The organism is Streptomyces sp. NPDC018026, from assembly GCF_044327745.1.
Classification (GTDB): domain Bacteria; phylum Actinomycetota; class Actinomycetes; order Streptomycetales; family Streptomycetaceae; genus Streptomyces; species Streptomyces rubrogriseus.
This window is the reverse complement of record NZ_JBIRFY010000009.1, coordinates 57,064-112,706: the sequence shown is the minus strand read 5'-3', so window position 1 is coordinate 112,706 and position 55,643 is coordinate 57,064. Positions and strand designations below refer to the sequence as shown.

The window sequence follows — 55,643 nt, the reverse complement described above, 5'->3', positions numbered from 1 at the left end:
GTGTGCCACGACAACGCGGCCCGGCTGTTCGGGCTGCCGGCGAGCCCGCGGAGCCCGCAGAGCCGGGGGACTCAGGGGACTCAGGGGACTCAGGTGAGCTGAGGTGCGGGCTCAGAGCGGGGCGACGAAGACGTGCGCGGCGCTGCGTGCGGGGAGCCGGGCGGTCCGGCCGCCGGTGCCGACCGTCACACCGCCGGGCCACGGCGTCACGCTCACGACCGCGCCGGGCCGCACGCCGGCCCGCCGCAGGGTGGACAGCAGGCCTCCGTCGGCCTGGACCAGCTCCCCGATGCGCCGGACGACCGCGCTCACGCCGTCCGGCCCGGGGAGCAGTTCACCGAGGCTGACCGTGCCCCCGGCAGCGGCAGCGGTGGCGGTGGACGTGCGCGGCGCCGCGGGGTTCGCCCCGCCCAGCTCCTCCAGGCCCGGGATCGGGTTGCCGTAGGGCGACTCGGTCGGGTGCCGCAGCAGGCGCAGCAGGCGTCGTTCGACGGCCTCGCTCATCACGTGCTCCCAGCGGCAGGCCTCGGCGTGGACCTGCTCCCACTCCAGGCCGATCACGTCGACGAGCAGGCATTCCGCGAGCCGGTGCTTGCGCATCACGCGCGTCGCCAGCCGCCTGCCCGTGTCGGTCAGCTCCAGCTGCCGGTCGGCGGCGATCCGCAGCAGGCCGTCGCGTTCCATGCGGGCGACGGTCTGGCTGACGGTGGGGCCGCTCTGGTCCAGGTGCTCGGCGATGCGGGCGCGCAACGGGACCACGCCCTCCTCCTCGAGTTCCAGGACGGTGCGGAGGTACATCTCCGTGGTGTCGATGAGCCTGGACACGCGGTGCGTCAGGCGGGGGTTTGGACGGGGGTCTCGGCGGTGGCGGTCAGGACCGCGCGGCCGAGGATGTGCCCGGCCATGGTGAAGCCGAGGACGGCCGGGGTGGCGTCGGCCGGGACGCCGATCGACTCGACGTCCAGGGCGTGCACCACGACGAAGTACCGGTGCGGGCCGTGCCCGGCCGGCGGCGCGGCGCCGATGTAGCGGGCGGCGCGGGCGTCGTTGGGGAGCTGGAAGGCGCCCTCGGGCAGACCCGGGCCGGTGTCGTCGCCGGCGCCCTCGGGCAGCTCGGTGACGGCGGCCGGGATGTCGGCGACCGCCCAGTGCCAGAACCCGGACCCGGTGGGGGCGTCGGGGTCGTAGACGGTGACGGCGTAGCTCCGGGTGCCCTCCGGCGCGCCGCTCCACGACAGCTGCGGGGAGACGTCCTTGCCGCCGGGGACGCCGGAGGAGTGCTGCGCGGCCGGCCAGGCACCGCCGTCGGTGACGGTCGTGCTGGTGAGGGTGAAGGAGGCCGCCTCGGGGAGGCGGGCGAACGGGTTGTTGGCGCTCATCGCGTCGTTCCTTTCGGCCGGGCCGGTCCCTGTGGACCGGCCGCTGCAATCGACCATAACACCGATAATCGATTATTCAATGGATCGTCTATGCTGCCCTCATGACTCAGACCGGCCCCACCCCGCCCCCGCCGACGGGCAAGCGCATGCTCTCCGAGCAGGTCTACGCACATCTGCGGGATGCGATCATGCGCGGCGACCACGCCCCGGGCGCCGCCCTCAAGCCGCAGGACCTCGCCAAGGAGCAGGGCGTGAGCCTGGCCGTGGTGCGCGAGGCCCTCGTGCGGGTGGTCGGGGACGGGCTCGCCGACCGGCTGCCCAACCGCGGTTTCGCGGTCCCGGCCCACTCCGACCGGCGCTGGCAGGAGATCGCGGAGGCCCGCCGCACCATCGAACCGGTCCTGCTGCGCATGTCCGTCGAGCGCGGCGACGTCGACTGGGAGGCCCGGGTGCGCGCCGCCCACCACCGGCTGTCCCGCACGCCCCCGTACACGCCGGAGGAGGGCGAGTACTACAGCGAGGCGTGGTCCGAGGCGCACCGGCTCTTCCACCGCGCCCTGATGGAGGGCTGCGGCAACCCCGTGCTGCTGGAGACCTTCGACCGGCTGTGGACGGCGAGTGAACTGGCCCGCCGCTGGTCGACGCACCGCAATCCCGGCCGGGACGGCGTCGAGGAGCACCGCCGGCTGGAGGAGGCGGCGCTGGCCCGCGACGCCGACACCGCCGCCGAGGTGCTGGTCCGGCACCTCACCCTCACGGCCGAGGGCCTGACCGCGGAGGGCTGACGGGCGGCGCCGGAAGGCTACCGGCGGCGCGAGAGGGCTGACGGGCGGTGCCCGCGCGGCGCCCGGGCGTTTCTCAGAGAAATCACAGCTTGGGGAAAGGGCCTTCTCAGAGCGTCCCGACAAGGTGACCGCTATGACCACGACCTCGCCCCAGGGGCGCACCGAACTGCTGAGGCCGGACGGGAGCCCCGTCCGGGTGCTTGTAGTGGACGACGAGCAGTCCATCACCGAACTGCTGTCCATGGCCCTGCGCTACGAGGGCTGGCAGATCCGCAGCGCGGGCGACGGCCACGGCGCCGTCCAGACCGCGCGCGAGTTCCGGCCCGACGCCGTCGTACTGGACATGATGCTGCCCGACATGGACGGCCTGAGCGTGCTGGGGCGGCTGCGCCGCGACCTGCCGGACGTGCCGGTGCTGTTCCTGACCGCCAAGGACGCCGTCGAGGACCGGATCGCCGGGCTGACCGCGGGCGGCGACGACTACGTCACCAAGCCGTTCAGCCTGGAGGAGGTCGTCGCCCGGCTGCGCGGACTGATCCGGCGCTCCGGCGCCGCCGACCGGCGCTCCGACTCCGTACTCGTGGTCGGCGACCTCACCCTCGACGAGGACAGCCACGAGGTCACCCGGAGCGGCGACGGCATCCACCTCACCGCCACCGAGTTCGAGCTGCTGCGCTTCCTGATGCGCAACCCGCGGCGGGTGCTCAGCAAGGCACAGATCCTGGACCGCGTGTGGTCCTACGACTTCGGCGGCCAGGCCAACGTCGTGGAGCTGTACATCTCCTACCTGCGCCGGAAGATCGACGCGGGGCGCGAGCCGATGATCCACACCCGGCGCGGCGCCGGATACCTGATCAAGCCCGCGGTCTCGTGAGCGGGCGGCGACGACCGCGGCCGCGCACCCTGCGGACGCGGCTCGTCGTCGCGTCCGTGGCGCTGATCGCGGTGGTGTGCGCGGTGATCGGCACCGTGACGACGGTAGCGCTGCGCTCGCACCTGTACGAGCAGCTGGACGGGCAGGTGCGCGAGGTCGCGGCCAGGGTGTCCGGGTTCGGGCCGCCGGGCGAACCGGGGCCCGGCGGCGGGTTGAAGCAGCGGATGGACCTCGACGACTTCGTCACGCACGGCGGCCCGCAGCCGCGCGACACGATCGTCGCCGAGACGCGGGACGGTGCCGTCGTCGACGCCAAGTACGGCAAGAAGGACGACGAGAGCACGGACCCCAGCGGGACGACGGCGGTCTCCCTCGACGAGGCCCAGCGCACCGCGCTCGCCTCCGTCCCCCGGGACGGGGAGGCGCACACCGTGGAGATCCCCGGCCTCGGTGACTACCGCGTCGAGTATCACGACGGCTACTACGCCGCCCTGCCCACCTCCGACGTCGACGGCACCATCAGCACCCTGATCCTCGTGGAGGCCAGCGTCACCGCCGCGGGCCTCGTCGCCGCCTCCCTCGCCGGGGCCGTCATCGTCGGCGTCGCCACCCGCCCCCTGCGCCGGGTCGCCGCCACCGCCGGCCGGGTCTCCGAACTCCCGCTGCACGCGGGCGAGGTGAACCTCGACGAACGGGTCCCGGAGTCCGAGTGCGACCCGCACACCGAGGTCGGCCGGGTCGGCTCCGCGCTCAACCGGATGCTGGACCACGTCCACGGCGCCCTGCACGCACGGCAGCAGAGCGAGACGCGGGTACGGCAGTTCGTCGCCGACGCCAGCCACGAGCTGCGCACCCCGCTCGCCTCCATCCGCGGTTACGCCGAACTCACCCGCCGGGGACGCGAACAGGTCGGCCCCGACACCCGGCACGCGCTGGGCCGCATCGAGTCCGAGGCCGGCCGCATGACCCTGCTGGTCGAGGATCTGCTGCTGCTCGCCCGCCTGGACGCCGGACGCCCGCTGGAGTTCGGCCCCACCGACCTCGTACCGCTGGTCGTGGACACCGTCAGCGACGCCCGCGCGGCCGGTCTCGACCACACCTGGCGGCTTGACCTGCCCGAGGACCCGGCTCTGGTCTCGGCGGACCCGGCCCGGCTCCAGCAGGTGCTGGTCAACCTGCTGGGCAACGCCCGCAACCACACCCCGCCGGGCACGACCGTCACCGCGCGCGTGCGACGCGACGGGCCGTGGCTCCGCGTCGACGTGGTGGACAACGGGCCGGGCATCCCCGCCGAGTTGCTGCCGCGGGTCTTCGAACGGTTCGCGCGCGGGGACTCGGCACGGTCGCGTGCGACCGGTTCGACGGGCCTCGGGCTCGCCATCGTGCAGGCCGTGACGACCGCGCACGGCGGTGGCGTGACGGTGGACAGCGCGCCGGGCCGGACGGTCTTCACCGTGTATCTCCCCGCGCTCCACGACCGGCCCCTGTCCGCGGTCCACGACCGGTCCCTGTCGCCGGTGCACGCCCGGCCGGACGGGCGAGCGCACTCACAGGCGCAGCACAGCACCACCACACGGGTGCGACAGGGGAGTTGAGAAGAGTCGGTTCCATGCGAACCGACTCTTCTCCCGGCTCCCTGCCGGCGCGGGAGCACCTCCCGGCCGCAGGAGCCGGTACGCCTGTCCTGGACGTAGTGGTCCCCGTCTACAACGAGGAGAAGGACCTCGGGCCGTGCGTCCGGAGACTGCACGAGCACCTCGACCGGACGTTCCCCTACGCCTTCCGCATCACGGTCGCCGACAACGCCTCCACGGACGGCACCCCGCACGTCGCGGCCCGCCTGGCGGCCGACCTCGCGGCGGTCAGGTCGGTCCGGCTGGAGCAGAAGGGGCGCGGCCGGGCCCTCAGGACCGTCTGGTCGGGCTCGGACGCCCCGGTCCTCGCCTACATGGACGTGGACCTCTCCACCGACCTGAACGCGCTGCTGCCGCTGGTGGCGCCGCTGATCTCCGGCCACTCGGACCTCGCGATCGGCTCCCGGCTCGCCCGCAGCTCGCGGGTGGTGCGCGGGGCCAAACGGGAGTTCATCTCCCGCACCTACAACCTCATCCTGCGCGGCTCCCTGCAGGCCCGCTTCTCCGACGCCCAGTGCGGCTTCAAGGCGATCCGCCGGGACGTGGCCCGGGTACTGCTGCCGCTGGTGGAGGACACCGGCTGGTTCTTCGACACCGAGATGCTGGTGCTCGCCGAACGCGCCGGGTGCCGGATCCACGAGGTGCCCGTCGACTGGGTCGACGACCCGGACTCCACCGTGCACATCGTGCGGACGGCGACCGAGGACCTCAAGGGCGTGTGGCGGGTCGGCAGGGCCCTGGCCACCGGCTCCCTCCCACTGGACCGGCTGACCCGCCCCTTCGGCGACGACCCGCGCGACCGCGACCTGACCGGCGTACCGCGGGGCCTGGCCCGGCAGCTCGTCGGCTTCTGCGTGGTCGGCGCCCTGTCCACCCTCTTCTACCTCCTCCTGTACAGCGGCTTCCGCCACTTCACCGGCTCCCAGCTCGCCAACGCGCTCGCCCTGCTGGTCTCGGCGGTCGCCAACACCGCCGCCAACCGGAGGCTGACCTTCGGGGTGCGGGGCCGGGGCGGCGCCGTGCGGCACCAGGCGCAGGGGCTGGTCGTCTTCGGCATCGGTCTCGCGCTGACCAGCGGTTCGCTGGCCGCGCTGAGCGCGGCGACGACCGACCCCGACCACTCCACCGAGCTGGCGGTGCTGATCGCCGCCAACCTCGCCGCCACCGTGCTGCGCTTCCTGCTCTTCCGCGCCTGGGTGTTCCCGGACGCGCCGCCCACGACCCAGACGCCGGACCCCCACCTCCCGGACTCCCACCTCCCGGACCCCCACCTCCCGGACCCCCACCTCCCCGACCCTCATCTTCCGGACCCGCATCGCACCTGGAGCGACGCCCGATGACGACGCACTACGACCCGACCACGCGCGCCGACGGCACGCCCACCCCCGTCGGCGAGGACGGGGGGCCGCCGTCCTCGGCGCCGCCCGCCCACCGGCAACCCCGGCCTTCGCGGCGGCCCCGGCCCGGCCGGGTGTGGCGCGGCCGCCCCGAGGACCCCCGCTGGGTACGCCCCGCCTTCCTCGGCCTCCTGCTGGCCACCGCCCTCCTGTACCTCTACAACCTGAGCGCCTCCGGCTACGCCAACTCCTTCTACTCGGCGGCCGTGCAGGCGGGCAGCCAGTCCTGGAAGGCGTTCTTCTTCGGCTCGCTCGACGCGGGCAACGCCATCACCGTCGACAAGCCCCCGGCCGCGCTCTGGCCGATGGCGCTGGCGGTGCGGATCTTCGGCCTCTCCTCCTGGTCGGTCCTCGTCCCCGAGGTGCTGATGGGGGTGGGCACGGTCGCCGTCGTGTACGCGGCCGTCCGCCGCCGGTTCAGCCCCGCGGCCGGACTGATCGCGGGCGCCGTGCTCGCGCTCACGCCCGTCGCCGCGCTGATGTTCCGGTTCAACAACCCGGACGCGCTTCTCGCCCTGCTGATGTCCGTCGCCTGCTACCTCGTCGTACGGGCCCTGGAGGACGGCCGGACCAAGTGGCTGGTGTGGGCGGGCGTCGCGATCGGCTTCGCGTTCCTGGCGAAGACCCTCCAGGCCTTCCTGATCCTGCCCGCCCTCGCCCTGGTCTACGGCGTCTGCGCGCCGGTGCGGCTCAGGAAGCGCCTCGGCCAGCTCGCGCTGGCGACCGCCGCGATCGTCGTCTCCGGCGGCTGGTGGGTCGCGGTCGTCGAGCTGTGGCCGGCGTCGTCCCGCCCGTACGTCGGCGGCTCGCAGAACAACAGCTTCCTGGAGCTGACCTTCGGCTACAACGGCCTCGGCCGCCTCAACGGCGAGGAGACCGGCAGCGTCGGCGGCGGGGGCGGCGGCATGGGCGGGGGCGGTGGCGGGCAGTGGGGCGAGACCGGCTGGGACCGGATGTTCAACTCGGAGATCGGCGGCCAGATCTCCTGGCTGCTCCCGGCCGCCCTGATCCTGCTCGTCGCGGGCCTGATCGCCACGCGCCGCGCCGCCCGCACGGACGGCGCACGCGCGTCCTTCCTGGTCTGGGGCGGCTCGCTGCTGATGACGGCGGTCGTCTTCAGCTACATGGCCGGCATCTTCCACCAGTACTACACGGTGGCCCTCGCGCCGTACCTGGCGGCCGTGACCGGCATGGGCGCCGCGACGCTGTGGGAACGCCGCGAGCGGCCCTGGGCGTCGATCGCCCTCGCCGCCGCCGTCACGGCGAGCGCGGCCTGGGGATACGTGCTGCTCAACCGGACGCCCGACTACCTCCCCTGGCTGAAGGTGACGGTCCTGGTCGGCGGCCTGACCGCCGCGCTCGGGCTGGTCTTCGCGGGGCGGCTGGGGCGGCGCACCGCCCTCGCGGCGGCGGGTCTCGGGCTCGTGGCGTCGCTGGCCGCACCCACCGCGTACACGCTGAGCACCGTGCGGGAGGGGCACAGCGGCTCCATCGTCACGGCGGGTCCGGCCGGTGCGAGCATGGGCGGCGGTCCCGGCGGTGGCGGCGGCCCCGGAGGCGGCGGCTTCCCGGGCGGCGGGAACGCCCCCGGCCAGGGGCAGGGCCAGGGCCAGGGCGGTCCCGGGGGCGGCGGCTTCCCCGGCGGCGGCACCGCTCCGGGTGCCGGCGGCACCAACCAGAACGGCCAGAACGGCCAGACACCGAACGGCCAGAACGGCCAGAACGGCCGGAACGCTGGTCCGGCCGGCGGTCCGACCGGCGAGGGCGGCCGTATGGGCGCCGGCGGCGGCGGCATGGGCGGCCTGCTCAACGGCGCCGAAGTGGGCTCCGAGGCGAAGAAGCTGCTGGAGACCGACGCCGACGCGTACACCTGGGCGGCCGCCGCGATCGGCTCCCAGAACGCCGCGAGCTACCAGCTCGGCACCGGCGCCCCGGTGATGGCGATCGGCGGCTTCAACGGCACCGACCCGTCGCCGACCCTGGCCCAGTTCAAGAAGTACGTGGCGGACGGCCGGATCCACTACTTCATCGGCAGCGGTGCGGGGGGCGGCATGGGTGGCGGCTCCGGCGCCGCGTCGCAGATCACCTCGTGGGTCGAGGCCAACTTCAAGGAGGTCACGGTCGGCTCGGCCACCTTCTACGACCTCACCTCGCCGACGGACTGACCGCGCCGGACGAGAAACTGTTGTACAGCGTATAGGGAACTCCTATACGCTGTACAACATGACGACGTCATCCCAGGAATCCGCCGAGGAGCAGGAACGCGAACCCGCACCCCCGGTCCAGGGCCACCCGCAGCGCTGGCTGATCCTCGGCGTCATCAGCCTCGCCCAGCTCACGGTGGTCCTGGACAACACCGTGCTGAACGTGGCCATCCCCTCGCTCACCGACGAGCTGGGCGCGGCCACCTCCGACATCCAGTGGATGATCAACGCCTACTCGCTGGTCCAGTCCGGACTGCTGCTCACCGCGGGCAGCGCGGCCGACCGGTACGGCCGCAAGAAGATGCTGGCCACCGGCCTCGCCCTGTTCGGGGTCGGTTCGCTGGCGGCCGGACTCGCGGAGACCACCGGCCAGTTGATCGCGGCGCGGGCCGGCATGGGCATCGGCGGCGCCCTGCTGCTGACGACCACGCTCGCCGTGGTCATGCAGATCTTCGCACCCGCCGAGCACGCCAGGGCCATCGGCATCTGGAGTGCGGTCAGCGCGCTCGGCTTCGCCTGCGGGCCGCTGATCGGCGGCTTCATGCTGGACCACTTCTGGTGGGGGGCGATCTTCCTGATCAACCTGCCGGTGGTGGCCCTCGGCCTGGTCGCGGTCGTGGCCCTGGTCCCGGAGTCGAAGAACCGGCAGGGCGACCGCCCCGACCTGCTGGGCGCCCTCCTCTCCACGGTGGGCATGGCCGCCCTGGTCTACGCGATCATCTCCGGCCCCGGGCACGGCTGGACGTCGGGGCGGGTCCTGGCCACGGCCGCCGTCGCCGTGGGCGTGCTCGCGCTCTTCGCCTACTGGGAGAGCCGCATCCCGTACCCGATGCTCGACCTCACCTTCTTCCGCGACCAGCGGTTCACCGGCGCGGTGGCCGGTCTCGTGCTGATCACCTTCGGCATGGGCGGTGCGCTCTTCCTGCTCACCCAGCACCTGCAGTTCGTGCTCGGGTACGGCCCGCTGGAGGCCGGGCTGCGGACCGCGCCGCTGGCCCTGACCGTGGTGCTGCTGAACTTCTCCGGGGTGGCGGCGAAGTGGCTGGCCAGGCTCGGCACGCCGGTGGCAGTGCTGCTGAGCATGGTGCTGATGGCGGCGGGCCTGGTGGCCATCGCCACGCTGACCGGGCACGGTTACGCCGGCACACTGCTGGGACTGCTGCTGATCGGCGTGGGGTGCGCGCTCGGCAACCCGGCCATGGCACACGCGCTGATGAGCGCGATCCCGCCGGCCAGGGCCGGGGTCGGCGCGGGCGTCAACGGCACGCTGGCCGAGTTCGGCAACGGGCTGGGCGTGGCCGTCCTGGGCGCGGTGCTGACCTCGCGGTTCGCGGCGCTGACCCCCGTCGCGGCGACCTCGCTCCCCGCGGCGCTGGCTGCGGCGCGCGGGGAGGGCGAGCGGGGGCGGGTGCTCGACGCGTTCTCCTCCGGAGTGGAGAGCAGTCAGTTGGTGGGCGCGGTGGCGGTGTTGCTGGGCGGGGTGGTGGCGGCGGTGTTGTTGCGGCGGGCGGAGCGGGTGGGCGCCTAAGAACTCGGGCCGCGGGGCGGGTGTGTGGCTGCGGAGCCGCATATCGTCACGCCCCGCGCCCCTTTCCGGGGCGCCTAGCATGACGGTTGAGGGTGAGAGCGAGGTAGTGCGCATGGCGAAGGCAGGGCGGGAGGGGCCGCGGGACAGCGTGTGGCTGTCGGGGGAGGGGCGGCGCGGTGGACGCCGTGGGGGGCAGCCGTCCGGGCTCGACCGGGACCGGATCACCGGGGTCACCGTCCGGCTGCTGGACGCCGAGGGCCTGACGGGGTTCTCGATGCGCCGCCTGGCCGCCGAGCTGAACGTCACCGCGATGTCCGTGTACTGGTACGTCGACACCAAGGACCAGCTGCTCGAACTCGCCCTGGACGCCGTCTTCGGCGAGCTGCGCCACCCGGACCCGGACGCCGGGCTCGACTGGCGCGAGGAGCTGCGGGCCCTGGCCCGGGAGAACCGGGCGCTGCTGGTGCGCCACCCCTGGTCGTCCCGGCTGGTCGGCACCTACCTCAACATCGGGCCGCACTCGCTGGCCTTCTCCCGCGCGGTGCAGAACGTCGTGCGCCGCAGCGGGCTGCCCGCGCACCGTCTGACCGGCGCCATCTCCGCCGTCTTCCAGTTCGTCTACGGCTACGGCACCATCGAGGGCCGTTTCCTCGCCCGGGTGGCGGACACCGGGCTGAGTCCGGAGGAGTACTTCCAGGACTCGATGACCGCGGTGACCGAGGTGCCGGACACCGCGGGCGTCATCGAGGACGCGCAGGACATCATGGCGGCCCGGGGCGGCGACACCGTGGCGGAGATGCTGGACCGGGACTTCGAGTTCGCCCTCGACCTGCTCGTCGCGGGCATCGACGCGATGGTCGAACAGGGCTGACCGCCCGGCGTACGGCTGCCCACCCCGGCGTATGGCCGCCCACCCCGGCGTACGGCTCGCGGACACGCGCCCTAGTCGTCCGCCGCCAGCCGCGCCGGGAAGCCGCCCGTCGCCACCGGTCCCCACTTCTCCGGTGTCACCCGGACGATGGACTTGCCCTGCTTGACCATGGCCTGCCGGTACTCGTCCCAGTCGGGGTGCTCGCCGGAGATGTTGCGGAAGTACTCCACGAGCGGCTCCACGGAGTCCGGCGCGTCGATGACCTCCGCGGTGCCGTCGATCTGGACCCACGGGCCGTTCCACTCGTCGCTGAGCACGATGAGGCTGACCCGCGCGTCGCGGCGCGCGTTGCGGGTCTTGGCCCGCTCGGGGTAGGTCGACACGACGATCCGGCCGGCGTCGTCGACCCCGCAGGTCAGGGGCGAGCCCTGGGGGCTGCCGTCGGCCCGGCGGGTCAGCAGGATCGCCCGGTGCCGGGGGCGTACGAAGTCCAGCAACCCGTCCAGTGAGACACGGGTGTTCGTCGCGATGTTCGGTGCCATGCCGCCAGCCTAGGCCGCCGTGCCGCTCCCCGCCGTCCCGCTCCCGGCCGTGCCGCTTCCGGTGCGCAGCGCCTCCGCGAGGTTGTCGTGGACCGGCACGTCGCGGCGCAGGCCGGAGAGTTCGAGGACGCGGCTCGGTACGCCCTTCGGGACGGCCACCACGCGCAGCAGGGCGTGGTCGGGCAGCCGGCGGCGTACGGCCGCGACGAGGCGGACGCCCTGGGAGTCCATGAAACCGGTCGGGGAGAGGTCCAGGACGAGCAGGCGCAGTCCGTCGGAGCGCTGCTCCACGGCGGTCATGATCAGGGGCAGCAGCCCCGCGGCATTGCAGAAGTCGATCTCGCCGGGCATCGCGAGCACGACGCACCCGGGTGGTTCACAGGGCTCACACGGCTCGCAGGGCTGGGGGAGGAAGGTCACAGCACTCACCTGACAGACGTCCGTCGGGCTTCCGGCCGGGCCGCTTCCTGACCCGGTCCCCATTGCACCACGCGGCGGGGCGGTGCGGAAGGCGCGCCACTCGCCCGGCCGCGGGGCCGCCCGGACCGTCGGCCGAGCGTCACCGGCACGCAACCGAGCAGCTAAAGTGCTGTTCGTCCTGTGCTCGCAGTCGGGAATGTGCTGCGGAGCTCTCCTGCGCACGGCCGTGAGGCCGCGCTTGCCGAAGAGGTTCGTGGTGGCTGCGTCCGAATTTACTGATTTGCCGCGTTTTCCAGTGGGTTTCGAGCTGGCCGAGGCCCTGACCGCCGCGGCCGGTGACCTGCACGCGACGGGCTCACCCGGCGACACCATGAACACCGCCGTCGCACTGGCGGTACGCCTGCTGCCCGAAGCCGAGCACGCGGGCATCTCGGAGATCCAGCGCGGCGGCCGGCTGCGCTCCCTCGCCTGGACCGACGAGACCGTCCGGTTCGCCGCCGAGCCCCGGCAGGGCGGCCACACCCCGCACCCGGACTGGGAGCGCCTGTGGACCACGCCCGTGGTGCGGACGGACGACAGCGAGGCCGACGGCGGCGGCACCGTCCTGTCCGGGCTCGGTCTGCGCTCCACGCTGTCCCTGCGGCTGCGCGCCGACCGGCGGCGGCTGACCGTGCTGACCGCGTACGCCCGCAAGCCGCAGGCCTTCGACGAGGACGCCACCCGCATCGGGCGGCTGTTCACCGCGCACGTCTCCCTCGCCCTGGACTCGGCGACCGTGCGCGAGCAGCTCACCGAGGCGATGCGCACCAGGGACCTGATCGGCCAGGCCACCGGCATCCTGATGGAGCGTCTGGACATCGACGCGGGCGGCGCCTTCGAGTCCCTGGTGAAGGCCTCCCAGCGCGAGAACGTGAAGCTGCGCGACCTGGCCCGCCGCATCGTCGACGCCAACTCCGGTTCGGGCGGCAGAGGCGCGACCGAGCGGTGACGTGACATCCGTACGGTCATCACCCCGCGGATCAGCGACACGGACCCGGGCGGAGACGCGGACACTGTCCGGGCAACCGACCCGGCCCGGACATCGGCCACCCTCGACCACGCCATGGCGCGCAGCACCGGACCGCCCGGCGGCCTGGACCTGCGCCAGTACGAGAACGGCGCGGGCCGCATCGAACGGCGGCAGGCCTCGGCGGCCGACGTGCGCACCGCCCTGCTCTCCCGCAGCGTCATGGACCGGGCGGTCGGCATGCTCATGGCCCGGGAGCGCATCGACGCCCACCGGGCCCTGGAGCGCGGCGGCGCCGGGCCTCACAGGCCCGGAACGTCAAGCTCCGGGACCTGTGCGCCCAGGTGGTGGCCGGGGCGTCGTCCGGCGATGCCTCACACGGCGGGCAGTGACTCCCCCTGGACCGCCTGGACGTCCAGCTCGACCCGGAGCGTCGTGCCGATGGCGGCGATGCCGGCCTGGACGACCTGGTTGTAGTTCATGGCGAAGTCCTCGCGGTGCAGCTCCGCCGTCGCGCGGAACGCCGCCCGGGTGCCGCCCCAGGGGTCGGCGCCGGTGCCGAGGTAGGCCAGGTCCAGGTCGACCTCGCGGACGACCCCGTGCAGGGCCAGCTCGCCGCGGACGGTCCAGCGGTCCGGCCCGGCCTCGCTCACGCCGGTGGAGCGGTAGGTGATCTCCGGGTGGCGTTCGACGTCCAGGAAGTCGGCCGAGCGCAGGTGGGTGTCGCGCATGCCGTTGCCGGTGTCGATGGAGGCCGCCTTGATCACCGCCTCCACCCGGGACTTGGTGACGTCGTCCGGGGCGATCTCGACGGTGGCGGCGAAGTCGGTGAAGCGGCCCCGCACGCTGGAGATGCCCAGGTGCTGCGCGACGGCGGCCACGCTGGAGTGCGCCGGGTCCACGGTCCACGGCCCCGGCGGCGGCAGTTCGGTGCCGCCCTGGCGGGCCAGCGTCACGGTGCCGACCTCGGCCCGGCCGCTCGCGGTGACGATCGCGCTGGAGGCGGCGGGCGCGTAGCCGACCGCGGTGACGATCACGGTGTACGCCCCCGGCGTCAGCGCGGTGGTGTCCCGCACGGCGCCCTCGGTGTCCGCCTCGGCGCGCAGCACCTGCGTGCCGGTCATGTCGGTCACCGTGACGACCGCGTGCGACACGGCCCATCCGTCCCGCGTTCGGATCCTCGCGGTCAGTCCCATCCCGTTTTCTCCCTGCAAAGGCTCAGAAAGTGGTCGTAAAGAAACCGGCCCGTGGTGGGCGGGCGCACCTCCGCTCGGAGCGCGCACGCCACCACGGGCCGGGGTTCTGCTACTCGCCGGGGTGGGCGAGCTCGATGTCGTGACCGTCGGCACCCGGGCCGGCGACCGTCAGGGCGGTGGCCACCGGCGGGTAGCCGGTCGCGATGACGGTGTACTCACCGGCGTCCAGGTCGGTGAAGGCGTACGCCCCGTCCGCCCCGGTGGTGGCCGTGCCGACCACGTTGCCGGCCGCGTCGACCAGGGTGACCCGGGCGTCGGCCAGCGGGCCGTGCGGCGCCCGCACGACGCCCTGGACCTGGGCCCCGGCCTGGAGGTCGACCTCGACGCGGGTGACGCCGGTGCCGCCGACCTCCAGCGGCAGCGCGCGGGGCCGGTAGCCGGCGGCGTTGACCGCGACGGTCACGGTGCCCGGCACCAGCTCGGTGAAGGCGAACTCGCCCGCCTCACCGGTGGTGGCGCTGGCCAGCAGGTCGCCGCGCACGTCGGTGACGATCACCATGGCGTCCTTGACCGGCAGCCCGCCCTCCATGGCCCGGACCAGGCCGGTGAGCCCGCTGGTGCCGCTGAGCAGGATGTCGTAGGCGACCGGCTCGTCGTTGACGACGATGGTGGAGGCCTGCGGCTGGAAGCCGTCGGCGGAGGCGATCAGCACGTACGACCCGGCGCTGGGCGCGTCGACGGTGTAGGAGCCGTCGGCCTGGGCGACGGACCGGCCGAGCTGGCGGCCGGCCAGCGAGATCAGCGTGACCGCGGCCTGCGGGACCGGGGCGGACTCGGCGCCGCGGACGAAGCCGCGCACCGCGATGCCGCCGGAGACGGGCGCCTGCGGTTCACCGGAGCCGGTCGTCGTGGCGACGGCGGCGAGCCGCTGCGTGGCCACCGGTCCGGCGGCCGGTCCGGCGGCCGGGGAGACCGCGGTGTCCGAGACGGCCGAGCTGGCCGGGTCGCCGGACGGTGTGGCCGACACGGCCGCCATCGCACCGGCCGGAACCGGCTCGTCGGCGACGCGGACGGCCTCCGCGGGGGTGCCCGCCACCGGCGGGGCGGCCTCGGCCGAGGACTCCGCGGCCTGTGCGAGGGCGCCCTTGGTGCGCAGCGGGACCTCCTTGATGAACAGCGTCACCAGGAAGCCGAGCAGGGCGATCGGCGCGACGTACAGGAAGATGTCGGCGATGCCGTGCCCGTAGGCGCTCTCCAGCCAGGTGCGGATGGGCGCGGGGAGCAGGTCCATGTCGGGGATCTGGCCGGAGCCCAGGGCCTTGCCGGCCGCCATCTGGTCCTCGGGCCTGAGCTGCCCGATGGTGTCGGTGGCGTAGTGGCTGATCCGGGTCGACATGATGGAGCCGAGCACCGAGACGCCCACCGCGCCGCCGAGGGACCGGAAGAAGGTGACCGTGGAGGACGCGGAGCCCAGGTCGCTCGGCTCCACCTGGTTCTGCGTGCAGAGCACCAGGTTCTGCATCATCATGCCGACACCGAGGCCCATCAGCGCCATGAAGATCGCGATGTGCCAGTACGCGGTGTCGTAGCGCATCGTGCTGAGCAGGCCGAGGCCCGCCGTCAGCAGCACGCCGCCGGCCAGCAGCCAGCGCTTCCACTTGCCGGTCTTGGTGATGATGATGCCGGAGACCGTGGAGGAGACGAACAGGCCGCCGATCATCGGGATCGTCATGACGCCCGACATGGTGGGGGACTTGTCCCGGGCGAGCTGGAAGTACTGGCTGAAGTAGACGGTGCCCGCGAACATCGCGATACCGACGAACAGCGAGGCCAGCGAGGCCAGGGTGATGGTGCGGTTCCTGAACAGGCGCAGCGGGATGATCGGCTCGCTCGCCCTGCTCTCGACGAAGAGGAAGACCAGCGTCAGCACGATCGCGCCGCCGACCATGGCGCCGGTCTGCCAGGACATCCAGGAGTACTTGTCGTCGGCGAAGGTGACCCAGACGAGCAGCAGGCAGACGGCCGCGGTGACGAAGAAGGCGCCGGCCCAGTCGACCTTGACCTTCCGCTTGACCACGGGCAGGTGCAGCGTCTTCTGGAGCACGATCAGCGCGAGGATCGCGAAGGGCACGCCGACGTAGAGGCACCAGCGCCAGCCGAGCCAGCTGGTGTCGGTGATGACGCCGCCGAGCAGCGGACCGCCGACGGTGGCGACGGCGAAGGTGGCACCGAGGTAGCCGGAGTAGCGCCCGCGCTCACGCGGGGCGATCATCGCGGCCATGATGATCTGCGCCAGGGCGGACAGACCGCCGGCGCCGAGGCCCTGGATGGCCCGCGCGGTGATCAGCATCGCGGGGTTCTGCGCCAGGCCGGCCACGACGGAGCCGATGACGAAGACGACCAGGGCTATCTGGACCAGGGCCTTCTTGCTGAACTGGTCCGCGAGCTTGCCCCACAGGGGGGTCGAGGCGGTCATCGTCAGCAGCGAGGCCGTGACGACCCAGGTGTAGGCGCTCTGGCCGCCGCCGAGGTCACCGATGATCTCGGGCAGGGCGTTGGTGACGATGGTCGAGGACAGGATCGCGCAGAACATGCCGAGCAGCAGCCCGGACAGTGCCTCCATGATCTGCCGGTGCGTCATCGGAGCGTCTCCGGTGGAGCCTCCCCCGTGCTTGGCATGAGCCCGCACACCGGCTGGTGTGGTCGTTGCCATGGACTTCCTTTACTTACGTGGTGATCGCGGGTGTACGGGTGGACTGTTCGTCCCCGGACAGTGCGGGAGGCCGGGCCGCGGGGGCCCGGCAGTCGTCGAAGCTGGCCCTGAGGCGGGCCATGAGCCGGGAGAGCTGGCCGACCTCGTCGTCGGACCAGTCGCTCAGGCGGTGGGAGAGCAGCTGGGTGGTCCGCTCGGCGATCTCGTCGAGCTGGTCCTGTCCCGCGGGCGTCAGGCGCAGGATGCGCGAGCGCTTGTCCGCCGGGTCGGGAAAGCGTTCGATCCAGCCCCGCTCGGCGCCGTGGGCGACGTGGCGGCTGGTCACCGACATGTCCACCGCGAGCAGCTCCGCGAGCTTGCTCATGCGCATGTCCCCGTGGCGGCCGAGCAGGGTCAGTACGGCGACGGACCCGCCGGGACAGTCGGACGGCAGCAGCCGCCCCATCTCCCGCTTCACGGCGCCGAAGGCGCTGAACTGGCGGATCAGCTCCTCGTACTGCGCCTTCTCGGCCATGCGCACCTCCCGATTCGTTGCTTAGGGCAACCATAAGGACAGTTAGTTGCTACAGGCAAACAAAAAGGGTCGGCGCGGCATAAAAAGTTGGCAAAGGCAAGTATTGCGAAAGTAAATGCGCAGGTGGTAAGGGGTGGGTCGGGTCAAGAGGGCTCGGCGGCCCCGCACTTGGGCCGCACTCGCGGATTCGCTAGTGTCTCGGCCCATGGCTAACACCCAGGGCCCCCAGGGCACCAACGACCCCGCAGGCAGCACCCAGATGTTCCGCGCGTTCGTCGACGACGCCCCGCAGGGCCGGCAGGCGGCGGCCCCCGCCGCCTCCTCCGGACCCCGCGTCGGCCTGATCGTCGGCATCGTGGCCGCCGTGATCGTCGTCGCGGCCGTGGCCTGGCTGGCGCTCGGCTAGAACGGGCACCCGGCCGCTGCGGCCTGGTACCGGGACATACGAAGGCGACCGCCGCGGCACCCCCGAGGTGCCACGGCGGCCGCCGTGCTGTCGTACGGGCTCTCCCGCGGCGCGGGCTCAGTCGGAGATGAGGCCTTCGCGCAGCTGCGACAGGGTCCGGGTGAGCAGCCGGGAGACGTGCATCTGCGAGATGCCGACCTCCTCGCCGATCTGCGACTGGGTCATGTTGGCGAAGAAGCGCAGCATGATGATCCGCCGCTCCCGGGGCGGCAGCTTGGCCAGCAGCGGCTTCAGGGACTCGCGGTACTCCACGCCCTCCAGCGCCGTGTCCTCGTAGCCCAGGCGGTCGGCCAGCGAGCCCTCGCCGCCGTCGTCCTCCGGGGCCGGCGAGTCCAGCGAGGAGGCGGTGTACGCGTTGCCCACGGCCAGGCCGTCGACGACGTCCTCCTCGGACACGCCGAGGACGGCGGCCAGTTCACTCACGGTCGGCGAGCGGTCCAGCTTCTGGGACAGCTCGTCGCTGGCCTTCGTCAGGGCCAGCCGCAGCTCCTGGAGGCGGCGCGGGACGCGCACCGACCACGAGGTGTCGCGGAAGAACCGCTTGATCTCGCCGACGACGGTCGGCATGGCGAACGTCGGGAACTCGACCCCGCGTTCGCAGTCGAAGCGGTCGATCGCCTTGATCAGGCCGATGGTGCCGACCTGGACGATGTCCTCCATCGGCTCGTTGCGGGACCGGAAGCGCGCGGCGGCGTAGCGCACCAGCGGGAGGTTCAGCTCGATCAGGGTGTCCCGGACGTAGGCGCGCTCGGGACTGTCCTGGTCGAGGGCGGCGAGCCGCAGGAACAGGGAGCGGGACAGGGTGCGGGTGTCGATGGCCTCCGTTGCCGGAAGGGTCTGGGCCGGCACGGCGTCGAGGTCCGGCACGGCTTCGACGGCCTGAGCGCCGTCGAGGGAGCCGACGGAGCCGACGGAGTCGATGGGGCCGACGGGCTCGACGGGGCCGAGCGCCTCGATCGAGTCGGGCGCGGTCTCGCTCTCCGCGAGCGCGAGCACCTTCGAGCTGCCCTGTTCTGCGGACATGCCACCCCCTTTGGGTCGCGGGACGGTCGCGGCACACGCTCCCACGCCGGGAACGCAGCCTTCACCTGAATACCGGAGCCGAAGCCCCGGCAAACGCGTCTCCGGCAGAATGTCACATGTCGGCAACGCGCTGTAGTGACATGTCGACATCCGAGATGCGAATACCCCCTGGAAACAGGGGGTCTGATGGGCTTTCAGCCCGATTCCGTCCGCAACGGCCCTGGTGAGCGATTCGCTCTCCCCGGTGACCCCTCGCTCGCGCTTTCGACTCCGCCCGGACTCCCGGCCGAGCTTACGCGTCGATCCGGTTCGCGGACCTCAACCGCTGGAAACTACGCGCCAGTAGCCGCGAGACGTGCATCTGGGAGACGCCGAGTTCGGCGCTGATCTGCGACTGCGTGAGGTTGCTGTAGTAGCGCAGCAGCAGGATCCGCTGCTCCCGCTCGGGGAGCTGGACGAGCAGGTGGCGTACCAGGTCCCGGTGCTCGACCCCGTCGAGGGCCGGGTCCTCGTAGCCGAGCCGGTCGAGCAGTCCGGGCAGCCCGTCGCCCTCCTGGGCGGCCTCCAGCGAGGTGGCGTGGTACGACCGCCCCGCCTCGATGCAGGACAGCACCTCCTCCTCGGTGATGCGCAGCCGCTCGGCGATCTCGGCGGTGGTCGGGGAGCGCCCGAAGGCCGTCGTCAGGTCCTCGGTGGCGCTGTTGACCTGCACCCACAGCTCGTGCAGCCGGCGCGGCACGTGCACGGTGCGCACGTTGTCGCGGAAGTACCGCTTGATCTCCCCGACCACGGTGGGCATCGCGAACGTCGGGAACTGCACGCCCCGCTCCGGGTCGAAGCGGTCGATGGCGTTGATGAGCCCGATGGTGCCGACCTGGACGACGTCCTCCATCGGCTCGTTGCGCGAGCGGAAGCGGGCGGCGGCGTAGCGCACCAGCGGGAGGTTGGCCTCGATGAGCGCCGCGCGCACCCGGTCGTGCTCCGGCGTGCCCGGGGTGAGGCCCTTCAGCTCGCCGAAGAGCACCTGGGTCAGGGCCCGGGTGTCGGCGCCCCGGCTGCGCTGCGGCGCGGGAGCCTCCTGGGCCTGGGCGGGCGGCGCGGGCGGTGCTTGAGGCGCAGTACTGGCCGGCACGGTCAACTCCACCTCGTGATCTGTCAACTCTTCCGTCAACTCATCCGTCAAAAGCGGTCATAGCATCACAAGACATGTCCACTGTGTGCAAGCACCGCATAACGTCGTGTTGAGTGAACGCAGAACGGCCCCGCACCGAGCCGGTGCGGGGCCGGGCCCCGGTCCGCAGCGCGCTGCGGACCCGCGGTCGTACTAGAACTCGTAGTCGGCGATCACCCAGGTGGCGAACTCGCGCCACAGCGCGACGCCCGCCTGGTGCGCCGGGTGTTCGAGATAGCGCTTGAGCGCGTCCGCGTCGTCCACGGCCGAGTTGATGGCGAAGTCGTAGGCGATGGGCCGGTCGCTGATGTTCCAGGCGCACTCCCAGAAGCGGAGGTCGTCGATCCGGCCACCGAGCGCCCGGAAGGCCTCGACGCCCGCCACGACGCGCGGGTCGTCGCGCTCGACGCCGTCGTTCAGCTTGAACAGCACGAGATGGCGGATCATCACTCTCCTCCGTTGGCGGCCCAGGTCATGAAGTCGCCCACGGCGCCCGCCGCGTCGGATATGCCCTGGAAACCTATCTGCACGTAGTCGGCTGCCTTGGCCGGATCGGTGATGATCACGTACAGCACGAAGACCACGACCACATAGACGGCGATCTTCTTCGAGTTCACCGCCACCGCGGCCTCCCCTGTCCCTTCGACCCACGCCTTTCGGTCGCTCATGATCGCACGAAGGGCCCCGTCTTTCGACGGGGCCCTTCCAAAGCGGTAGCGGAGGGATTTGAACCCTCGGTGACTTGCGCCACACTCGCTTTCGAGGCGAGCTCCTTCGGCCGCTCGGACACGCTACCGAGAGAGACCTTACAGCACGGAGCGGCATGCTCAGAAATCGGTATTGCGGCCGACGAACGGCCGTACGGGCAGCTGTCCCGGCACCCCGTCCGGACCCGGTCAGCGGTCGCGGAAGAAGTCCGTGAGCAGCCGGGCGCAGTCGTCCGCGAGCACGCCCTCGATCACCTCGGGACGGTGGTTGAGGCGCCGGTCGCGCACCACGTCCCACAGCGACCCGGCCGCTCCCGCCTTGTCGTCGCGGGCGCCGTAGACCACGCGGTCCACCCGGGACTGGACGAGCGCGCCCGCGCACATCGTGCAGGGCTCCAGGGTGACGACGAGCGTGCACCCCGACAGCCGCCACTCGCCCAGCTCCGCTGCGGCCCGCCGGATCGCGAGGACCTCGGCGTGGGCCGTCGGGTCCCCGGTGGCCTCGCGTTCGTTGTGCCCGGCGGAGAGCACGGCACGGCCGTCCGGCGCCAGTACGACGGCGCCGACGGGCACGTCCCCGCCGGCCGCCGCCCGCCCGGCCTCGGCCAGGGCGAGCCGCATCGCGGCCCGCCACCGGTCGCGCACCGGATCGGGCGGTGCCCCCTCGGGGTCCTCCTCGGCCGGCGCGGTCAGCGGACGGTCTCCAGTACGTCCAGCGCGCCCAGGGCCTCGGCGATCTCGCCGACCGCGTCCCCGGACATCGAGCGCAGCTCCTTCTCGCTCACGCCGAGGTCGTCCAGGACCTCGGCGTCGCCGACCGGCCCGTGCGGCACGGCCTCGGCCGAGCCGGCGGCCGCGTCGGAGCCGCCGCCGTCCTCGTCCTCCTCGTCGTCGGACTCGCCGTCCTCCGTGCCGTCGAGGTCGAGGGCGTCGAGGTCGTCACCGTCGTCACCCGGCTCCCGGCCGAGCAGTTCGTCGGTGAGCAGGATCTCGCCGTAGCTGCTGCGGGCGGCCGCGGCGGCGTCCGACACATAGATACGGGGGTCCTCCTCGCCGTCCACCCGGACGACTCCGAACCACGCGTCCTCCTGCTCGATCAGCACGAGCACCGTGTCCTCGTCGGGAGAGGACTCCCGGGCCAGGTCGGCAAGATCCGACAGGGTTTCCACATCGTCGAGCTCTGTGTCGCTCGCTTCCCACCCGTCTTCGGTGCGCGCGAGCAGTGCGGCGAAGTACACCGTGACTCTCCCACTGGTCCTAGGCGTGCCGGTTGGGGATCCCCCCGGCGGAGGCTACGGGCGGGGGAGCGGTGCTCCGAGCCCCACCCACTCGGAATCGTGGCAGAAACAAGGCACTCAGGGGACGTCTTCGGCGCCCTGTGTCCGGCTGTTTTGACCGGCGTCCCGGAAGGTGCGCACCCGGACAGCCGCCCAGCAGCGCCCTCGTCGCCGCCACGTGCGGATCGTACGCGGATTCTCGCGGTCCCCGCGTACGTCCGTCACCACCAACGTCGGCGCGGCGCGCGATCTTCCCCGGCCGGCTCAGGAAGTTTTCCCGGGCGGAGGAACAACCAGCGAACTGCCGAGGAACTACCAGCGAAAGGTGCGCATGCGCATCGCGTGCCGCAGCCGGGCGGCCTTGGCGCGGCGCGGCTGCACGCGGTCCCGCAACTGCCGGGCCTCCGCCAGATCACGCAGGAACTCGGCCCGGCGCCGCCGCCGTTCGGCCTCCCGCTCCCGTTCCCGCTCCCCCCGCGGCACCGCACTCGGCTCGGCCCCGCGTTCCGCACCCCGCTCCGCGCCGGGGGACGGCATGTTGTGGAAGTCCCGGTCAGGCACAGTCTCACCACCCAGCGTCCGTCCCTCCCACCTTCCCCCGACCGGGCGGTTTGACGCCCGCGAACGAGTGGAGCCCCGCTTTGGACCTTGCCCGCCGCGGGGACGCCGCCCCCACGGGCCCCGGTTAATGTGGTGGACATGCGTCTCCACGTCGTCGACCACCCCCTGGTCGCCCACAAGCTCACCACGCTGCGCGACCAGCGCACCGACTCCGCGACCTTCCGCCGTCTCGCCGACGAGCTGGTCACCCTGCTCGCCTACGAGGCCACGCGGGACGTCCGCACCGAACAGGTCGACATCCACACGCCGGTCTCCCGGACCACCGGCGTCAAGCTCTCCCACCCGCGCCCGCTGGTGGTGCCGATCCTGCGGGCCGGTCTCGGCATGCTCGACGGCATGGTCCGGCTGCTGCCGACCGCCGAGGTGGGCTTCCTCGGCATGGTGCGCAACGAGGAGACGCTCCAGGCCTCCACGTACGCCACGCGCATGCCGGACGACCTGTCCGGGCGCCAGGTGTACGTCCTCGACCCCATGCTGGCCACCGGCGGCACCCTGGTCGCGTCCATCAGGGAGCTGATCAAGCGCGGCGCCGACGACGTGACGGCGGTGGTGCTGCTCGCCGCCCCCGAGGGTGTCGAACTGATGGAGCGCGAGCTGGCCGGCACCCCGGTGACGGTCGTGACGGCCTCGGTCGACGAGCGTCTCAACGAGCAGGGCTACATCGTCCCGGGCCTCGGCGACGCGGGCGACCGCATGTACGGAGCGGCCGAATAGCGGTCGGCGCAGTCCCGGACCCGCTCAGCAGCCCTTCTTCTCCGCGGTGGGCGTCGGCCGCGGCGCGGCCAGCTCGGCCAGCGCCGTGTCGGCGGCCGCGGGCTTCGCCAGCCCCTTGAAGCCGTTGCCGATGATGAGGTCGACGGCGGCGCCCTTGCGGGCCGCGTCGGCGCGGTGCTCGGCGCCGGGCAGCTGGGTGCCGAGCACGGTGAGCGAGGTCTTGAGGGAGGCGGCCGGCCCGAGCAGCAGCCCCGTGCCGGCGACCTTCTTGTCGTACTCCTTGGGCGCGTTGCTCACGTCGCCCACGCGGAAGCCGCGCTTCTTCAGCTCGTCGGCGGTCTTCTGCGCCAGCCCGCTGCGGGTCGTCGCGTTGAGCACGTTGACGGTGACCTGACCGGGCTTCGGCAGCTCCACGGCGGACGGCGAGGCGCTCGCCCTCGCGGTGGTGGCACAGCCGGCGGCACCGGCCGCAGAGGCCTTGTCGCCGCCGGTGAAGACGTCGATGAGCTGCAGCGTGCCCCAGCCCAGCACCCCGAGAACGGTGACGCAGGCGACGGCGAGGACCGCGAACCGGCCGCGTCGCCGGGCCGGGCGCATCCGCGGGTACTTGTCCCCCGTGATCTTGTACTGGCCACCCATGCCGGGAGGAGTCAGCATGCTCATGGGCGCAGCGTAGTGCGCCGGAGCAGGGATGCCTATTAGATGATCAGTCGACGTTCCGAGGTTCGACGCAAGGCAACCCGAAAGGGTCAACCGAAAGCGCCACAGGCGTCGTCAGTCGAGCTCGAGGACCCGGGCGTGCAGCACCTGGCGCTGCTGCAGCGCGGCCCGCACCGCCCGGTGCAGACCGTCCTCCAGATACAGATCGCCCTGCCACTTCACGACGTGTGCGAAGAGGTCGCCGTAGAAGGTGGAGTCCTCGGCCAGGAGCGTTTCCAGGTCGAGCTGGCCCTTGGTCGTCACGAGCTGATCGAGGCGGACCGGGCGCGGCGCGACGTCCGCCCACTGCCGGGTGCTTTCCCGGCCGTGGTCGGGGTACGGCCGGCCGTTTCCGATGCGCTTGAAGATCACACGGAAAGCCTACCGGCCCCGGCGTCGCGGGCGCAGCCATGGCGCCGGAGTGCGGCGCCGGAAAAGCCGCCGCAAACCGGATCAATCGGCAGGGCCCGCGAGAGTTCGGTGGCCGCGGGGCTCTCCGCGGGCGGCGGAGACGGTGCGTGACCGCCCCCACCGCCCGGGCCCTTTTGTCAGCCGCGCGGCCGTTCCCGTGCGGGCCGCTGCTGTTCGCCGGCTGCCTGCGCGGCGGTGCCGGTCCGGGGCGCACGGCGGGCCGCCTCGGCACGCAGGAGGGCGCGCAGGACGGCGTAGGGGTCGTTGGGCATGTCGGTTCCTCGTTCCTGGTTCGCGTGCCGGGTTCGCGGGGGACCGGCGACGGGGCCGGTCCGGCGCGGTCAGCAGCGCAGAACCACGGAACGCGGGCCGCGGGGGAGGACGGCGGCCCGATCGGTACGAGCGTCGAACCGGGGGCGAGCCCGACGGCCCGCCACGAAGACCGGCGCAACGGGCCGCACCACGACGGCCCGCCGCACACTGCGCCCCGGCCCCCTCAGCACGGTGTCGAGATGGTCGTACTCCCCCGCCGTACCCGCCGCCGCGGCCACCGGCGTGACCGGTGCCGCCCGGACCGCCACGTGCGTGCAGGGCACGAGCAGGACGAGCAACAGGACCAGGGCCCGCAGACAGGCGTCCGGGCGGACGGCGGCATGCGGTGCGGGTCTCACCTCAGTCGTGTCCCCGCCCGGCGTACGCCGTCCTTCCCGCCGGGGACGTAATCCGCCCGCTCGGCGTAGGCGGGGCGCCGCTCACAGGGCGCGGGGGACCTGGTGCGCCCGCCCGCGCAGCCGCACCGACGTCACGATCTCGACGACGCCGACGACGACCAGCCACCAGCCGCCGACCAGCATGAGGACGGCGGCCGACTCGACCGGCGAGTCGATCAGGACGATGCCGGCGACCACGGTGACGGCGCCGAGGAAGATCTGCCAGCCGCGCGCCGGCATGGACGGGTCGTGCGCGGCGGCCACGATCTGGGTGACGCCGCGGAACAGCCAGCCGATGCCGATCCACAGCGCGAGCAGCAGCACCGACTGCAGGGGGCCGCGGAAGCAGAACAGACCCAGCAGGATCGACACGGCGCCGCTGATGAAGGCCAGCACCCGCAGTGAGGTCCTGCGGTGCGTACCGAAGGCCGCGGCCAGCTGGAGGACGCCGCTGATGACGAGGTAGAGGCCGAAGAGCACACCGGCGGCGAGGAGCGAGGCGCCGGGCCAGACCAGGACCAGGATGCCCAGGATCAGCGAGGCGATGCCGGTGAACAGCACGGTCTGCCAGGCGGCGCGGGACAGAAGGTGCAACGGCCCCTCGAAGGCGGGCTCGGGCTCGGGCTCCCGGTGTCCGGCGGCCGGCCCGTGCGGCGTCCCGTGCCGGGCGTGCACCCCGCGGTCGTCGTACGGCGTCCCGCCGGGGGACCCGCTAGGTGGTTCGGTCATGCCCCATGCTGGGAGCAGGCTCGACACGGATGCCACCTGGGTTGGGCCACGGGGCTGATGCGCTCCGCGCGACGCGGCACCCGGGGCGGGTGTGGGGCACGTGGCCCGGCGTCGCACGCGGTGCCCGGGGTGGGTGCGGGCGCGAGGGGGACGCGGCCCGGCGTTGCGGGGTGCCGCTGCGCCCACCCGTGCCGCCCCAGCGGCACGACTGCCCGCAGCGGCGGCGGCGGGCGACGACGCGCAGCTGGGCGGGGCGGCGGACGGCGCGCAGCTGGGCGGCGTGGCGGGTACGCGCAGCTGGCGCGGGGGCGAGGCGGCGGGGGAGCCGCGTACGGCGAGAAGGGGGCGGGTCGGGGGGTGTCCGCCCGCAGCGGTTGGCGCGTCAACGGAGTTCGCTTCTGTGGCCGACCGATTCCGCGCCGTTCCGAGGACGGACACCCCCCGGCGCGGCCCCGACCCACCCACCGGAGATACCGCGCCACGCGCACCTACTTGCCGGAGCCCTTCGCCGCCTTGGCCGCCGCCTTCATCTCCTGCTTGTGCGCACGCACCTTGGTCAGGGACTCCGGCCCCCTGATGTCCGCGACCGACCGGAAGGAGTCCGGCTCCCCGTACGCCCCCGCCGCCTCGCGCCACCCCTCGGGACGGACGCCGAGCTGCTTGCCGAGCAGCGCAAGGAAGATCTGGGCCTTCTGCTTGCCGAACCCCGGCAGCTCCTGGAGCCGTTTCAGCAGCTCCTTCCCGGTGCTCACCCCCCGCCAGACGGCCTCGGCGTCACCGTCGTACGTCTCGACGAGGTACCGGCACAGCTGCTGCACCCGCCCCGCCATCGAGCCGGGATACCGATGAACGGCCGGCTTGTCGGACAGCAGCGCGGCGAACCCCTCCGGGTCGTACGCGGCGATGTCGTGCGCGTCGAGGTCCTCCGCCCCCATGCGCCGGGCGATGGTCGAGGGACCCTTGAACGCCCACTCCATGGGCACTTGCTGGTCCAGCAGCATGCCGACCAGCGCGGCGAGCGGGCTGCGCCCGAGGAGTTCGTCGGCCTCGGGGTCCTGGGCGAGGTGAAGTGTGACGTCCATGTCCCGATGATCGCGCGTACGGGCTCAGGTCGCGCGCCAGTACCCCAGCGCGTTCACCCGCTGCTTCGGCACCCCCAGCTCCTTGCGGACGTACGACGAGAGCGCCCGGGTAGTCGCCGTGTCGCACGCGATCCATACGAACGGCTCCGAGGCGGCCCCCAGCAGCTCCGGCAGCTCCTCCTTCACCCGCGCCACCAACTGCGCCCCCGCGTCCCGCCGCGCAACCGCCCGCACCTCGTGCCGCCCGGAGTCGGTACGAAACGGCAGGCCGTCGTCCGTGCCCCCCTCGAACCAGACGGTCGCGGGCACCGACCCGAACGCGTCGAGCAGGGAGTTGAGCGCGGGCAGGGACGCCGGGTCCGCGACCGCGAAGACACGGGACGGAGGGGGCTGCGGCACCTCGAACCCGGTGCCCTGGACCGTCGCCTCGACGGTGTCCCCCGGCTTCGCCGCCCGCGCCCAGTCGCTCGCGCACCCCTCGTGCAGGGCGAACTCCATGGCGAAGGTCCCGGCCGCCGGATCCGGGTCGACCAGCGTGTACCCCCGCTGGTGCGGCCTGCCCGCGTTGTCGAACCACAGCCGCACCCACATCGTGGGGTGGACCCCGGTCACCGCCAGCATGCCGCCGTCGCTCAGGCGCAGCCGCCGGTAGTGCGGGGTCACGTCCTCCACGCCCGTCACGGTGAACTCGAAGTCCTTCGCGCGCATCAGCTTGAGGACCGCGCCCTCCCAGCCCCGCCCCTGCCCCATGTTTCCTTCACCCTTCACGTACTATTCGGCCACGACAGCTATAACTTAGGTGAGCCTAACCTAAAGGAAAGTAGAGGCACAGGGGTGAGCGCCGAGACCTACCGCGACGCCTGGGGAATCCCGCACCTGCGCGCGGACACCCCGCACGAACTCGCCCGCGCCCAGGGCCGCGTCACCGCCCGCGACCGCGCCTGGCAACTGGAGGTCGAGCGGCACCGCGCCCAGGGCACCTCCGCGTCCTTCCTCGGCCCCGAGGCCCTGTCCTGGGACCGCCTCGCCCGCCGAGCCCGCCTCGCGGACACCGCCCGCCGCTGCTTCACCGCCCTGGAGCAGAAGGACCCGGAGACGGCGGCCTGGGTGCGGGCGTACGCGGACGGCGTGAACGAGGGGCTCACCGAGACAGAGCCCCCGAACCCGAACCCGAACCCGAACGCGAACCCGGCCCAGGCCCATGCCCAGTCCCCGGAGTTCGCCCGCACCGGCCTCACCCCGGGCCACTGGGACCCCTGGACCCCGCTCGGCGTCTGGCTCGCCACCCACATCCTCTTCGCGGGCTTCCCCGCCAAGCTCTGGCGCGAGCACATCTCCACCCACCTCGGCCCGGAAGCCGTCGCCCTGTTCGCCGCCGACGGCCCCGGCACCGCGGGCAGCAACGGCTGGCTGGTGAGCGGCGAGCGGACCACGACCGGACACGCACTGATCGCGGGCGACCCGCACCGCTTCATCGAGGACCCCGGTGTCTACCAGCAGGTCCACCTGTCCTGCCCGGAGTTCGACGTCGTCGGCCTCGCCGTGCCCGGCGTCCCCGGCGTCGCCCACTTCGGCCACACCGGCACCGTCGCCTGGGCCATCACCAACGCGATGGCCGACTACCAGGACCTGTACCGCGAACGCCTGCGCCGCACCGGCGCGGGGGTCGAGGCGCTCGGCCCGGACGGCACCTGGCACCGCGCCGCCCGCCACACGGAGACGATCCACGTCGCCGGGGAGGACACGGTGGAGGTCGAGATCATCGAGACCGACCGCGGCCCCGTGATCGCCGGCGGCCCCGAGGGCCTGGACGACGGCACCCCGGCCGCCCTCAGCCTGCGCTACCCGCCCCGCGTCACCGCCGACCTCGGCTTCGGCGCCCTGCTGCCGCTGCTGCGGGCCCGCCGGGTCGCCGACGTGGACCGCGCCCTGGACGCGTGGGCCGAGCCGGTCAACGTGGTGCAGGCCGCCGACACGGAGGGCGGCCTGCTGCACCGGGTCGCGGGCCGCGTCCCCGTGCGCCCCGCCGCGAACGGCCTGCGACCGGTCCCCGCCTGGGAGCCCGGCCACGAGTGGACCGGCTGGCACACCCCGCCCCGCGCCGGCCTCACCGACGGCGTCGCGGTGATGGCGAACCAGCGCGGCCCGTCCACGCCCCTGGGCGTCGAGTTCGCCCCGCCGCACCGCGCCGACCGCATCACCGCCCTGCTCGCGGGCAAGGAGCACTGGTCGGCGGCGGACATGCCCGCGATCCACACGGACACCCACCTGGGCTCGGCCACCCCCCTCCTGAACCACCTCGCGGCCCTGCCTTCCACGACCGCCCCGACCTCCGAAGCCACCCCGACCACCCCGACCTCCGAAGCCACCCCGACCACCCCGACCACCCCGACGACTCCGACCACCCCGACCCCCCTCACCCCCGAGGCCGCCGCCCTGCGCGACCGCATCCTCGCCTGGGACCGACGCATGGACGCCGACAGCACCGACGCCGCGGCGTACGCGGCCGTGCGCGCGGCGGTCGTACGCGGTCTGGCCGCGCACCCGGTCCTCGCCCCGGCGTCCGTGCCGCCCGCGTACCCCGAGGTGCTCCTGCCGTGGCTCGCGCTCGTGCCGCGCCTCGGCCACGCCCTGGAGCACCTGCTGCGCGCGGAGGACCTGTACGGCATCGACCGCACCGAGACCGTCCGCGCCGCGCTGGAGGAGGTCGCCGCGTCGCCGCCGTCCGGCACCTGGGGCGACACCCACCGCCTGGCCCCCTGGCGGGCACTGCCGGACCCCGCCGCCACCGCCGCCGCCCCCGTGGACGAACCCGGCCTCTCCGGCGACCACGACTGCGTCCTGTGCACCTCCCCGGTGCCCGGCCTCACCGACCGCGCCGCACGCGGCCCGGCCGCACGGTACGTCTGGGACCTGGCCGACCGCGCGAACAGCCGCTGGGTGGTGCCGCACGGCGCCTCGGGCCGCCCCGGCTCACCCCACCACCACGACCAGCAGCCCCTGTGGCTCGGCGGGGAACTCGCCCCGGTGGTCACCGACTTCGACCGGCTCACCAAGGAATCCGATGACTGACACCCCCGCGGCCCCGTACGCCTCCCGCACCCCGGTCCACGAGCAGTACCTCGACGGCTTCGGCACCGTCCGCGTCCTGCCCCTGGACCCCGCCGCGGACGCCGCGGTGGTCCACGGCTGGGTCGGTGAGGAACGGGCCGCGTTCTGGGGCATGAACGACCTGACGCGCGACCAGGTCGCCGCCGTGTACGCGCACATGGACACCCTCGACACCCACCACGCCTTCCTGGTCGTGAAGGACGACGCGCCGGCCGCCCTGCTCCAGACCTACGATCCCGCGGCCGACCGGGTGAGCGAGTGCTACGCCGCCGAGCCGGGCGACATCGGCGTCCACCTGCTCCTCGCCCCCGCCGGAACCGAGGGCGCGCGCCCCGGCTGGACCGCCGCGCTGTCGGCCGTCCTCATGGCGTACGTGCTGCTGGGCCTGGACCGGACGCGGATCGTGGTCGACCCGGACGTGGCCAACGAGAAGGCGATCGCCCGCTTCCTCAAGCAGGGCTTCACCGCCGGTCCCGAGGTGGACCTGCCCGAGGTGGACCTGCCGGACATGTACCTGCCGGAGAAGAAGGCACAACTGGCTTTCCTGCGCCGGGAGGTAGCGTTCGGCGCGTGACTCCCGCGCCGACACCGACCGCCGAGGACCTGATCGCGCACTACGCACTGGAGCCCATTCCGCGCGAGGGCGGACTGTTCCGGCGCACCTGGGCGGGCCCCGGGCGCCCGGACGGACGCCCCGCCGGTTCCGCCATCGTCGCCCTGCTCACCGCCCGGCCGGACGACTTCTCCGCCCTGCACCGCCTGCCCGCCGACGAGGTCTGGCACTTCTACCTCGGCGATCCCCTCGAACTGCTCCTCCTCGCCCCGGACGGCAGCGCGCGTACGGCCGTGCTCGGCCCCGACGTCCTGGGCGGGCAGCACGTGCAGTACACGGTGCCCGCCGGTACGTGGATGGGCGGCCGGGTGGGCGCGGGCGGCGCGTGGTCGCTCTTCGGCTGCACGATGGCGCCCGGCTTCACCTACGGGGACTACGAGCACGGCGACGCCGCCGATCTCACGGCGCGCTACCCGGCCGAGTCGGCCCGGATCGAGTCACTGTGCCGCCCATGACTCCCGCACCCCCTCCCCCCGACTCCACCCGCCTCCTCGACGGACAGATCGCCCTGGTCACCGGCGCGGGCGGCGGCATCGGCCGGGGGATCGCACTGCGCTTCGCCGAGGAGGGCGCGGCGGTGGCGGTGCACTGCCGTACGGCGGTGCAGTCGGCGCGGGAGGTGGCGGAACGCATCCGCGACCGGGGCGGACGCGCCACCGTCCTGCGCGCCGACCTCACCGGCGAGGACGCCTGCCGGCGCCTGGTCGGGGAGGCCGCCGACTGGGGCGGCGGACGGCTCGACGCGCTGGTCAACAACGCGGGCGTGCAGCCGCTGCGGGAACTGCCGGGCATGACGGCGACCGAGTGGCGGGAGGTGGTGGACACCAACCTGACCGGCGTCTTCGCGTGCACGCAGGCCGCGGCGGCAGTCATGCGCGCCCAGGGCGGCGGCACGGTCACCCACATCGCCTCGATCGAGGCGGGCGCCCCCGCTCCCGCGCACGCGCACTACAGCGCCTCGAAGGCGGCGGTGGTGATGCACGCCCGGTCGGCGGCACTGGAGTACGGCCCGTGGGGCGTGCGGGTGAACTCCGTCTCCCCCGGCCTCGTCGACCGGGAGGGACTCGCCGAGGCCTGGCCGGAGGGCGTACGGCCGTGGCGGCGGGCGGCACCGACGGGACGGCTCGGGCGCCCGGAGGACGTGGGGGACGCGTGCGTGTTCCTGGCCTCGCGGCTGGCGTCCTGGGTGACGGGCCACGACCTGGTGGTGGACGGCGGGGTGACGGCCCGCCCGTCGTGGTGAGGAGCCGCCGGACAGCCCGGTGAGCGGGACGGCCGCCGCGTCCGTACGTATCCCCGAGGCAGTGGGCCCCGACGACGGAGATGCGACGTGAGGTGTGGTGACGATGCGCACGCTGGACGCCGGGGGCGAGGAGGAGGACACGACCGGCCACAGCGGTGGGACCACGGGGACCGAGGGAACGGAAGCACTTCCCGAAGCCGCCAGGGCTGCCGGGACCTCCGGCCCGGCCAGGTCCTCCGGCCCGGCCGGGGAGTCCGGCGGCTGGTGCTGCTGGGAGCCGTGCTGGTCCTGCTCCTCCTCGGTGGCGCCGGACCTGCGTCCGCCCACGCCGCCCTCGGCTCCACCGACCCCGCCGACGGAACGGTCCTCCAGCGCGCCCCCGCCCGCGTCACCCTGACCTTCAGCGAGTCCGTCGGCCTGCGCGACGACTCCTTCCGCGTCCTGGACCCGGGCGGTCACCGCGTCCGCACCGGGGCGGCCGGGCACGTGGACGGCCGGTCCGACACGGCCGGGGTCGCGCTGCCGGACGGGCTGGGGGAGGGCACGTACACCGTGGCCTGGCGGGTGGTGTCCGCCGACAGCCACCCGGTGTCGGGCGCCTTCACCTTCTCCGTGGGCAAGCCGTCGCAGACGTCCGCCCCCGTGGACCCGGGCCCCACCGAGGACCCGCTGACCGCGACCCTCCACAAGCTCGCCCGCTACCTCGCCTACCTCGCCGCCGCCCTGCTCATCGGCACCGCCGCCTTCGCCGCCCTGTGCCGCCCCCCGGACCCGGCCCCGTTGCGCCGCCCGCTGGTGACGGGCTGGTGGACCCTGCTGGCGGCCACCGTCGCCCTGCTGGTGCTGCGTGCCCCGTACGAGGCGGGTACGGGGCCGTCGTCGGCCCTGGACGCCGACGCGCTCGCGGGCACCCTCACCGCGCGCCCCGGCGTACTGCTGCTGATCAGGCTGGCGCTGCTGGCCCCGGTCGCGCTCCTCCTCGTCCGGGTGTCCCGCGCGGACCGGCGGGGGGAGCGCACCCCGCTCGTCGGCGCGGTGGGCACCGCCCTGGCCGTCGGCCTCGCCCTGACCTGGGCCGCCGCGGAACACGCCGCCGCCGGCATCCAGGTGCCCCTCGCGATGGCGTCCTTCACCCTGCACCTGCTGGCCACCGCGGTCTGGCTGGGCGGCCTCACCGCCCTGATCCTCACCCTGCGCACCATCGCGGACGCCGCCACCGTCGCCCGCTTCTCCCGCGTCGCCCTCGCCTCCGTCACCGTCCTGGTGACCACCGGCGTCTACCAGTCCTGGCGCGGCCTCGGCTCCTGGCAGGCGCTCACCGGCACGACGTACGGCAGGCTGCTGCTGGTCAAGGTGCTCCTGGTGGCCGTGCTGCTGGCCGCGGCGGCGGTGTCCCGGAGATGGACGACGGCCCTGGCGACGGCGGCGCTCACCGTGCCCGAGCCCGCCCGGACGACGCTGCGCGAGCGCATCCCCCAACCGGCGGTCGGCCCCCCGGAGTCACAGCCGGAGCCGAAACCGGACTCACAGCCGGAGCCGGCGCCGAGGCCGGACACCGAGGCGGACCCGGAACGGCCCCCCACCGCCGCGCAGGCCGCCCTCCGCCGCGGTCTGCGCCGTTCCGCCCTCGCCGAGGCCGCCGTGGCCGCGGTCGTCCTGGCGGTGACGACCGTGCTGACCGCCACCCCGCCCGGCCGTGCGGCGGACGAGGCGGCGCGGACGGCCGTACCGGCGGGCGGTGTGCTGCCCGCGTCCGTCACCACGATCCCGTTCGAGATCGGCACGGCGGCCGCCCGCGGCACGGTCCAGATCACCCTGGACCCCGGCCGCACCGGCGACAACGCCGTCCAGGCCGTCGTCTTCGGCCCCGACGGCAGCCTGGCCGCCGTACCCGAACTGCGGCTCTCCTTCACCCTCCCCGACAAGGACGTCGGCCCCATCGAGGCGGAGCTGGTCGACCGGGGCGGCTACTGGAGCGCCAACACCCTCACGCTGCCCCTGCCCGGCGTCTGGACGATGAGGGCGACCGTCCGGGTGTCCGAGGTGGACCAGGTCAGCGAGCAGCGCCGGATACGCATCGTGTCCTGAGGGGTGCTGGGGGGCGCTGGGGGTGCTGGGGGCGCTACGGGTGCAGGACCACCTTCGTGTAGCCCTCGATCCGCTTGTCGAACTTGTCGTAGCCGGACGGAGCCTGGTCCAGGGGCAGTTCGTGGGAGACGACGAAGCTCGGCTCCGCCCTGCCCTCGATGATCATGTCGCGCAGCTGGCGGTTGTAGCGCTTCACGTTGCACTGACCCGTCCCCACCCGCAGGCCCTTCTCGAAGAGCTTGCCGATCGCGACGAGGAGCATGCCCTGCTTGGCCTGCTCGTCCGGACCGCCCGGGTCGGCCGGGACGTAGAGCCCGGGAACGCCCAGGGCCCCGGTCGGCCGGACCGTCTTGACCAGCGAGTTGAGGACGGTCGCCGGTTCCTCCTTGCCCGTCCCGCCCGCCGTCGCCTGGTAGCCGACGGCGTCCACGCCCTTGTCCGTACCGGCGCCCCCGGTCTGCTCCTTGATCTGCTCGACCGGGTCGCCCGCGGAGAAGTCGACGGGCACCGCTCCGATCTCCTCGGCCTTTCGCAGCCGCTCCGGGACGCGGTCGACGACGAACACCTTCTTCGCGCCGCGCAGCAGCGCCGAGTAGGCCGCCATGAGCCCGACCGGACCGGCCCCGTACACGGCGACGCTCTCGCCGGGACGGACGTCGGCGAGTTCGCAGCCGTGGTAGCCGGTCGGAAAGATGTCGGCGAGCAGGATGAAGTCGGTCTCGTGCGCGTCGCCCTCGGGCAGCTTCAGGCAGTTGAAGTCGGCGTACGGGACGCGCAGGTACTCGGCCTGGCCGCCCTGCCAGGGGCCCATGGACACATAGCCGTACGCGCCGCCCGCGAAGCCGGGATTGACGGTCGTGCAGTAACCCGTGTACCCCGCGGCGCAGTTGGTGCAGAAGCCGCAGGCGACGTTGAAGGGCATGACCACCCGGTCGCCCTTCTTCAACCCCGTGACGCCCTGTCCGACCTGATCGACGATCCCCATGTTCTCGTGGCCGAAGACGATGCCGGGCTCGGCCGCCGTGCGCCCCTCGTACATGTGCAGGTCCGAGCCGCAGATCGCGGTCGACGTGACGCGCACGATCACGTCGTTCGGATGCCGGATGTCCGGCTTCGCGACGTCTTCGACCGCAACAGAGAACGGTCCTTTGTAGACGACAGCCTTCATGGTCGTGACCTCCGTCCGCGCGCGGATTATCCGTGACCCATCTCTCATGGTTCTCCGGTCGATGAGACGGGGCAAGTCGGTAATCTCGGGAATCTCGGGCGAACGAGACGCGCCCGCCGCACATCACGAGAGGAGGCCAGGGGGTGTCAGCGCAACGACTGGGAACTCTGCTGGTTCCCGTGCCGGGTCTGTCCGGCACCACCTATCCGCCCGGCACGACGGTGACCGTCCGCGGCCGCGGCGCCACCGTCGACGGCTTCGTCGACGGTGACTGGCTGCCGCTGTCGTGGTGGGAGTTCTCCGACGGACTCCGCGAGGACATCGCCGACCGCTAGGGCCGGACCGCCGGACAGGCCCTGACGGCCGGGGGTCCGGCGGTCAGGAGGGCTCCTCGGTGGCCGGACCTTCCTCGCGCTCGGTCAGCCTGGCCTTCAGTACCGGGCTGATGAGCAGGTCGTACACCAGGACCCCGACGACCCCGCCGATCAGCGGGCCGACGATGGGGATCCACCAGTAGCCGCTGAACCACTGGAAGGTGCCGGGCAGGGCGATGTCGCCCCATCCTTCGAAGAAGGTGAACAGGCGTGGGCCGAAGTCGCGGGCCGGATTGATCGCGTATCCGGCGTTCGTGCCGAAGGTGAGGCCGATCGCGACGACGACGAGCCCGATGAGGTACGGGTGCAGGTTGGCCATCGGAGCCGTGTTGCGGGTGTCGATGAGCGCGCAGATCAGCAGGAGCAGCATCCCGGTGCCCACGATCTGGTCGAGCAGGGGACCCCACCAGGAGTCCCCGAAGTACTCCGCCGGGAACGTGGCGAAGATCGAGTACGTGTTCAGGGACGTCTCCCGCGTCTCGCCCGCCTCGGCGATGGCCGCGTCGATCGCCCACCGGTAACAGGCGTACACGAGCGCGGCGGCGACGAAGGCGCCCACGACCTGGGCGAGCCAGTAGGGCAGCACCTTCCGCCAGGGGAAGTCCCGCCGGACCGCGAACCCGAGGGTCACCGCCGGATTGAGGTGTGCCCCGCTGATGCCCCCGGCCACGTACACGCCGAAGACGACGGCAAGGCCCCACCCCCACGAGATGATGAGCCAGTTCGCGGGTCCGAAGTCCGCGGTCTGCCGGCCCGAGCCGGGCAGTCCGGCGACCGCGACGGCCACCGACCCGACGCCGAACAGGATCAGGACGAACGTCCCCAGGAACTCGGCGCACATCTCACCGCCGAGGCCCTTTCGATAACCGCGTCGATGAACAATGCGTTCGGCCACCGGCCCTCCTTCACTGGAAACGGAACAGACCAATCCGCTCCATACCCGCAAAGCGGCCCCTGGGCGGCTCAACCGGGTGAGAGTGCGGCGCGACTCCCCCTCGATGGAGCAACGCAGGACACGAGGTGCAACCGACAGGTTGCTAATCGAGGCCTCGATATGCAACCATTTAATTGCAGTACAGGTCAGCACTCAGCAGTACGGAGAAAGGGACGAGTCATGAACGAGTCGGCACATTCCACGGCCGAGACGACCGATCCGGCCGAGCTCGACCGGATCGCCCGGCAGATCGACATCGACGCCCCGGCCGACCGGGTGTGGGAGTTGGTGGCCCGGCCCGGCTGGTACGTCAACGACGGCGCGGTCGAGGCGGACCAGGACGTGCGGTACGAGGGCGACACGGCGGTGCTGCGCCATCCGTCCCTCGGCGAGTTCCGGTTCCGGACGGTGGAGCTGGACAGGCCGCGCTACGCGGCGTTCCGGTGGATCGGCACCCCCTCGCGCGACGAGTCGGCCCCTTCGACCCTGGTCGAGTTCTGGATCGACGAGCGGGACGGTGGCGGGGTGACCCTGCGGGTGGTGGAGAGCGGGTTCTCCGGCCTCGCCGACGACCCGGCGACCTGGCTCGAGCAGCGCGAGGGCAACGACAAGGGCTGGCTCACCGAACTGGCCGCGGCGAAGGCGTACGCGGAGCAGGCCACGCCCGCCACGCCCGCCACGGGGCACCGGTGACCGCCCCCGCGCTGCCCGCCGTGTGCGCGGCGCTCGGCGACCCGACGCGCTGGGAGATACTCGCCCGGCTCGGCGAGGCCCCGGTGTCGGCGTCCGAACTGGCCAGGGCCCTGCCGGTGAGCCGGCAGGCGATCGTCAAGCACCTGGAGGTGCTGCGCGAGGTCGGTCTGGTCGAGTCCGAGCGGCGGGGACGCGAGGTGGTCCACGTCGCCGTCGGCGCCCGCCTCGGCGCCCTGGCCCGCGAGCTCGACCGCATCGGCCGCTCCTGGGAGACCAGGCTGCTCCGGATCAAGACACTGGCGGAACGCCCCGAAGCGAACCGGCCCGCACCGGACCGACCGGACTGACGCGCGCCTCGACCGACGCGCCTTCAGCCCCCGCGCCTCGCCACGCGGGCGAACATGTCGAAGGGCCCCTGTTTCTTCAGTTCCAGGGGGCTCTTCGACATCCTGCCCGGTGAGGCACTGGCGGAGAGATGCCCGTGTATGTGGACTGACGCCTCGGGGTGTCGTGGCCACTGGAGCGCGTAGCACATCATTGGGCAGCTTCGTCCGTGGGCAGCGCGTGGCGAACCCGGTGGTGCGCGAGGTGCTGTCTGCCGACCCGATGGTCCGCGGTTTCGCGGAGGTGCCCGAGCACGGTGCTGTCCGCGCGGTTCACAACTGTGAGGTCGTCGTTGATGAGCAACATGCCTTGATCGAGCAGCACGTGGTGGTTGGGGCACAGGCAGAGCACGTTCTCAACCGCGTCCGGACCGTCGTACGGCGATCCAAGTGGGCGAATGTGCGCTGCCTCGGCGTATCCGCCTGTCGCCCCCTGGAGGCGGATGCCACACACCTGACATGTGTAGTCGTGCATGCGCTTGACGAGGTTCGCAATTGCGGTGCTTCGTACGACGCGCTGTACCGAGGACACCGAACGGGGGCGATCATTGCGCTGTTGCATCTTCGTGTCCGACGGGGGCGTGGGCGTTGGCTGGGCGACCTCGCTTTGCTCTACTCCGGGGAGCTGAACGAGGCGGAAGCGCCACACCCTGTAGCCGTGTGGGCCTTGCTCGGACCAGTAGTCCTCGACTCTGTACAGCCCGTCGTAGCGGTACGCCCCAGCGTGTGGGCCGATGGTGATTCGACGGGTCACTCGAACAGGGAGCCCGGTGGCGGCACTTGCTGCGAGAGCCGCGTTTCCCCGAGTCAGTTGCTGGTCGTGCGTCTGGCGGCCGGTTCGTGGGTCGACTGCGCCCTCGCCCGTGTAGATGATCACGTCACCATGGTCGTCATCTGCGTACGTGCCAGAGACCACGACTGATTCTGCGCCACGATCCCTACTGCCGGCGATACCGGCGATGGACTGCCGGTGCACGCCGGCCTGGGACAGCGTTCGTCGGTTGTCGAACCGTCGCCCGAGGCGAACTCCTGGCACCGCGCCGAAGCCGCTGAAATGTGGGGTGTCTGGGGTGGCTGGTTGTCCTGCGGGTAGTGCTTTTGCCAACTGTCGGACTCTGGTCCGCTCTTCCTTGCGTGCTGTGCGTGCCCGGAAGAGCGCCTCACCAACCAGTGCCTCGCGTATCGGTGGCAACGAGACCTCGCTGTCCCCCTGTACGAGCGAAAGCCCGTCAAAAAGCTCGCGGAGGCGCTCGGCATTCGGTAGCGTCCGGCCTTCCAGGTAGGAGTCGAGGGTTCGTGCGCTCAGACCGCAGTGCCGCGCCACCTTTTCGGTCGAGTGATTGCCGCGCTCCTGCCACACCGCGCGCAACTGCTCGGTGAAGTCCTCCTCTTCGGGCGTACGGCGCGCCGTGGCACTGCCCTGTAGCCGTGCGGACTCCGCCAAGGACTCCTCAGCGGCACGACGTCGTTCGCGCCACCGCCGGGACTCCGTCTCGCCGCCGGCAGTCCATGCTTCGATCATGGTGTCCAAAGTCCGGACGTTCGGTAGGCGACTGCCGTTCAGCGCTGCGTAGATGGCCGTTCGCGACGCGCCACGGATCACCGCCACCTCAACCGTGCCCTGCGTCTCTTCCTTCAACGCCCGAAGTTCGCGAGCGAAGGACACCAGAGGGCTGTCCCCGCTCAGTGGCAGCCTTCGAGGCATGTCATCACTGTGATCTGCATCACATTCCCTCCTCTAATATGTGTGATGTAGCTCATATCGAATGGACTCAACTTCTGTCTGAGCTGCTAGAACGTGACGCTACATGAGTCCCGCGATGTTTTCTGCGGGAATCCGCTCAGTGGAGGTCTGCGATCGTTACTGCATCGGCTGAGCCTTAGCTCTGAAAAGAGCGACGGCTCCCTGCGCCAACAGGAAGCCGTCATTGCTCGTAGTTCCCATCGTCAACTTACGGAGAACCACATGCTCGAGGGTACGGGGAGTGCTGTATCTGGTGAAACCGCTCAGGCGGTGGGAGCCGCGCCTCCTAGGCGCGCCTCGCGCTGGGTTGCGTCGGCGGGCGTGGCGGCGACCGGTGCGGGCCCCTTCGCGGCTGCCTTTCAAGGAAACGAGAACATCGCCGTCATTTCGGCGGCGCCGGGCCTTGTCCTGGGGGCGTTGTTCTTCTTTGGGGTGGTCTGCCCGGCGGTGTGGTCGAGGAAGGCCCAGCGTCAGAGGGCGGCCCTGAACGTGATGAATTCGCTTCTTGGGCGGGCTCCAGGAGGCGTTCCGAAGTCACGGTAGGCGGTTGACGGGCGCCCCCATTCCAGGTGACTGCGGCACCCATCCCTCTGGTCAGGTGTGGCCGGCCGGGGAGGGGCGGTTTTGATGCCGGTAGGGGACGGATGATGGCATGCCTCAGGCCTGGCCGTAGAGCGTTGCCAGGTCGATCAGCTGGACATCGGGGTCTGCCTCGGTGACGGCGTGCGCTTTGTCGTTGAATCCTGCCCCGCTGAAGCAGATGAGCCGGGTGCTGGTCGTGTCGTAGCGTCCGGCCTGGGTGATGAGGCTGCGGATGTGCCGGAGGCGGTCGATGTGCGCCAGGCCCATGGTGTCGTTCCACTTGGCCTCCCCGATGGCCAGGAGCGGAGGTTTGCCGCCGTCGGCGATGCCGATGACGGCCACGTCGACCTCATGGCCGATGCGGGCCTTGGGGTCGTGGACCACGCCGTGCCCGACGCGGGCGGGCAGACCGCCCAGGAGTTCGGGGTCGGCGTGGTGGAGGGCCCATTCACGGCAGACCTGTTCGAAGTGAGGTCCGAGGACGTTGCTGACGAAGCGTCGGCGGCTGGACTGCCAGACCCGTGGCGCACTGCCGGGACGTTCGAGCTGGTCCCAGACCGGGCGCATGATCGCGTGGTAGAAGCCGATCAGCGGCTCGGCGATGCGGTACGTGGGCCGGTTGTCGCGGAACGCGTCGGCATCACGGTGCAGCAGTCCCGCGTCCTCGAGGACGTTGATGGGGTGTGCGATGTCGGTGGCCTTGCGTTCCAGGTAGCCGGCCATGCCCCCACGGGTGGCGTTTCCGTCGGCCACGGCGGCCAGAACGGAAAGGTACAGGGCGGTGTCGCGGAGATCGGGTTCTTCGGCGAGCAGGTAGCGGGCCTCGCGGAAGAGGGGGGTCTCGGGATTGAGGACGGTGCGGACGACCCAGTCGTCGAAGTCGTCCGGTCCTGCGGGGGCGTCTCCGCGCGCGAACTCGCGCCGGTAGGCGGGTGTGCCGCCGACGACCGCGTTCACCTTCATCGCCAGATGAGGATCGGTGATGCCCCAGAACTCGGCAGCCAGGTGGTGGTCGAGCGGACGGACGACCAGCTCCAGCCCGGCCCGTCCGCGCAGCGGGGCGTTGCCCGACAGCAGTCGCCCCATGAAGGAGAGCGCAGAACCGCACAACAGGAGCCTGGTCCGTGAGCCGGTGCGTTGGTCACGCAGCGGCCGCAGCGCCTCCTGAATGATCGAGGGAAGCTCTGGGTTGGCCTTGGCGAGGTAGGGAAACTCGTCGATCACGACCGGAACGGGGCGCTCGGAACCGAGGGCGAGCAGCGCGTCGACGGCCTCCGCCCAGTCGGCGAAGTGGAACGGGCTGGCGGGGCGGATGTGGGCGGTCAGCGCGCTGCTGATGCGGCGCAGCGACTCGGCGTCGGCGGCTTCGGTCGCACCGAAGTAGAACCCTCCGGAAGCCCTGCAGGCGGCGTCCAGCAGGAACGTCTTCCCCTGGCGGCGCCGCCCCGAGACCACGCCGAGGGTTGCGCCCGGCTGCGCATCGGTGATGAACCGCCTCAGCGCCGACCACTCGTAGTCCCGGTCGAACATCTCCGCAGGCTTGTCCACGGTTTCCCCAGAAATAGAAGTACGCTTCTGTAAAACATACCTCTATATCGATGCGATCGGATCGACCCGGGCAGCCACCGCGCCGCGCAACGTCGAAGGGCCCCCTGTTTCCAGGGGGCCCTTCGACGTCGTGCCCGGTGAGGCACTGGCGGAGGATACGAGATTCGAACTCGTGAGGGGTTGCCCCCAACACGCTTTCCAAGCGTGCGCCCTAGGCCTCTAGGCGAATCCTCCGCCGAGAACATTACATGACGCCGGGGAGTGCTTGCGAACTCGTTCTGGGGCCCCCACATCGGGTAACGTGTTGCCCAGCCCCTCACGCGGCGCTATCTGACTGAACTCCCCCAGGGCCGGAAGGCAGCAAGGGTAGGTCGGCTCTGGCGGGTGCGTGGGGGGCGTCTCCTTTGCGGGCGGTCCGGTTGTCGGTGGGCGCCTATAACCTCGTATGCGTGTCGTCTCTCGCGCTCTACCGCCGTTACCGCCCGGAGTCCTTCGCCGAGGTCATCGGGCAGGGGCATGTCACCGACCCGCTGCAGCAGGCGCTGCGGAACAACCGGGTCAATCACGCGTACCTGTTCAGCGGTCCGCGCGGCTGCGGCAAGACGACCAGCGCCCGGATCCTGGCCCGCTGTCTGAACTGCGAGCAGGGCCCCACGCCGACCCCGTGCGGCGAGTGCCAGTCCTGCCGCGACCTCGCGCGCAACGGGCCGGGTTCGATCGACGTCATCGAGATCGACGCCGCCTCGCACGGCGGTGTGGACGACGCCCGTGACCTGCGCGAGAAGGCCTTCTTCGGGCCCGCCTCCAGCCGGTACAAGATCTACATCATCGACGAGGCCCACATGGTCTCCCCGCAGGGCTTCAACGCCCTGCTGAAGGTCGTCGAGGAGCCCCCGGAGCACCTGAAGTTCATCTTCGCGACCACCGAGCCCGAGAAGGTCATCGGGACCATCCGGTCGCGGACCCACCACTACCCCTTCCGGCTCGTGCCGCCCGGCACCCTGCGCGACTACCTCGCCGAGGTGTGCGGCCGGGAGGGGATCGCGGTCGAGGAGGGTGTGCTGCCGCTCGTGGTGCGGGCCGGCGCGGGGTCCGTGCGTGACTCCATGTCCGTCATGGACCAGCTCCTCGCGGGCGCCGGCGCCGACGGCGTGACGTACGACATGACCACCGCCCTGCTCGGCTACACGGACGGCTCGCTGCTCGACTCCGTCGTCGAGTCCTTCGTCTCCGGGGACGGCTCCGCCGCCTTCGGGGTCGTGGACCGGGTGATCGAGGGGGGCAACGACCCGCGTCGCTTCGTCACCGACCTGCTGGAGCGCCTGCGTGACCTGGTGATCCTCGCCGCCGTGCCCGACGCCGCGGAGAAGGGGCTCATCGACGCCCCCGCCGACGTCGTCGAGCGGATGCAGCAGCAGGCCCGGTCCTTCGGCGCCGCCGAGCTGAGCCGCGCCGCCGACATCGTCAACGAGGGGCTCACCGAGATGCGCGGCGCCCACTCGCCGCGCCTCCAGCTGGAGCTGATCTGCGCGCGCGTGATGCTGCCCGCCGCGTACGGCGACGAGCGGTCGGTGATGGCCCGGCTGGACCGGATCGAGCGCGGGGTGCAGTTCTCGGCCGGTGCGGGCGCGCCCGCCATGGGATACGCGCCCGGGCCCGAGGTGCACGCCGGTGCGGGGGCCGCCGGGCCCGTTGCGGCTCCGGCTCCGGTTCCGCCGGGCGGCGGGCCCGCCGCGGCCCGTGCGGCGGTACGGGGGCAGGGTGCCGGGACCCCGGCGGGCGCACCGGGCGGTGGCCCTTCCGCCGACGTGGCTGCCGGTGCCGGTAACGGTCCCGCCCCCGACGCGGGTGGGGCCCCCACCGGTGGCGGGCACCCGCAGGCCGCGCCCTCTTCCGCCGCCGCTCCGGCGCCTGCGACACCTGCGTCTGCCCAACCGTCACCTGCGGCTCCCGCACCTGCCGCCGCTCCTGCTCCTGCTTCCGCTCCGGCCCCCGCGCCCGGTGCCTGGCCGAGCGCGGCCCCCGCGGGTGGTGGGCGCCGCCCCGGTGGGTGGCCCACGGCGGCACCGGCGGGCGGTGGACAGCCCCGGACCCCGGCTGCTCCGGCAGCCGGCCCCGCCGCGACCCCGGCCCAGGCGCCGGTTCCCGCGGCGACCGCCCCCGCGCCCGCCTCACCGCCGCCGGGTGCTTCCGGGGTCGACCCCCGTTCGCTCTGGCCCAACATCCTGGAAGCGGTCAAGAACCGCCGCCGCTTCACCTGGATCCTGCTCAGCCAGAACGCCCAGGTGACCGGCTTCGACGGCACCTCCCTCCAACTCGGCTTCGTCAACGCCGGTGCCCGCGACAACTTCGTGAGCAGCGGCAGCGAGGACGTGCTGCGGCAGGCCCTGGCCGAGCAGTTCAACGTGCAGTGGAAGATCGACGCGGTCGTCGACCCGTCCGGCGGGGGCGCGGCACCCCCGCCCGCCGGTGGTCCTTCCGGCCCCTCGGGGGGCTTCGGCGGGCCGCCCGGGGGCGGCGGCTTCGGCGGCGGCTCCGCCGGCGGTGGCGGCGGGAGCGCGCCCGCCCAGCGGCCGTCGGCGTCCGCGTCCACGCCCGCCGCGCCGCCCCAGGCCCCCGCGTCGGCCCCGGCGCCCGCTCCCGCCCCACGGCCCTCGGCACCCGAGCCGCCCCCGGTCTCCCCCGAGGACGACATCCCCGAGGACGACGACCCGGACCTCGACGAGTCGGCTCTCTCCGGCAAGGAGCTGCTGGTCCGCGAACTGGGCGCCACGGTGGTCGAGGAGATCACGAACAAATAGCCGCCGCCGGTCCGCGGCCGGGGCCTGGAGGAAGGTACGAGTCCTTGCCGCCCGTCTCTTCGGAAGCCCGCACAAACCGCACCGGCCCGCTCCCATTAGGCTTCACCCCGTGAAGGTCCTTGTCATCGGCGGCGGCGCCCGCGAACACGCCCTGTGCCGTTCCCTGTCCCTCGACCCCGACGTCACCGCGCTGCACTGCGCACCCGGCAACGCCGGTATCGCCGAGGTCGCCGAACTGCACCGGGTCGACGCCCTCGACGGCGCGGCCGTCACCGCGCTGGCCACCCGGCTCGGTGCCGAGCTGGTCGTCGTCGGACCCGAGGCGCCCCTGGTCGCCGGGGTCGCCGACGCCGTGCGCGAGGCGGGCATCCCGGTCTTCGGCCCCTCGGGGGAGGCGGCCCGGCTGGAGGGCTCCAAGGCCTTCGCCAAGGACGTGATGGCCGGCGCGGGCGTGCCCACGGCCCGCTCCTACGTCTGCACCGACCCCGCCGAGGTCGACGCGGCCCTCGCCGCCTTCGGCGCGCCCTACGTCGTCAAGGACGACGGGCTGGCCGCGGGCAAGGGAGTCGTCGTCACCGACGACGTCGAGGCGGCCCGCGCGCACGCGAACGCCTGCGACCGCGTCGTCGTCGAGGAGTTCCTGGACGGCCCCGAGGTATCCCTGTTCGCCGTCACCGACGGTGAGAACGTCCGCCCGCTCCAGCCCGCCCAGGACTTCAAGCGCGCCCTCGACGGCGACGAGGGTCCGAACACCGGCGGCATGGGCGCGTACTCGCCGCTGCCGTGGGCCGACCCGAAGCTGGTCGACGAGGTGGTGCAGAGCGTGCTGCAGCCGACCGTCGACGAGATGCGCCGGCGCGGCACCCCGTTCTCCGGGCTCCTGTACGCCGGGCTCGCGATCACCTCGCGCGGTGTGCGCGTGATCGAGTTCAACGCCCGTTTCGGCGACCCCGAGACCCAGGTCGTGCTGGCCCGGCTGAAGACCCCGCTCGCCGGACTGCTGATGGCCGCCGCCACCGGCAACCTCGGCGACCTCGAGCCCCTGCGCTGGAGCGACGAGGCGGCCGTCACCGTGGTCGTCGCCTCGCACAACTACCCCGGCACCCCGCGCACCGGCGACCCGATCACCGGCCTCGACGAAGTGGCCGCCGAGGACGCCCCGCACGCCTACGTGCTGCACGCCGGCACCCGCGCCGAGGGCGACGCCGTCGTCAGCGCGGGGGGCCGCGTCCTGTCCGTCACGGCCACCGGCGCCGACCTGACCGAGGCCCGCGACCGTGCCTACCGGGCCGTCGCCCGCATCGGCCTCGACGGCTCGCAGCACCGCACCGACATCGCGGCGAAGGCGGCGGGCGCGTAGGTGTCCTGACCCGCAGCCTCCCCATGGCTCCCGGTCACCGAACCCGGCAGGCCCCGGCTCCGTCCCAGGAGTCGGGGCCTGACCTTTGCTGTCCGTCTCCACCTTTCCCCAAAGCCATTCCATCGGGTGACCGATGGGCCATACGGCTGACGGGGGCGGGGGCCCCAACTATGGTGCCGCGCAAGCGTTCCGGCACTTGGCCCACCGGCATTGCGATGTCGGTGCCGGGTGCCACAGTGGGTGGAGTGAGCAAGAGCGGAAGCACGGAAGAGCAGCAGGACGGTCCAGGACAGACAGGACAGCGATGAGGGGGTGAGGTCCGGCCGTGACCGGTATGGGTGGTGTGGAGATGGGCGCTCAGGCCGCGCGTTCCCGGGCACTGGCGGTGCTGCGGGTCCGCAGCCGCGCGCTGGCCGTGGCCCTGCTGCCCGCCGCCGTCGCCGTGATCCTCCTCGTCGGCGGCTCCACCGGGCACCTGGCGGGCGCCGCCTGGGACGTCCTGCGCTGGGTCGTGTCCGGCCTCGCGCTGCTGGTCCTGTTGGCCGCCGCCGGGGTCGCCCTGGTCGTGGCCCGCTCCCGGCCCGCCGTGACCCCCACGGTCACGGTCGCCGAGGAGTCGGCGCCCGACCTCTACCGGATGGTGCGCGACCTGGCCGACCGCCTCGACGTCCCCGCCCCCTCCGCGATAGCGCTCACCCCGGACTGCGACAGCTGGCTGGAGGACCGCACCCACCCGGCCCACGGCCCGCCCCCGGTGGAGAAGCACGACGACGACCTGACCGGCCTGAGCGGCCCCGCCCACCGCCGCAGCACGGCCGCCGCGCCCGTCCTGGTCATCGGCTCACCCTTCCTGTGGTGGATGCGGGTGGGCGAGCTGCGCGCCGTCCTCGCCCCGGTCGTCGCCGGTACGGGGCCCTCGGCGCACCCCGACATAGCCGCGGCCCGGCGCTTCATACGGGGGCTGGACGCCGCGGTGGCGGTGGCCTCGGCGGGCCGACGGGATCCGCTGTCCCGCGTGGCGTGCGCGGGCCTGGGCTGGGCGTCCCGGCTGCTGCTGCGCGGCTGCCGGGGTCACGCGACCGAGATGGAGCGCGGGGTCGCGGCCGCGGCCGCCGAGCGTGCACAGGCTGTGGACTACGGTCTGCGGATCGTCGCGCAGGAGCAGGTCGGGCTCGCCTACGCGGGCTGGGACCGGCTGCTGACCCGGGTGGCGCTGCCGGCCTGGCGGATGGGCCGCTGGCCCTCCCGGCTGGACGTCGGTGTCGTCGCCGCCCTCACGGAGCTGTCGCGCCGGGACCGCCTGGCCGAGGGCTTCGCCTCCCGCCTGGGCGAGCGCCCCGCCTGTGACCTGCTGGAGGAGCCCGGGGCGATGGACGAGGCGGTCTCGCTCCTCGCCGCGCGTCTCTTCCACGGCGGGCCCGCCGAGACCGGCCCGGACTGGTCGCCGGTGGGGTGGGACGAGTATCCCGAGGAGGTCGTCGACCGGACCTGGCGCACGGACGCGGCCCGCCTGCACCGCGTGCTGGACACCCTGGGCGTCCGCCGCGCCGCCGGGGGCGTCCCGCCGGGCACGGACGGCCCGACCCTCGCCCGCGTCCTGGACCACCTCACGACCCCGGACAACGCGGTCACCGTCCCCCCTGTCACCGACGCCGACACCGGGACCGCGACCGAAGCGGCCGCCCAAGCAGGGACGGAGGCGCCGGCCGGGGGCGGCGCCCCGCATCCCCAGGTGCCGTACGCCGACCACGAGGCCCCGCACGTGCCGTACGCCGACCACGCCGACCACGCCGCCGACGACGAGGACGACGAGGACGATCTGGCCGGCACCACCGCCCGTGGCGCCGCCCTGGCCGCCGGGCTCAGTGCGCAGCTGGCCCGCGAGGAGGCGCAGGCGCGGCCCGCCGAGGCCGGGGCCCCCTCGCCGACCCCGCAACCGGGAGCCGGAGCCGGTCCCGACGCGGCCCTCTGGGACGACCGTGCGCTCCCACTCCTCCCGCTGCAGCCCCCGCGCACCGGGCGCGAGATCCTCACCGCGCACATCACGGCGATGGTGTGCTGCGCGGCGATGGACACCGCCGGGGCGGCCCCGGGCCTCGACTGGCTCGACGGTCCCTCGCTCCTGTTCGACGGCGCCCGCGCCGCGGACCTGGCGCCCAGCGTGCTCAGCCTTGTCGAGACCGGCGACCCGGGCCCGCTGCGCGCCTGGATGACCGACCTCGGCATACGTCCGGAGAAGCCGGTGCGTCTGGTCTGACCCCAGGGCTCCGATGAAGCGGACCCCCTCATTCCACTTTCGGCCGGTTCGCGACGAACAGTGACAGTCCGCGTGCGAAATGTGATGTGCTGGGACCGATCGCGCACATGGCAAAGGCGTTCGTCATACGCACGACCACGGGGGCACGAGGGAGGGGACTGTCCCATGGGCTCCGAGCAGATCCGCCGTTGGGAGTCGGGAGCACTCGCGCACGCCGTGACGGACCCCTTCGGACAGAAGCCGGTCCCCTGGCTGCGCGGCGGCGAGACGTACTTCGGCGACACCGGCCAGGTGGTCGCCTGGTACGCGGACCAGGACCGCACCGAGACCGGCACCGGCACCGGCACCGACTCCGGTGGCGGCCCCCGCGCCGCGGACGACGTCCGCCGCCAGATCAAGGGCTTCACCGCGACGGGAGCCGCCGCCCCCGGCGAGGCCATCGACTTCCACGTCACCGTCGACCCGCCGCAGCAGTTCAGCGTCGACGTGTACCGGATCGGGCACTACGGCGGCGACGGCGCCGCCAAGATCACCACCAGTCCCCGCCTGTCCGGCATCGTCCAGCCCCCGCCGCTCGCCGCCGACCGCACGGTCTCCTGCCACCACTGGTGGCTGTCCTGGCGCCTGCAGATCCCCACGTACTGGAACATCGGCGCGTACGTGGCCGTGCTCACCACCGCCGACGGCTACCGCTCCCACGTCCCCTTCACGGTCCGCGACGACCACCCGGCCGACCTGCTCCTCCTCCTGCCGGACGTCACCTGGCAGGCGTACAACCTCTATCCCGAGGACGGCCGCACCGGTGCCAGCCTCTACCACGCCTGGGACGAGGAGGGCCGGCTCCTCGGCGAGGCGGACGCCGCGACGACCGTCTCCTTCGACCGCCCGTACGCCGGGGCCGGTCTCCCTCTCCACGTGGGCCACGCCTACGACTTCATCCGCTTCGCCGAGCGCTACGGCTACGACCTCGCCTACGCCGACGCCCGCGACCTGCACTCCGGCCGGGTCGACCCGGCCCGCTACCGGGGCCTGGTCTTCCCCGGCCACGACGAGTACTGGTCCACCGCCATGCGCCGCACCGCGGAACTGGCCCGCGACCGGGGCACGTCCCTGGTCTTCCTCTCCGCCAACACCATGTACTGGCAGGTGGAGCTGGCCCCCTCCCCCTCCGGTGTCGCCGACCGCCTGCTGACCTGCCGCAAACGCAAGGGCCCCGGCCGGCCCGCGCTGTGGCGGGAGATCGACCGCCCCGAGCAGCAGCTGCTCGGCATCCAGTACGCCGGCCGTGTCCCCGAACCCCACCCGATGGTCGTCCGCAACGCCGGTCACTGGCTCTGGGAGGCCACCGGGGCGCACGAGGGCGACGAGATCGAGGACCTGGTGGCGGGCGAGGCCGACCGCTACTTCCCGCGCACCGCGCTCCCCGCGCACGACGAGCGGGTCCTGCTCGCCCACTCCCCGTACGCCGACGTGGACGGCGTCCGGCGCCACCAGGAGACGTCGCTGTACCGGGCCCCGTCGGGCGCCTGGGTCTTCGCGTCCGGCACCTTCGCCTGGTCCCCGGCCCTGGACCGCCCCGGCCACGTCGACCCGCGGGTCCAGCGCGCCACCGCCAACCTCCTGGACCGCATCTGCAAACGGGACTGAGCCGCGCGCACCCCGCCGCCCAGCCGGTCGCCCGCCCAGCCGGTCGCCCTCCCCGCCGGTCGCCGTCCCCGCGACGTACGGGACAATCGACGTACTGTTCAGAACCACGGGGAGGCACCGTGTCCGGATTCGTTGAAAAGCCCGAGCCGATCCAGGTTCCGGGTCTGGTGCATCTGCACACCGGCAAGGTGCGCGAGCTGTACCGGAACGAGGCGGGCGACCTCGTGATGGTCGCCAGCGACCGCATCTCCGCCTACGACTGGGTGCTGCCGACCGAGATCCCCGACAAGGGCCGGGTCCTCACCCAGCTCTCCCTGTGGTGGTTCGACCAGCTCGCCGACCTGGCCCCCAACCACGTCCTGAGCACCGAGCTGCCCCCCGGCGCCCCCGCCGACTGGGAGGGCCGCGCCCTGGTCTGCAAGTCGCTGCGGATGGTCCCCGTGGAGTGCGTGGCCCGCGGCTACCTCACCGGCTCCGGCCTGGCGGAGTACGAGCAGACCCGCACCGTGTGCGGCCTCGCCCTGCCCGAGGGCCTCGTCGACGGCTCGGAGCTGCCCGCCCCGATCTTCACCCCGGCCACCAAGGCCGAGGTCGGCGAGCACGACGAGAACGTCTCCTACGAGGAGGTCGCCCGCCAGGTCGGCGCGGACACCGCGGCCGCCCTGCGCCAGGCCACCCTCGCCGTCTACTCCCGCGCCCGGGACATCGCCCGCGAGCGCGGCATCGTCCTCGCGGACACCAAGTTCGAGTTCGGCTTCGACGGGGACGACCTGGTCCTCGCCGACGAGGTGCTCACCCCGGACTCCTCCCGCTTCTGGCCGGCCGACCGGTGGCAGCCGGGCCGTGCGCAGCCGTCGTACGACAAGCAGTTCGTGCGGGACTGGCTGACCTCGGCCGAGTCCGGCTGGGACCGCCGGAGCGAGCAGCCCCCGCCGCCGCTGCCGCAGCGGGTCGTGGACGCCACCCGCGCCAAGTACGTGGAGGCCTACGAGCTGCTGACCGGCCAGAGCTGGTCGTAGCGGCGGACGGACACAGCGGCGGCAGGCCGCACACGAAGAAGCCCCCGGCCGAAAACCGGGGGCTTCTCGTCTGGAGCGAACGACGAGGTTCGAACTCGCGACCTCAACCTTGGCAAGGTTGCGCTCTACCAACTGAGCTACGTTCGCACTGCGTGCCGTGGATTTCTCCGTGGCGCGACAGCCACTATACCCAACCGCGCTCCCTCGCGAGCCGCACCGCCGCGTGCCGGTTCTCCGCACCGAGCTTGCTCGCGGCCGACGACAGGTAGTTCCGTACGGTGCCCTCGGCGAGCGCGGCCCGCTCGGCGATCTCCGAGACGGGCGCCCCGTCGGCGGCGTGCTCCAGCACCTCGGCCTCGCGCGCGGTCAGCGGCGAGTCCCCGGCGGAGATCGCGTCGGCGGCCAACTCGGGGTCGACGTAACGGTTTCCGGCGTGCACCGTGCGGATCAGCTCGGCGAGCCGCTGGGCGCTGACCGTCTTGGGGACGAACCCCCGCACACCCGCCGCGAGCGCCCGCTTCAGATGCCCCGGACGCCCGTGACTGGTCACGATCAGCACCTTGCAGGCGGGCAGCTCGGACCGCAGCGATGTGGCGACCTTCACACCGTCGGCGCCGGGCATCTGGAGGTCCAGTACGGCGACGTCCGGCGCGTGAGCCCGCGCCATCGCCAGTGCCTCGGGACCGGTGGCCGCCTCGGCGACGACGACCAGGTCGTCCTCCAGGGACAGCAGGGCCGCCAGGGCCCCGCGGATGAGGTGCTCGTCGTCGGCGAGCAGGACGCGCACGGTCGTCGTCACGACGCGACCTCCAGTGCGGCCCCGGCCGCGGCGTCCGGCAGCGGCACCTCGGCCGTCAGCCGGAACACGCCCTTGCCGACGGGCCCCGCCTCCAGCGTTCCGTCCACCGCCGAGAGCCGCTCCCGCAGCCCCGCGAGCCCGGAGCCGCCCGGGCCCGCCGGGGGTCCCTCTCCCGTCGCCTCGGCCACCCCGTCGTTCTCCACCGTCAGCACCGCACGTCCTTCCGACATCCGCACCGTCACGACGACCTTCTTCGCGTCCCCGTGCCGCAGCACGTTCGTGGTCGCCTCCCGCACCACCCAGCCGAGCGCCGACTGCACCTCGGGGGGCAGGCCGGACGTGTCCCCGGTGACCTTCGCCGCGATACCCGCCGCCGAGAGCACCCCCCGGGCGCCGGCCAGCTCGACCTCCAGGGCGGCCTCCCGGTAGCCGCGCACGACGTCCCGGACCTCGCGCTGCGACTCCTGGGCGATGCGCTGCACCTCGATCATCTGCTCCACCGCCTCGGGCCGCCCGCGCCGGGACAGCTGGACGGCCAGCTCGCTCTTGAGCGCGATCACCGCCAGGTTCCGGCCCATCACGTCGTGCAGGTCCCGGCCGAACCGCAGCCGCTCCTCGGCGACGGCGAGCCTGACCCGGGTCTCCTTGGCGTCGTCGAGCGCGTAGACCGCGTTGAGCAGCCAGAGGGAGAAGATCGAGGTGACGGCGAGGAACCCGCCGGTCACCATCACCAGGCCGGCCAGCACGACCGACGCGAGCAGCGGCATCTCCAGCGGGAACGTCAGGAGCCCGGCGCCCACCGCGAAGGCCCCGACGACGGCGACCCTGCGCCGCCACCCCCGCACCCCGAGCGTGATGACACCGGCGGCGTAGCACAGGACCCCGCCGTAGACCGAGCCCGCCGCGGTCTCCACCTCACCGGCCGGTCCGCGCTCCGCGATCACGACCGCGGTGACCGAGACGACGGCGGAGACGACGACGAGCGCCCACATCTGCCGCACGGGCTGCGGGCGCCGCCCGCGGGTCCAGTCCAGCGCCCGGGACGAGACCAGCATGCAGACCGCGGCGTGCGCGGTGACCAGCAGGCACAGCACGGTGGCGAGCCCGGCGCCGGTGCGCCCGTAGGCGGTCACCCCCAGCGCGAGGATCTCGATGACCCCGAAGAAGTGGAACGACCACCGCGTGTACGTCTCCACCTTCTCCGGCGTGCTCTTGACCCGCCACCATCCGTCCGGCCTGCGCATCCGTCCGTCACTCCCGCTCGACTCGCACGTCAGTCACGTCAGTCACGTCAGTGCCGCGGCTCCCATCGGAACCGCCGCCGTACAGCAAACACCGCGAGGACCGTCCAGGCCACCGCCGTCGCCGCGGCGCCCAGCGTCTCGGACGCCGACAGGTCGCCGGTCCAGCCGCCGCGCACCAGGGTGACGACGGGGGTCAGCGGCAGCAGCTCGCACACCGAGGCCACCCGGTCGGGCAGCAGCTCCAGCGGGAAGAACAGGCCGGAGGCGAGCATCGAGACGAACGTGAACGGCAGCGGCGTGACCTGCGCGCTCTCCCCGGTCCTGGTGAAGCTCGCGGTGACGGCCGCGAGCGCGGCACACATCACCAGGCCCAGCAGCAGGCCGACGACGCTCAGCAGGGGTGCCGACGGCGCCGGCAGGTCGAGCAGGACCGCGCAGCCCACCGCGAGCAGCAGGGACTGCACGAGCCCGCTGAGTACGGCCGGCAGGGCGGAACCGGCGAGGATCTCCGCGTCCCGCAGCTCGCCGGTGCGCAGCCGCTTGAGGACGAGTTCCTCGCGCCGGACGACGAAGACGCCGACGAGGGCCGAGTAGACGGCGAACAGCAGCGAGAAGCCGATCGCGGCGGGCAGCACGAGCGTGCCGATGGTCAGCCCCGCCTTGCCGAGGTCCATCTCCTCGGCTCCCGCCCGCACGCTGAACGGCATCACGAACGGGATGAACAGCGCGGCGAAGACGGTGCCCTTGTTCCGCCCGAGCAGGGTCAGCTCGGCGCGGGCGAGGGCGGTCATGCGGCTCCTCGGCGTGGTGACCGCCGTCCGGGCGGGACCTTTCGCGCGGGCCGGTGCGTCCGTAGCGCTCATGCCGCGTACTCCTTCTCCGTCGGGTCCATCGGGTCCGTCGGGTCCGTCGCGGTGCCGTCCGACCTCGCCGACACCTTCTTGGCGATGCTGAGGAAGGCCTCCTCCAGGGACGCCGAGCGCACGTCCAGGCGGCGCAGTTCCACCGCGGCCTGCGCGGCCCACAGCAGCAGGCCGGTGGCCGCGCGCTGGAGTTCCCGGGTGCGCAGCTTCACCGTCCGGCCGTCGATCTCGTGGTCGCTCACACCGAGCTCGCCGAGCGGCGGCAGGTCGCCCACGAAGTAGCCGTCGGGCAGTTCGAAGGAGATGTGGGACGGCTGGGCGGCGGTCACCTCGGCCGGGGTGCCGGTGGTGGCGATCCGGCCGTCGTGCATGATCGCGAGCCGGTCGGCGAGGTGCTCGGCCTCCTCCAGGTAGTGCGTGGTCAGCAGCACCGTCGTGCCCTGGTCGCGCAGGGCGCCCACCAACTCCCAGGTGTCCCGGCGGCCTTCGGCGTCCAGGCCGGTGCTGGGCTCGTCGAGGAAGAGCACCTCGGGGTCGCCGAGCAGCGCGAGCGCCAGGTCCAGGCGGCGCCGCTGGCCCCCGGACAGCTGCTTCACGCGGGTGCCGGACTTCGCCTCCAGGCCGACCAGCGCCAGCACCTCGGCCGGTGGCCGGGCGCCGCTCACGCACCCCGCCCACATCCGTGCCGTCTCGGCGACCGTCAGCTCGGAGGGGAAGCCGCCCTCCTGGAGCATGACCCCGGTACGGGGGCGTACGGCGGCCCGCTCGGTGTACGGGTCGTGCCCGAGGACCCGGACCCGTCCGCCGGCCGGGGCGGCCAGCCCCTCCAGGAGCTCGACCGTCGACGTCTTGCCGGCGCCGTTGGTGCCGAGCAGGGCGAAGACCTCCCCGCGGCGCACGGAGAAGTCGATTCCGCGCACGGCCTCGAACCCGCCCCCGTACACACGCCGAAGGTCGGTGACCTCAATCACGTGTTCGTGCTCGTTCGTTTGCATGCTTCAAGCATTCCGGCGCACCGGGCGGGACGACAGTGCGAGCCGTCATCACCGGACATGACAAATGTCAGAGCCGCCGGGGCACCCGGGGCCGGACGCACGAAAAGACCCCGGCCCTGAGGACCGGGGTCTGATTCCCGAGCGGACGACGAGGCTCGAACTCGCGACCTCAACCTTGGCAAGGTTGCGCTCTACCAACTGAGCTACGTCCGCAGTTGCTCCCGACCGGCGGTTCACCGATCGGTGCGAGCACCAGCCTACCTGATCCCATTGGGTCATCGGTACGGCGGTGCAGAGCGGGTGACAGGAATTGCACACTGCGCCTTCCCCCTGGAAGGGGGATGTTCTACTACTGAACTACACCCGCATGTTCCGTGAGCTGGGCCTTTCGGCCTCGCCCCTCGGCGTGCTCCAGACTTTAGCTGATCACCCGGGGTGCCGCGCAAGTCGGTTGCCGCGAGGGGCGGCTGAGCGGCCGTCGGCCGCTCCCGCCGGGCGCCGGCTCACTGGACGCACGGCTCACCGCGCCTCGGCGAACGCCTCGTACACCTTCTTCGGGATCCGGCCCCGCGCGGGCACGTCCATCTTGTTCGCCTGGGCCCAGGCGCGGACCGCCGCCGGGTCGGGGGCGACCTCGGTCTGCCGGTAGGCCTTGCCGGACCGGGAGCGCTTGCGACCGGCCGAGACGTACGGCTCCAGCGCCTTGCGCAGTTTCCGGGCATTGGCTTCGTTCAGGTCGATCTCGTACATCCGGCCGTCGACTCCGAAGGCGATCGTCTCCGCCGCTTCCGAGCCGTCGATGTCGTCAAAGAGAGTGACCACGACACGCTGCGCCACGAATATCGGTCCCTTCGTGCGGCATCTCCGCGATGACGTGCCCGAACGTGCCGAGACGCCGCGGAGATGCCGACTGTTCGCCTGTAATTGGGCAAAGTATCGGCTAATGACATTTCATTTGTACAGTGCCCGGCATTGCAATGGGAAGACCGACTAAATCTGCCCGCGTGTCCCTCGCGCAATAGGTGTCCGCGCCCGATCCCGGATCTTTCCCGAAGCTTTTCGTGACCGCCCCCTCCCGATGCCGAATCGTGACTGGGCTCACGTAGTTTCCTCCAAGGCTACGCGCGTAGAAATTTTGTACGGGTAGTCTGAAGGAACCTGCTCAGCACCACACACCGGGAGTGCCAGTGGCACGCGTCGTAGTCGACGTCATGCTCAAGCCGGAGATCCTCGACCCCCAGGGCCAGGCGGTGCAGCGCGCACTGCCGCGACTGGGTTTCGAAGGGATCTCGGACGTCCGTCAGGGAAAGCGATTCGAACTGGAAGTGGACGGGCCGGTCGACGACGCCGCCCTCGCCCGCATCCATGATCTTGCGGAATCCTTCCTCGCCAACACCGTGATCGAGGACTTCACCGTCAAGGTCGAGTCCGAAGACGTAGTCGCGGGGGCGGCGAAGTGACCGCTCGTATTGGCGTCGTCACTTTCCCCGGCAGTCTCGACGAC

Annotated in this window: 56 protein-coding genes, 5 tRNA genes and 1 other RNA gene (2 of these 62 only partly in view); 27 read left to right on the top strand and 35 right to left on the bottom strand. The window is 72.6% G+C overall.

Annotated elements, in window-relative coordinates:
• Positions 1-102 carry the 3' portion of an amidohydrolase family protein gene (locus ACH4D3_RS26605; protein WP_398326651.1) on the top strand. It extends 843 nt beyond the left edge of the window, so 102 of the gene's 945 nt are visible here — the last part of the coding sequence; the start codon falls outside the window, past its left edge; it ends in the stop codon at positions 100-102.
• 9 nt (positions 103-111) lie between these two features.
• Here ACH4D3_RS26605 and ACH4D3_RS26600 read toward each other — a convergent pair whose 3' ends face one another.
• On the bottom strand, positions 112-825 hold the full coding sequence (locus tag ACH4D3_RS26600; protein WP_398326648.1) for a metal-dependent transcriptional regulator: 714 nt from the start codon (positions 823-825) through the stop codon (positions 112-114).
• A gap of 8 nt (positions 826-833) precedes the next feature.
• Positions 834-1,379, bottom strand: a complete 546-nt coding sequence (locus tag ACH4D3_RS26595; RefSeq protein ID WP_398326645.1) for a YbhB/YbcL family Raf kinase inhibitor-like protein — start codon at positions 1,377-1,379, stop codon at positions 834-836.
• 101 nt (positions 1,380-1,480) lie between these two features.
• Between ACH4D3_RS26595 and ACH4D3_RS26590 the strand changes: the two genes are divergently transcribed.
• The 7 genes from ACH4D3_RS26590 (at position 1,481) to ACH4D3_RS26560 (ending at position 10,672) form a co-directional block, all read left to right on the top strand.
• Entirely contained in the window at positions 1,481-2,164 is a 684-nt protein-coding gene (locus ACH4D3_RS26590; RefSeq protein WP_398326642.1) for a GntR family transcriptional regulator, read from the top strand.
• 133 nt (positions 2,165-2,297) lie between these two features.
• Positions 2,298-3,038: a response regulator transcription factor gene (locus tag ACH4D3_RS26585; protein WP_398326639.1), complete on the top strand. Its 741-nt coding sequence runs from the start codon at positions 2,298-2,300 to the stop codon at positions 3,036-3,038.
• Entirely contained in the window at positions 3,035-4,633 is a 1,599-nt protein-coding gene (locus tag ACH4D3_RS26580) for an ATP-binding protein (protein ID WP_398326636.1), read from the top strand. Before ACH4D3_RS26585 ends, ACH4D3_RS26580 begins: the two co-directional genes overlap by 4 nt.
• 14 nt (positions 4,634-4,647) lie before the next feature.
• Positions 4,648-6,012, top strand: coding sequence for a glycosyltransferase (locus ACH4D3_RS26575; protein ID WP_398326633.1), 1,365 nt, complete (start codon positions 4,648-4,650; stop codon positions 6,010-6,012).
• Positions 6,009-8,234, top strand: coding sequence for an ArnT family glycosyltransferase (locus ACH4D3_RS26570; protein WP_398326630.1), 2,226 nt, complete (start codon positions 6,009-6,011; stop codon positions 8,232-8,234). The genes ACH4D3_RS26575 and ACH4D3_RS26570 overlap by 4 nt, the downstream gene beginning before the upstream one ends.
• Positions 8,235-8,292: 58 nt before the next feature.
• A complete protein-coding gene (locus tag ACH4D3_RS26565) occupies positions 8,293-9,801 on the top strand; it encodes an MFS transporter (RefSeq protein ID WP_398326627.1) in 1,509 nt (502 codons plus the stop codon).
• A gap of 112 nt (positions 9,802-9,913) precedes the next feature.
• On the top strand, positions 9,914-10,672 hold the full coding sequence (locus ACH4D3_RS26560; RefSeq protein WP_398326624.1) for a TetR/AcrR family transcriptional regulator: 759 nt from the start codon (positions 9,914-9,916) through the stop codon (positions 10,670-10,672).
• Between the two features lie 71 nt (positions 10,673-10,743).
• Here the strand turns inward: ACH4D3_RS26560 and ACH4D3_RS26555 are convergent, their stop codons facing one another.
• Both ACH4D3_RS26555 and ACH4D3_RS26550 read right to left on the bottom strand, forming a co-directional pair.
• A complete protein-coding gene (locus ACH4D3_RS26555) occupies positions 10,744-11,214 on the bottom strand; it encodes a PPOX class F420-dependent oxidoreductase (RefSeq protein WP_398326621.1) in 471 nt (156 codons plus the stop codon).
• Between the two features lie 9 nt (positions 11,215-11,223).
• Entirely contained in the window at positions 11,224-11,634 is a 411-nt protein-coding gene (locus ACH4D3_RS26550; RefSeq protein WP_398326618.1) for an STAS domain-containing protein, read from the bottom strand.
• A gap of 238 nt (positions 11,635-11,872) precedes the next feature.
• On the opposite strand from ACH4D3_RS26550, the gene ACH4D3_RS26545 reads away from it, so the two are divergent.
• Positions 11,873-12,622 carry an ANTAR domain-containing protein gene (locus ACH4D3_RS26545; RefSeq protein WP_398326615.1) on the top strand — a complete coding sequence of 250 codons (750 nt, stop codon included), beginning with the start codon at positions 11,873-11,875 and terminating at the stop codon, positions 12,620-12,622.
• Positions 12,623-13,014: 392 nt separating this feature from the next.
• Here the strand turns inward: ACH4D3_RS26545 and ACH4D3_RS26540 are convergent, their stop codons facing one another.
• The 3 genes from ACH4D3_RS26540 to ACH4D3_RS26530 all read right to left on the bottom strand — a co-directional run bounded on the left by ACH4D3_RS26540 (position 13,015) and on the right by ACH4D3_RS26530 (position 17,063).
• Positions 13,015-13,836, bottom strand: a complete 822-nt coding sequence (locus tag ACH4D3_RS26540; protein WP_398326612.1) for a YceI family protein — start codon at positions 13,834-13,836, stop codon at positions 13,015-13,017.
• A 109-nt stretch (positions 13,837-13,945) separates the two neighbouring features.
• On the bottom strand, positions 13,946-16,549 hold the full coding sequence (locus tag ACH4D3_RS26535; RefSeq protein ID WP_398326609.1) for an MFS transporter: 2,604 nt from the start codon (positions 16,547-16,549) through the stop codon (positions 13,946-13,948).
• A 13-nt stretch (positions 16,550-16,562) separates the two neighbouring features.
• Positions 16,563-17,063 carry a MarR family winged helix-turn-helix transcriptional regulator gene (locus ACH4D3_RS26530; RefSeq protein WP_109029062.1) on the bottom strand — a complete coding sequence of 167 codons (501 nt, stop codon included), beginning with the start codon at positions 17,061-17,063 and terminating at the stop codon, positions 16,563-16,565.
• Between the two features lie 205 nt (positions 17,064-17,268).
• Here ACH4D3_RS26530 and ACH4D3_RS26525 point away from each other — a divergent pair, with 205 nt between their 5' ends.
• Positions 17,269-17,469, top strand: coding sequence for a hypothetical protein (locus ACH4D3_RS26525; RefSeq protein WP_398326605.1), 201 nt, complete (start codon positions 17,269-17,271; stop codon positions 17,467-17,469).
• 117 nt (positions 17,470-17,586) lie between these two features.
• Here the strand turns inward: ACH4D3_RS26525 and ACH4D3_RS26520 are convergent, their stop codons facing one another.
• The 8 genes from ACH4D3_RS26520 to ACH4D3_RS26485 form a co-directional block, all read right to left on the bottom strand.
• Positions 17,587-18,552 carry an RNA polymerase sigma factor SigF gene (locus ACH4D3_RS26520; protein ID WP_398326602.1) on the bottom strand — a complete coding sequence of 322 codons (966 nt, stop codon included), beginning with the start codon at positions 18,550-18,552 and terminating at the stop codon, positions 17,587-17,589.
• Positions 18,553-18,844: 292 nt separating this feature from the next.
• A complete protein-coding gene (locus tag ACH4D3_RS26515; RefSeq protein WP_030188868.1) occupies positions 18,845-19,684 on the bottom strand; it encodes an RNA polymerase sigma factor SigF in 840 nt (279 codons plus the stop codon).
• Positions 19,685-19,876: 192 nt separating this feature from the next.
• Entirely contained in the window at positions 19,877-20,170 is a 294-nt protein-coding gene (locus ACH4D3_RS26510) for a Dabb family protein (protein ID WP_385357847.1), read from the bottom strand.
• Positions 20,170-20,391: a hypothetical protein gene (locus ACH4D3_RS26505; protein ID WP_003974925.1), complete on the bottom strand. Its 222-nt coding sequence runs from the start codon at positions 20,389-20,391 to the stop codon at positions 20,170-20,172. Before ACH4D3_RS26505 ends, ACH4D3_RS26510 begins: the two co-directional genes overlap by 1 nt.
• A 43-nt stretch (positions 20,392-20,434) precedes the next feature.
• A tRNA-Ser gene (locus tag ACH4D3_RS26500) sits at positions 20,435-20,519 on the bottom strand.
• A 100-nt stretch (positions 20,520-20,619) separates the two neighbouring features.
• Positions 20,620-21,051, bottom strand: coding sequence for a tRNA adenosine(34) deaminase TadA (gene tadA, locus ACH4D3_RS26495; RefSeq protein ID WP_398327064.1), 432 nt, complete (start codon positions 21,049-21,051; stop codon positions 20,620-20,622).
• Positions 21,052-21,119: 68 nt separating this feature from the next.
• Positions 21,120-21,668: a hypothetical protein gene (locus ACH4D3_RS26490; protein ID WP_398326599.1), complete on the bottom strand. Its 549-nt coding sequence runs from the start codon at positions 21,666-21,668 to the stop codon at positions 21,120-21,122.
• 351 nt (positions 21,669-22,019) lie between these two features.
• Positions 22,020-22,268: a hypothetical protein gene (locus tag ACH4D3_RS26485; RefSeq protein ID WP_398326597.1), complete on the bottom strand. Its 249-nt coding sequence runs from the start codon at positions 22,266-22,268 to the stop codon at positions 22,020-22,022.
• Positions 22,269-22,406: 138 nt separating this feature from the next.
• Here ACH4D3_RS26485 and upp point away from each other — a divergent pair, with 138 nt between their 5' ends.
• Positions 22,407-23,042 carry a uracil phosphoribosyltransferase gene (gene upp, locus ACH4D3_RS26480; protein WP_003974921.1) on the top strand — a complete coding sequence of 212 codons (636 nt, stop codon included), beginning with the start codon at positions 22,407-22,409 and terminating at the stop codon, positions 23,040-23,042.
• A gap of 24 nt (positions 23,043-23,066) precedes the next feature.
• On the opposite strand, the gene ACH4D3_RS26475 is transcribed toward upp, so the two are convergent.
• The 7 genes from ACH4D3_RS26475 to ACH4D3_RS26445 form a co-directional block, all read right to left on the bottom strand.
• A complete protein-coding gene (locus tag ACH4D3_RS26475; protein ID WP_398327062.1) occupies positions 23,067-23,681 on the bottom strand; it encodes a LytR C-terminal domain-containing protein in 615 nt (204 codons plus the stop codon).
• Positions 23,682-23,816: 135 nt separating this feature from the next.
• The gene (locus ACH4D3_RS26470) at positions 23,817-24,113 is read right to left on the bottom strand and encodes a type II toxin-antitoxin system VapB family antitoxin (RefSeq protein WP_003999914.1); all 297 of its coding nucleotides are present in this window, start codon (positions 24,111-24,113) and stop codon (positions 23,817-23,819) included.
• Positions 24,114-24,289: 176 nt separating this feature from the next.
• Positions 24,290-24,424: a hypothetical protein gene (locus ACH4D3_RS26465; RefSeq protein ID WP_398326595.1), complete on the bottom strand. Its 135-nt coding sequence runs from the start codon at positions 24,422-24,424 to the stop codon at positions 24,290-24,292.
• Between the two features lie 69 nt (positions 24,425-24,493).
• Positions 24,494-24,823: a hypothetical protein gene (locus tag ACH4D3_RS26460; RefSeq protein ID WP_398326592.1), complete on the bottom strand. Its 330-nt coding sequence runs from the start codon at positions 24,821-24,823 to the stop codon at positions 24,494-24,496.
• Between the two features lie 81 nt (positions 24,824-24,904).
• Positions 24,905-25,591 carry an HdeD family acid-resistance protein gene (locus tag ACH4D3_RS26455; RefSeq protein ID WP_398326589.1) on the bottom strand — a complete coding sequence of 229 codons (687 nt, stop codon included), beginning with the start codon at positions 25,589-25,591 and terminating at the stop codon, positions 24,905-24,907.
• Between the two features lie 488 nt (positions 25,592-26,079).
• A complete protein-coding gene (locus ACH4D3_RS26450) occupies positions 26,080-26,673 on the bottom strand; it encodes an HhH-GPD-type base excision DNA repair protein (protein ID WP_398326586.1) in 594 nt (197 codons plus the stop codon).
• Between the two features lie 24 nt (positions 26,674-26,697).
• Positions 26,698-27,423 (bottom strand): siderophore-interacting protein, encoded by a 726-nt coding sequence (locus ACH4D3_RS26445; protein WP_398326583.1) that lies wholly within the window; start codon positions 27,421-27,423, stop codon positions 26,698-26,700.
• A gap of 84 nt (positions 27,424-27,507) precedes the next feature.
• Here ACH4D3_RS26445 and ACH4D3_RS26440 point away from each other — a divergent pair, with 84 nt between their 5' ends.
• From ACH4D3_RS26440 to ACH4D3_RS26420, 5 genes are all read left to right on the top strand, one after another.
• Complete coding sequence (locus ACH4D3_RS26440; protein ID WP_398326580.1) at positions 27,508-29,745, top strand: penicillin acylase family protein; 2,238 nt, start codon at positions 27,508-27,510, stop codon at positions 29,743-29,745.
• Positions 29,738-30,358, top strand: coding sequence for a GNAT family N-acetyltransferase (locus ACH4D3_RS26435; protein WP_398326577.1), 621 nt, complete (start codon positions 29,738-29,740; stop codon positions 30,356-30,358). The genes ACH4D3_RS26440 and ACH4D3_RS26435 overlap by 8 nt, the downstream gene beginning before the upstream one ends.
• Positions 30,355-30,852 (top strand): cupin domain-containing protein, encoded by a 498-nt coding sequence (locus ACH4D3_RS26430; RefSeq protein WP_398326574.1) that lies wholly within the window; start codon positions 30,355-30,357, stop codon positions 30,850-30,852. The genes ACH4D3_RS26435 and ACH4D3_RS26430 overlap by 4 nt, the downstream gene beginning before the upstream one ends.
• A complete protein-coding gene (locus tag ACH4D3_RS26425) occupies positions 30,849-31,640 on the top strand; it encodes an SDR family NAD(P)-dependent oxidoreductase (RefSeq protein WP_398326571.1) in 792 nt (263 codons plus the stop codon). The genes ACH4D3_RS26430 and ACH4D3_RS26425 overlap by 4 nt, the downstream gene beginning before the upstream one ends.
• Positions 31,641-31,904: 264 nt before the next feature.
• Positions 31,905-33,728, top strand: coding sequence for a copper resistance protein CopC (locus tag ACH4D3_RS26420; RefSeq protein WP_398326568.1), 1,824 nt, complete (start codon positions 31,905-31,907; stop codon positions 33,726-33,728).
• Between the two features lie 34 nt (positions 33,729-33,762).
• On the opposite strand, the gene ACH4D3_RS26415 is transcribed toward ACH4D3_RS26420, so the two are convergent.
• A complete protein-coding gene (locus tag ACH4D3_RS26415) occupies positions 33,763-34,896 on the bottom strand; it encodes a glutathione-independent formaldehyde dehydrogenase (RefSeq protein WP_398326565.1) in 1,134 nt (377 codons plus the stop codon).
• 143 nt (positions 34,897-35,039) lie between these two features.
• On the opposite strand from ACH4D3_RS26415, the gene ACH4D3_RS26410 reads away from it, so the two are divergent.
• Complete coding sequence (locus ACH4D3_RS26410) at positions 35,040-35,231, top strand: hypothetical protein (protein ID WP_398326562.1); 192 nt, start codon at positions 35,040-35,042, stop codon at positions 35,229-35,231.
• Between the two features lie 43 nt (positions 35,232-35,274).
• Here ACH4D3_RS26410 and ACH4D3_RS26405 read toward each other — a convergent pair whose 3' ends face one another.
• Positions 35,275-36,111, bottom strand: coding sequence for an MIP/aquaporin family protein (locus ACH4D3_RS26405; protein WP_398327059.1), 837 nt, complete (start codon positions 36,109-36,111; stop codon positions 35,275-35,277).
• 273 nt (positions 36,112-36,384) lie between these two features.
• Here ACH4D3_RS26405 and ACH4D3_RS26400 point away from each other — a divergent pair, with 273 nt between their 5' ends.
• On the top strand, positions 36,385-36,897 hold the full coding sequence (locus tag ACH4D3_RS26400; protein ID WP_398326559.1) for an ATPase: 513 nt from the start codon (positions 36,385-36,387) through the stop codon (positions 36,895-36,897).
• Positions 36,894-37,244 carry an ArsR/SmtB family transcription factor gene (locus ACH4D3_RS26395; protein ID WP_398326556.1) on the top strand — a complete coding sequence of 117 codons (351 nt, stop codon included), beginning with the start codon at positions 36,894-36,896 and terminating at the stop codon, positions 37,242-37,244. Before ACH4D3_RS26400 ends, ACH4D3_RS26395 begins: the two co-directional genes overlap by 4 nt.
• 187 nt (positions 37,245-37,431) lie before the next feature.
• Here the strand turns inward: ACH4D3_RS26395 and ACH4D3_RS26390 are convergent, their stop codons facing one another.
• The 3 genes from ACH4D3_RS26390 to ACH4D3_RS26380 all read right to left on the bottom strand — a co-directional run bounded on the left by ACH4D3_RS26390 (position 37,432) and on the right by ACH4D3_RS26380 (position 41,388).
• Positions 37,432-38,919: a YDG/SRA domain-containing protein gene (locus tag ACH4D3_RS26390; protein WP_398326553.1), complete on the bottom strand. Its 1,488-nt coding sequence runs from the start codon at positions 38,917-38,919 to the stop codon at positions 37,432-37,434.
• A gap of 762 nt (positions 38,920-39,681) precedes the next feature.
• Positions 39,682-41,154: an ATP-binding protein gene (locus tag ACH4D3_RS26385; protein ID WP_398326550.1), complete on the bottom strand. Its 1,473-nt coding sequence runs from the start codon at positions 41,152-41,154 to the stop codon at positions 39,682-39,684.
• Positions 41,155-41,300: 146 nt separating this feature from the next.
• Positions 41,301-41,388 (bottom strand) — tRNA-Ser (locus ACH4D3_RS26380).
• Between the two features lie 73 nt (positions 41,389-41,461).
• Here ACH4D3_RS26380 and ffs point away from each other — a divergent pair.
• From ffs to ACH4D3_RS26350, 6 genes are all read left to right on the top strand, one after another.
• Positions 41,462-41,558, top strand: an RNA gene (gene ffs, locus ACH4D3_RS26375) — signal recognition particle sRNA small type.
• Between the two features lie 45 nt (positions 41,559-41,603).
• The gene (locus ACH4D3_RS26370; protein ID WP_398326547.1) at positions 41,604-43,955 is read left to right on the top strand and encodes a DNA polymerase III subunit gamma and tau; all 2,352 of its coding nucleotides are present in this window, start codon (positions 41,604-41,606) and stop codon (positions 43,953-43,955) included.
• 109 nt (positions 43,956-44,064) lie between these two features.
• The gene (purD, locus tag ACH4D3_RS26365) at positions 44,065-45,315 is read left to right on the top strand and encodes a phosphoribosylamine--glycine ligase (protein WP_398326544.1); all 1,251 of its coding nucleotides are present in this window, start codon (positions 44,065-44,067) and stop codon (positions 45,313-45,315) included.
• A gap of 325 nt (positions 45,316-45,640) precedes the next feature.
• Positions 45,641-47,572 carry a hypothetical protein gene (locus ACH4D3_RS26360; protein WP_398326541.1) on the top strand — a complete coding sequence of 644 codons (1,932 nt, stop codon included), beginning with the start codon at positions 45,641-45,643 and terminating at the stop codon, positions 47,570-47,572.
• 165 nt (positions 47,573-47,737) lie between these two features.
• The gene (locus tag ACH4D3_RS26355) at positions 47,738-49,219 is read left to right on the top strand and encodes a N,N-dimethylformamidase beta subunit family domain-containing protein (RefSeq protein ID WP_398326538.1); all 1,482 of its coding nucleotides are present in this window, start codon (positions 47,738-47,740) and stop codon (positions 49,217-49,219) included.
• Between the two features lie 119 nt (positions 49,220-49,338).
• A complete protein-coding gene (locus ACH4D3_RS26350; RefSeq protein WP_398326535.1) occupies positions 49,339-50,238 on the top strand; it encodes a phosphoribosylaminoimidazolesuccinocarboxamide synthase in 900 nt (299 codons plus the stop codon).
• Positions 50,239-50,309: 71 nt separating this feature from the next.
• Here the strand turns inward: ACH4D3_RS26350 and ACH4D3_RS26345 are convergent.
• From ACH4D3_RS26345 to ACH4D3_RS26310, 8 genes are all read right to left on the bottom strand, one after another.
• Positions 50,310-50,385, bottom strand: a tRNA-Gly gene (locus ACH4D3_RS26345).
• Positions 50,386-50,422: 37 nt separating this feature from the next.
• Positions 50,423-51,037, bottom strand: a complete 615-nt coding sequence (locus ACH4D3_RS26340) for a response regulator (protein ID WP_398326532.1) — start codon at positions 51,035-51,037, stop codon at positions 50,423-50,425.
• Positions 51,034-52,281 carry a sensor histidine kinase gene (locus ACH4D3_RS26335; protein ID WP_398326529.1) on the bottom strand — a complete coding sequence of 416 codons (1,248 nt, stop codon included), beginning with the start codon at positions 52,279-52,281 and terminating at the stop codon, positions 51,034-51,036. The genes ACH4D3_RS26340 and ACH4D3_RS26335 overlap by 4 nt, the downstream gene beginning before the upstream one ends.
• Positions 52,282-52,328: 47 nt before the next feature.
• Positions 52,329-53,144 (bottom strand): ABC transporter permease, encoded by an 816-nt coding sequence (locus ACH4D3_RS26330; protein ID WP_398326526.1) that lies wholly within the window; start codon positions 53,142-53,144, stop codon positions 52,329-52,331.
• Positions 53,141-54,139, bottom strand: a complete 999-nt coding sequence (locus ACH4D3_RS26325) for an ABC transporter ATP-binding protein (protein WP_398326523.1) — start codon at positions 54,137-54,139, stop codon at positions 53,141-53,143. Before ACH4D3_RS26325 ends, ACH4D3_RS26330 begins: the two co-directional genes overlap by 4 nt.
• A 140-nt stretch (positions 54,140-54,279) precedes the next feature.
• Positions 54,280-54,352 (bottom strand) — tRNA-Gly (locus ACH4D3_RS26320).
• A gap of 82 nt (positions 54,353-54,434) precedes the next feature.
• A tRNA-Gly gene (locus ACH4D3_RS26315) sits at positions 54,435-54,506 on the bottom strand.
• A gap of 152 nt (positions 54,507-54,658) precedes the next feature.
• Positions 54,659-54,976 (bottom strand): Lsr2 family protein, encoded by a 318-nt coding sequence (locus ACH4D3_RS26310; protein WP_003974896.1) that lies wholly within the window; start codon positions 54,974-54,976, stop codon positions 54,659-54,661.
• 350 nt (positions 54,977-55,326) lie between these two features.
• Between ACH4D3_RS26310 and purS the strand changes: the two genes are divergently transcribed.
• A complete protein-coding gene (purS, locus tag ACH4D3_RS26305) occupies positions 55,327-55,599 on the top strand; it encodes a phosphoribosylformylglycinamidine synthase subunit PurS (RefSeq protein WP_003974895.1) in 273 nt (90 codons plus the stop codon).
• A protein-coding gene (purQ, locus tag ACH4D3_RS26300; protein ID WP_003974894.1) for a phosphoribosylformylglycinamidine synthase subunit PurQ crosses the window boundary here: on the top strand, positions 55,596-55,643 show its beginning. The gene runs 633 nt beyond the window's last position; the window shows 48 of its 681 coding nt (coding positions 1-48); it begins with the start codon at positions 55,596-55,598; its stop codon lies off the right edge, out of view. Before purS ends, purQ begins: the two co-directional genes overlap by 4 nt.

Coding starts and splice junctions, on each gene's coding strand:
- ACH4D3_RS26520 (WP_398326602.1), bottom strand. CDS start 18,552: ATGTCCGCAGAACAGGGCAGCTCGAAGGTGCTCGCGCTCGCGGAGAGC.
- ACH4D3_RS26455 (WP_398326589.1), bottom strand. CDS start 25,591: ATGACCGAACCACCTAGCGGGTCCCCCGGCGGGACGCCGTACGACGAC.
- ACH4D3_RS26425 (WP_398326571.1), top strand. CDS start 30,849: ATGACTCCCGCACCCCCTCCCCCCGACTCCACCCGCCTCCTCGACGGA.
- ACH4D3_RS26595 (WP_398326645.1), bottom strand. CDS start 1,379: ATGAGCGCCAACAACCCGTTCGCCCGCCTCCCCGAGGCGGCCTCCTTC.
- ACH4D3_RS26465 (WP_398326595.1), bottom strand. CDS start 24,424: ATGCCCAACGACCCCTACGCCGTCCTGCGCGCCCTCCTGCGTGCCGAG.
- ACH4D3_RS26530 (WP_109029062.1), bottom strand. CDS start 17,063: ATGGCCGAGAAGGCGCAGTACGAGGAGCTGATCCGCCAGTTCAGCGCC.
- ACH4D3_RS26510 (WP_385357847.1), bottom strand. CDS start 20,170: ATGATCCGCCATCTCGTGCTGTTCAAGCTGAACGACGGCGTCGAGCGC.
- ACH4D3_RS26590 (WP_398326642.1), top strand. CDS start 1,481: ATGACTCAGACCGGCCCCACCCCGCCCCCGCCGACGGGCAAGCGCATG.
- ACH4D3_RS26450 (WP_398326586.1), bottom strand. CDS start 26,673: ATGGACGTCACACTTCACCTCGCCCAGGACCCCGAGGCCGACGAACTC.
- ACH4D3_RS26540 (WP_398326612.1), bottom strand. CDS start 13,836: ATGGGACTGACCGCGAGGATCCGAACGCGGGACGGATGGGCCGTGTCG.
- ACH4D3_RS26525 (WP_398326605.1), top strand. CDS start 17,269: ATGGCTAACACCCAGGGCCCCCAGGGCACCAACGACCCCGCAGGCAGC.
- ACH4D3_RS26505 (WP_003974925.1), bottom strand. CDS start 20,391: ATGAGCGACCGAAAGGCGTGGGTCGAAGGGACAGGGGAGGCCGCGGTG.
- ACH4D3_RS26415 (WP_398326565.1), bottom strand. CDS start 34,896: ATGAAGGCTGTCGTCTACAAAGGACCGTTCTCTGTTGCGGTCGAAGAC.
- ACH4D3_RS26405 (WP_398327059.1), bottom strand. CDS start 36,111: ATGTGCGCCGAGTTCCTGGGGACGTTCGTCCTGATCCTGTTCGGCGTC.
- ACH4D3_RS26475 (WP_398327062.1), bottom strand. CDS start 23,681: ATGGGTGGCCAGTACAAGATCACGGGGGACAAGTACCCGCGGATGCGC.
- ACH4D3_RS26435 (WP_398326577.1), top strand. CDS start 29,738: ATGACTGACACCCCCGCGGCCCCGTACGCCTCCCGCACCCCGGTCCAC.
- ACH4D3_RS26575 (WP_398326633.1), top strand. CDS start 4,648: ATGCGAACCGACTCTTCTCCCGGCTCCCTGCCGGCGCGGGAGCACCTC.
- ACH4D3_RS26400 (WP_398326559.1), top strand. CDS start 36,385: ATGAACGAGTCGGCACATTCCACGGCCGAGACGACCGATCCGGCCGAG.
- ACH4D3_RS26335 (WP_398326529.1), bottom strand. CDS start 52,281: ATGCGCAGGCCGGACGGATGGTGGCGGGTCAAGAGCACGCCGGAGAAG.
- ACH4D3_RS26555 (WP_398326621.1), bottom strand. CDS start 11,214: ATGGCACCGAACATCGCGACGAACACCCGTGTCTCACTGGACGGGTTG.
- ACH4D3_RS26330 (WP_398326526.1), bottom strand. CDS start 53,144: ATGAGCGCTACGGACGCACCGGCCCGCGCGAAAGGTCCCGCCCGGACG.
- ACH4D3_RS26560 (WP_398326624.1), top strand. CDS start 9,914: ATGGCGAAGGCAGGGCGGGAGGGGCCGCGGGACAGCGTGTGGCTGTCG.
- ACH4D3_RS26325 (WP_398326523.1), bottom strand. CDS start 54,139: ATGCAAACGAACGAGCACGAACACGTGATTGAGGTCACCGACCTTCGG.
- ACH4D3_RS26585 (WP_398326639.1), top strand. CDS start 2,298: ATGACCACGACCTCGCCCCAGGGGCGCACCGAACTGCTGAGGCCGGAC.
- upp (WP_003974921.1), top strand. CDS start 22,407: ATGCGTCTCCACGTCGTCGACCACCCCCTGGTCGCCCACAAGCTCACC.
- ACH4D3_RS26535 (WP_398326609.1), bottom strand. CDS start 16,549: ATGGCAACGACCACACCAGCCGGTGTGCGGGCTCATGCCAAGCACGGG.
- ACH4D3_RS26445 (WP_398326583.1), bottom strand. CDS start 27,423: ATGGGGCAGGGGCGGGGCTGGGAGGGCGCGGTCCTCAAGCTGATGCGC.
- ACH4D3_RS26355 (WP_398326538.1), top strand. CDS start 47,738: ATGGGCTCCGAGCAGATCCGCCGTTGGGAGTCGGGAGCACTCGCGCAC.
- tadA (WP_398327064.1), bottom strand. CDS start 21,051: ATGCGGCTCGCCCTGGCCGAGGCCGGGCGGGCGGCGGCCGGCGGGGAC.
- ACH4D3_RS26565 (WP_398326627.1), top strand. CDS start 8,293: ATGACGACGTCATCCCAGGAATCCGCCGAGGAGCAGGAACGCGAACCC.
- ACH4D3_RS26570 (WP_398326630.1), top strand. CDS start 6,009: ATGACGACGCACTACGACCCGACCACGCGCGCCGACGGCACGCCCACC.